This window comes from Bradyrhizobium genomosp. III (assembly GCF_000261705.1).
Lineage (GTDB): Bacteria > Pseudomonadota > Alphaproteobacteria > Rhizobiales > Xanthobacteraceae > Bradyrhizobium > Bradyrhizobium ottawaense.
In genome coordinates, this window is record NZ_AJQF01000476.1 from 1 (window position 1) to 41,598 (window position 41,598).

The window sequence follows — 41,598 nt, forward strand, 5'->3', positions numbered from 1 at the left end:
GATCCTGTTTCGACAATTTTGAGATAGGTTCTAGTTAGATTTTCACTTTTGCATCGATCGCGCAGCTCGAATGCCGGCGAAGAAGCGCTGAATTCGAACGGGCAAACGCAGCGAGCGCTTATTCATCGCGCGCCCGAAAGGTCCGTAGCCTACGGACTCAGTCTGAAACTCTAGAAATTAGTGCGAAACATATCTCAAATGGGACTGTCCACTTTGACGCACGCAGCTATAAGTTGAGACATGGGACGATGGCGTTTTCAGCATTAGTTATGCGAACCATTTTTTGAACTGTTGCTATGCTTGAGGGTGACGAGAGAACGGGGGCAGGTCCGAAAGGAGCTTTGTTTTGCCCGAGTGAATTGCGCATCGCTCGTGGGGAACGGCCCAGTATGATTGGTACGCTTGATCTATTGGGCCGGCCTGCGATTTTGATCGATCAGAATGGCTTCGTGGCGGCTGTCAACGACAACGCGTCGAAGCTTTTCGATGACGATCTATCGGTGAAGGGACGGCGTCTGTTTGCAGCGGATGCTCAGTCACGACTGAGGCTGGACCGACTGATCACTCAGGTCCGCTTTTTGTCTGGCAAACCGGGCCGTAGCACCTTGCAAACAGTTGTCACCCGGAGTCAGCGCCGGCCGATTGTCATTGATGCCATCGTTCAGGACTGGGAAAGTGCAGGCGATCCCCTCCTCCCGGACATGGGCGCCCTTCTGATCCTGACTGATCTGAATGAAATACCTCGCGTCTCGCAGAGCTCTGTCATGGAGATCTTTGGATTGACTCCCGCGCAGGCTCGTCTCGCATCGCTGCTGGTGGAGGGAAAGTCGCTGGAAGAAATTGCATTTTATATGAACATTTCGTCGGGGACAGCGCGAAACCATCTGAAAGCTGTCTTTTTGCGAACCGGGACCAGGCGGCAAGCTGAGCTAGTCTCGCTATTGTCCCGGCTTCTATAACCCCGCCCATCCAAACTGGCCGGCCGGCTGCATTCTTCTCGCTGTGCAGGTCAACGTTTCCTGGTTTTCGATGACGGAAAGCTGACCAAGACTTAGCCAACAAGCCTACCTTGTCCATTGTGTGATGCCCGCGATACCTCGGCCTGGGCATTCGCTATGGCGGCGGTCAATTCCTCGCATTTCTGAGATTGTCTCAATGTTCCCCAAGCCGAAATCCGTCTTGTTGCCCAACACCTATGCCTTCGAATCCGAGCCGATGGTGAAGGCCACGGGTTTTCGCGAATACGACGCGCGCTGGTTGTTCCAGAAGGAAATCAACCTGATGGGGATCCAGGCGCTCGGCATGGGGCTGGGCGCGCTGATTGCGGAGCTCGGCGTCAAGCAGGAGATCGTCACCGGCCATGATTTCCGCGGCTATTCGGCCTCGATCAAATATGCGCTGATTTCCGGCCTGATGGCTGCGGGCTGCAAGGTGCACGACATCGGGCTCGCGGTGACGCCGATGGCCTATTTCGCGCAGTTCGACCTCGACGTGCCCTGCTGCGCCATGGTCACGGCCTCGCACAACGACAATGGCTGGACCGGCGTGAAGATGGGCGCCAACCGCCCGCTGACCTTCGTCCCCGACGAGATGACGCGGCTGAAGGAAATCGTGCTCAACGCCGAATTCAAGAACAAGGCCGGCGGCTCCTACCAGTTCCACGAGAACTATCCGGCGCGCTACATCGCCGACCTCACCAGCCGTCCGAAGCTGACCCGCAAGCTCAAGGTCGTCGCGGCCCGCGGCAATGGCACGGCCGGCGCGTTCGCGCCGCAGGTGCTGGAGGCGATCGGCTGCGAGGTGATCCCGCTCGACACCGAGCTCGACCACACCTTCCCGAAATACAATCCGAATCCGGAAGACATGGAGATGCTGCACGCGATCCGCGATGCGGTGCTGCATCACAAGGCCGATGTCGGTCTCGGCTTCGACGGTGACGGCGATCGCTGCGGCGTCGTCGACAACACCGGCGAGGAAATCTTCGCCGACAAGGTCGGCGTGATGCTCGCCCGCGACATGTCGGCGATCCACAAGGACGCGGAGTTCATCGTCGACGTGAAGTCGACCGGCCTGTTCGTCACCGATCCCGTGCTGCAGAAGCAGGGCGCCAAGGTCGCTTATTGGAAGACCGGCCATTCCTACATGAAGCGCCGCACCCACGAGACGGGTGCGCTCGCGGGCTTCGAGAAGTCCGGCCACTTCTTCTTCAACAAGCCGTATGGGCGCGGCTATGACGACGGCCTGGTGTCGGCGCTCGCGATCTGCGACATGCTCGACCGCGCGCCGGGCAAGTCGATGGCCGATTTGAAGAACGCGCTGCCGAAAACCTGGTCGTCGCCGACCATGTCGCCGCATTGCGCCGACGAGACCAAGTATGGCGTCATCGACCAGGTGGTGAAGCATTTTGAAGGCTTGCAGGCCAAGGGCGCCAGGATCGGCGGCCAGGCGATCCGCGATCTCGTCACCGTCAACGGCGGACGCGTCACGGTCGAGGACGGCAGCTGGGGCCTGGTGCGCGCGTCCTCGAACAAGCCCGAGCTCGTCGTCGTGGTCGAGAGCCCGCTCTCCGAGCAGCGCATGCACGACATGTTCGAGATGGTGAACAGCGTGCTGCGCACGCATGCCGCGGTTGGGGAATACAATCAGAGGATCCAAGGTGGCCTTGCTGGGCCGATCCGGCAGGCGAGGACCGATACCGAATTTGACTAATTAAGCTCGTCCAAGTTTCCGTAATCTATTTGGAGCAAGCCGTGACAACCAATCTTGTTTCTTCAGGCACGACCACGCTCAGTTCAAACTCCTCCAACAACTATCTCGTCTATGGTTCTGGCGCGCTTGTAATTGCTGCCAGCGTCATGCTTCCGGGACAATCCCTAGCGGGGATGACACCGCCCCAGTCGCTGTATCCAACCGTTCGCGCCAGAAGGGTGGAGCAGATGAGAGCGTTTCGGGCAAGATTCATCGAATAGCCGCGAAAAACGGCGTGCGTCCTTGGCATTAATCCCTCCTGGGCTCTTCGACCCGTAATCCGCGCGCCCCTCCTCTTCCAGGGGCCGTAGTACTGAAAGGCTAATCGCCATTTTTTGGTCTCAAGCGCCCTTTCACGCTGAAGTTGGGTAAGATTGAGTTACCCCGAAAATCGGTAGCAGAAAAGGAATTGCGGATTAGAAGAAAGGCAAGGCGGGCAGCTAGGCCTTAACTTGGATAGGTGGGAGGCTTTCATCCCGATGATTCAGTTATACTTCTAGTTCGCTCAGGCCGCCTGAACTGTCGTCAAAAACCTGTCGACTTCGATCCTCAGTTGCGCGCCGTTGGCGGACAGCATTTAGGCGGACAACCAAGCTGACCTGAAGCTCAGTCGGTTTCTGTTGCCCTGTCGCAAAATTACCTCGTGTAGGATCACACGCTCGGTCACAAAAACGGATTTTCCCCGTTCTACCCATTTCAATCGAAAAGACTGCTTCTCGGGTCGTTCGGGAGGCTTTTTCATGATCGGGTTGGGTTGGCGATTGGTTCACTGTCATTTGGAATCATAGCAGTTTACCCGAAACATGAAGTTAGAAGAGCTTGCGCTTCTCGTGCCTCCAGCGAGCCTAGGTACCGAGCAAATGGCGGCAGGGTCTTAACCGGCCCGGAGGGCGGATGTCTTTTGATGGCCCTTTCGAGGCCGAATTGGCGGGTTGAAGCAGCGCAAGCAAATGAAAGGCAAACTTGCCAAACTTTTTTGGCTCCAGCCTCGCCCATTTTTGCGCTTGCCAAATTGGAAGATCCAGAAGCAGCGCAAGCAAATGGCGTGCGCCATTCAAGACAAAAATTGGTCAATTGGTACCGGCAACTTACCCTAGGGTTTCGACCGTGCCTGTGGAATTTCGAGACCTGCGCTGGGCGATCGTCGCGTCCAAGCACCGAAGCCTCCGCCAAGCGGCAGAGGCGCTCAGAATCAAGCAACCCACTCTTAGTCGCGGCCTGCGCAATCTCGAATACAGGTTGGGCGTCACTCTGTTTAAGCGTACCAATGGCGGCACACGACCTACCGTTGAAGGGCAGGAATTCCTCGAAGCTGCCCGGCGTTTCGTTGATGAGACGGAAGCAATCACGGTTCGTGGCAAGAACCGCTCGCGTGGTGAGAGCGGCCGATTGACCATCGGCATCCACACTTCCCTGTCAGCCGGCAATCTCCGGGCCACTCTCATCGAGCACCGGCACCGCTTCCCCGATGTCGACAGACAACTGGTTGACGGAGCGAGCGACCATCTGATTTCGGATCTCGCCAGCTCCGCGATTGACGTCGCCTTTGTGGCCGGCCTCAGTCCAAGGTGGAGCGACAGGTCATTGTTGCTCTGGAGCGAGCGTGTCGTTGCCGCCCTCCCCGCGAACCATCCGCTGACAGGTCGTGACGTAATTCACTGGGGCGAACTGAGGCACGAATCGCTTTTGATGTCGCAGCGAGGCCCGGGACCGGAATTCCTGAAGCTCCTTGACAGCAAATTGGGGTCTTCCGATCCTTGCCCGCTGGTTCGCCATGATGTGGTGCTCGACCGTCTTCTCTCCTTGGTCGGCGTGGACTGGGGCATTCTACTGGTATTGGAAAGTGCGACGGGCGCAGTCTATCCGGGTGTCACCTTCCGCGAGGTGCATGATGCCGAGGGGCCGACGCGGCTGAGCTTGCGCGCTTATTGGCGGCAGGACAACGCTAATCCATCGCTGCGTCCGTTGCTCGACCTGCTTCGGGAGCGCTATCCTGATATTTCCGCTGCCCCAGATGCGAGCTGAACAGCATTTCGTCGGGCCTTCGCAAAGGCGCGGTCGGTTGCGATAAAGCGCCCAACCATTGGCGATCAACTTGGCAGCCTTGGTCGGCGTCGTCGCGCCGCCGCTACGCGTCAGAATCGGCATAGCTTTGAGATCCCTGAAGACTGCAGCATCTGTTCGAGCATCGGCATCGGGGTGTCACGATCACCCCTGGGGGGCGGCATTTCCTGGACGAGGTGCGTCGCGGTGTCGAACATTCGCCGGTGCTTGCTGTGATCGCTCACAGTCCCGGCAGGCTGAACCTTGGCTGCCGCCGACTCGCGCCCCTAATCGCTGAACCTAGCGCTCGTCGACGGCCGAAGCACCCACGGGAAAGCGAACCAGACCCATGCGATGATCTGAAGGACAAGATTGAGGAAAAAGGCTATCTGGTACGCGATCTCCGGATAATGCCCCGCCTGAGGCGTCCAATGTTCAAGGACGACGCCAGTGGCATATTGCAGGACAAACGCTCCACCGATATGGAACACGTTCAGCGCAGCATTGGCCCGTCCGGCAAGCTCTTTCGGGAAATAACTAGCCAGGATCGCATAGCTAAGCACCGTAGCTGCGCCGACGGCGGCCACAGCGGCCCACAGGACGTATGATGACAACGGCCATCGCAGGATAATCGCGAATTGCACGGCAATGAACATAAGGCCGACGACCGCGAGGAGCGCCTCTGTTCCAATGCCATAGCGACGCAGCCGATCAGCCAGAACGCCTAGCAGGAGCGCACCCAGGCTGAGCGCGACGGTCATGACAAGCAAATGTTGCACCAAAGCAGCGCGATCAAGTCCCTCGACGTCAGTGAACCACTGCGCTGCCCAAAGTCCCTGCAGCGCCCAGGCGGTGCCGACGGAAGTCGCTGATAGCGGCGCCAGACGCCAGAAATGCGGATCGGTATAAATCTTCTTCAAGCTGGCCACGGCTGTTCCACGCAGGACCGGCGTTGCCGATGCACTCTCCGGCACCAAGAGATAGATCATCGAGATAGATCATCGCCGAACAGCCGGCCGTGAAGACAGCTAACAATGCGAAGAGCGTCCTCCACCCAACCCAAGCCAGCAACCACTGCGCCGGCGAGGTCGTGGTGACTGCTCCCAATGCACCGAGCATGACCATCAGGCCGTTGAGAAACGGAAGACGGTCCTTCGGAAACCAGAGAACGAGGGCTTTCAATCCGGCGGTCAGGCTCGCGGCGACGCCGAGACCGAGTAGCGCCCGGCCTAGAAGCAGCATGAGCAAATTGTCTGACGTAGCAAACAATGCGGCGCCGACCGCAGCAGCAACCAGCAGCACGCTCTGGATCAGCCGCGGACCATATCGATCCAGAAGGATGCCGACGGGTATCTGCGCTACCGCGAAGGTGAGAAAATAGACCGAAGTCAGCAAGCCAAGATCACCAGCGTCGAGCCCCAATTCCGATGTCAGGGGAGCGGCGATCAAAGCGTTGATTGTCCTGAAGAGGTACGAGAGGTAATAACCGACAGCAAAAGGTAGAAACACCCGCATGACAAGTGCGGAGACACCCATCACGTCTGCAACTGATCGTCGCGGCACGTAGGTGCGGCTTGGGCTAGGCGGCCGCGAATAAGGCGTGGTTTCAGCGCCGTTAGATCTCTCGCTGTAGCGGGATGTTGGTCCGGTCTGGAAAGGTTCGAATGCTGCCGCCCTCCCGCACGGCAGCATTCGGCTCTGACCCGCCATCAACCGTGTCGGACAGACGACGGTCTGGTTCTGAAGACCTGCAATTCGTGCGGCGATCCGCGCTTGCCGCAAGGTGGCTCGCCCAGCGGTTCTTATTCGTCACGAGGCGCCGGTTCATCGTCTCCCGGAGGAGGGATGTCCCCCGCTCAACACGACGTCCTACTTGCGCAGCGAACTCATCGAAGCGTTCTGAGCCCACCACAGTCGCCATATGCTGCTCTGCCGCCGATAACGAGGGCGTAACAGCCAAGTGAAAGCGCGCGTGAAGGGCGACGGCCTCATTCACCATCTTGAGATCGGCACCGAGACGCCCGATCTGATCGTTCAACTCAGTGAGGCGGCCTGCCACGATCGCGAAATGTTCAGCAGCGTTATCGGATTCGAGAAAGCTATCGAGCGCGGCTTCAATAAGTTCTGACTTTGTGACTCCCGTGCGTGTAGCCGCGGCGGTCAACCGCGTTGACATGGATTCGCTGAGATGAACGCCGGTCCGGGATTTCATGAGAGGACTCACTGTGAAGCGCCTGGAGTGTTGCAGTAACGGGCCACTGCCTTCGTGCGTGTATCGCACGTCATCTCAAGTTTCAGATCGGATTCAGCCTCAATTTCCGGATGCCCGCGGCGCCAGCTCCCACGCTCGACGGCGGCTAGAAAGCTGTCGAGCTGAGCATTGAATGCTGTCGGCTCTTCCAGATTGATGGTGTGGCCGGTGTTGGGACAGATCCAAAGACCGGCGTTGGGAAGCACTGCTTTCAGCATCAGGTTAGTCTCAAGGCAGGGCGCGTCTTCATCGCCCAGGGCCAGCAATACCGGTGTTCGCATCGTTGAGAACTGATCGGCCAGATCATGCAATGGCGGTCGCACCCCCTGACAGCGCGCCATCGTATTCGACATACCTAGCGGTGAGTGGTGACGCAGGCGTTCCTGGAACTCTTCCCAGCTCCGTGTGTCCTTGTATTTGAGTTGAATACGAGTCTGACCATGCGCCATTCTCCGGGCCATCGCGTCCATCCCGCGCTCGATGAAAGCCCGCGCGAGAATGGAGGTTTCTCTCGACCAGGCGTCCTGCTGGGAAGGAGCCGATCCGGATCCCACACCGGCCGCGACAATCGCGCTGGCTCTCTTCGGATAGCGTAATCCGAACTGCAAGGCGGCATATCCGCACATGCTCAATCCGACCAGGTGTGCGTGTTCGACAGCGAGGCCACGCATGACGGCGGCGATGTCGTTCACAGCGAGCTCCCAGCCATATAGCGTCGGATCGTCAGGAACGTCGCTGGGGGCATATCCGCGAGCGTTGAAAGTGATGCAGCGATAGGCACGAGAAAAGTAGCGAACCTGGGTTTTCCATCCGCGGCTATCTGAGCCGAACTCGTGCAGGAAAATGATCGGATGACCTTCCCCGGCTTCCTCAAAATAAAGCTTCACACCCGTGGCATCGATATATGGCATCTGACTTCCTGTTCACCTGAACGCGTCTACGTGAGCAAAATGCTGGTCTATGACCGGATTTGACTTGATGGGCTTTCGTCCCGGCCGTTTCTGCAAGGCAACGCTGAACGATCGTCCCCTTATCAATTTGTTGCCGCGCGTTTCACCTTTGAAAACCCCTTGTCTGTTGCCATGAATCTTTGGATCATCGGAGCGATGAGCTTGGCGGGATCGGGTGCCGGCTGTCCGCTCTCGCGCGCGATCGCCTCGGCATAGGCGAGGAGATTGCGATGGACGGCAGCCGGCAACTCGACGGCGATCTTCACCGGCTTATCGTCGAGGATGGTTCCGAGCTTCAGCTTGCTCATCGGCTTGCCTCCTGGCGGTAGGGAGCCAACACCAAATCCCGCGTAACGATGACCCGCACCGGGAAACCTGGCCGGATGGTCAGCGTCGGCTGGATGTTGAGCTGGCGCTGCACGATCTGCTGGCCGGTCTGGCTGATGCTGTTGGACGCGCCGCTACGGATCGCTTGAACGAGGTTGTTCTCATTCTGGCTCGTGCCCGCCTCGCCTCCGACGCTGAGCATGGTCGAGAGGACGGCAGCCTTGAACAGCATGCCCCAGTGGTTGTCGACCTCATCCTCGAGACCGGCATAACCACCGGTGTCGGCGCCGGGCTGGCGCTCTAGCACGATCGAGTTGCCATCCGGCATGATGATGCGGGTCCAGACCAGGAGGATGCGGGACTGGCCGAACGCGACGGAGCTATCGTACTGACCTATCAGTTTGGCACCCTGCGGGATCAGAAGATATTTGCCAGACGGACTGTCCCAGACCGCCTCGGTCACCTGTGCGGTGACTTGGCCGGGCAGATCGGAACGAATGCCCGTGATGAGCGCAGCCGGAATCACGGTGCCCGCCTGCACGACGTAAGGTGAGGCCTTGGCTTCGAGCCGTTCCGGACTGACCGTGCGCTTGTCTGTCGGAGCAGTGAGGAAGGCCGTCTTGCGGTCCTGCATGTTCTGGGCAGATCCGGCATCGACGGGCGGTGTCGCGGCCGGAGTGGCCGTGGCGCCAGCGGAGGCATTCGGGATGAGTTGGCCGACGCTCTGCGGTTGCTGAGCAGTTTGGGCAAAGAGGCGGCTGACCCGCGCCGCCTCGATTTCCTGGCCCCTGCGCTGCGTCTCGGGATCTGACGTCGCCGCCATCGTGTTCGGTGCAGCGCCGGTGTTGAGGATCGGCTTGCCGAGATCGCCGGGCAGCGGCGGCCCGAGCGGCGGTGCTTGACGCGGCAGGCCGGTATAGTCTTTCGGCAACCCGGCCAGACCCTCGGCCGAAGGCCGGTTCTGGGTGCTGAGCAGTTCTTGGCCGCTCTGCGCCTTGTTGCCGGTCTGGAGCGCGTAGCCGAGCGCGCCCGCGACCGCGAGGGCAGACAGCGCGCCGAGGCCGACAAGGACCTTGCGCGAGAGCCGTGTGACACGGGGCCGCTCGCCTCGGAGCCGCAGGTCCGGCGGCGCGACGGGCGGAATGTCGCCCTGACGTTCGTCTTCGCTGTCTATCGCCATGCGCGCGGCCTTCCGTCGGTGCGGACGATGCGCACGCGCCGCTCACTATCCTTGTCGCCAAGACGCAATTCGGCGGCGGCGAACAAGCGGTCGACGATGTAGTAGTTACGGTTTGCTCGGTAGTTCACCAGTTCGGAGCCGCCGGCTGGACCTATCACGAACAGCGGCGGCATTTCACCCTGGGCGATACCGCTTGGGAACTCGATGTAGACCTTGTTGCCGTCATCAAAGGCGCGCAGCGGACGCCAGGCCGGGTCGTCGCCCTCAATAGAGTAGCGGAAGTTGATCGAGGCGAGATCGACGCCAGCCGCAATTGGCGCCGCAGTTTCAGCGGCCGCATTCTGCCGCCGAAGCGCAATCAGCTGGTCCTCGGGATACTGCCAGGAGACCGAGGCCATATAGGTCTTTTCCGTCGAGCACAGCTCGAGGAGATAGGTCCGCCGATCGGTGTTGATCACGAGATTGGTGACCAAATCCGGCCGCGTCGGCTTGACGAGGATATGAATCTTCTTGGTCGCGCCCGCGCCGCTCTCGGTATCGCCGATGATCCAGCGCACAGTGTCACCGGCGGCAACCGGACCGGAGCCGACGAGTTGCTCACCCTCCTGGAGGGCGACATCTGTGATCTGGCCGGGCGCCGTGTAGACCTGGTAGAGGGCTCCGCCGGAGAACGGATAGACCTGTACTGCGTTGATGAAACCATTGCGGACCGGCTGCACCCGTGCCGCGGCGTTGGCCTGTTTGACGCGAACCTTTGGATCGGCGGCTTCCGGGACGCGTTTGCCGGCGGCGAGCGGCTTCAACTGCCCGGGCAGTGGCAGCGGCTGGGGCAACTCCACGATTTTGACGGGCGGCGCCGGGTCGACGGTGAGCGTCGCAGGCTCCGCAGTGTCGTAGCTGATGTCGGGTGGGATGAAATTGTGCGCGCAGCCGCCAAGGGCTGAGACGGATATCAGCAAAGCCGTCAAAGCGGATTTACGGAAAGACGTATCGCCGTCCTTCCGGTTTTGATGAACGATGGAAAAACGCGAAGCCGGACCGCCGGCTTTTGCGAAAATCGGCGGGGTCATTGTCCCAGCTCCTTTGACCAGTTGATGGCGTTGACGTAGATGCCGAGTGGATTCTTGCGCAGCCGATCGGCGTCGGTGGGCGGCTGAATCGCGATGGTGAGGATCGCGGTCCAACGCGTGGTGCCGGCGAGCGCCCCGTCCTGAAAGCGGTGCTCAACCCAGGCCACGCGAAAACTGTCGGGCGAGGCGCGGATGACGCTGGAGACGTCGATCGCGACCTGCTGCTTGCCGAGATTGGCGAAGGGGTCGTTGGCGCGGGCGTAGTCGTTCAGCGCCGCCGCGCCCGCCGTGGTTGTGAAATCATAGGCCTGCAGCCAGTTGTGCCGCACGATGATCGGGTCGGCCGGAAGCGAGCGAACGATCTGAATGAAGTGGGCGAGATACCAGGCGATCTGTGGGTCGTTCGGCCTGTAGTCGGCGGTAGCGGGCGCCATGACTTGCGCTTCGCCGAGCTTGTCGACCTGCACCACCCAGGGAACGACAGTGCCGTGCGTGGATTGCCAGACGAGTCCACCGGCAAGGCCGCAGGACAGCATCAGCGAACCGAAGGCCATCAGCCGCCAGTTCCTGGCCTGCACCCGGGCGGATCCAATGCGCTCATCCCAAACTTGCGCTGCGCGCTGGTAGGGGGTTTCTGGTTCGGGCGTGCGGCCGTAACGAACCGACGATCGCCGGAAGACTGACATTCGTTATTCTCCTCCCGAGAGGTCGACGGAGTGGCCGCCGCCATGGCTGTCGCCGGATTTGAGGGCTTGCGCGGTGGTCTGAGCGCCGTGAATGACGGTCTGATTGCGCTTGACGCGTTGGGCCCAGGCGGGCGGACCGCTCTCGCTCGGCACTTGAGATGCGGCTCCATCGTTTGCGGCCGCGCCGCTCCGAATGGTCCCCATCGTCGAGGAGCCACCCGTGTTGGCGACGCCGGCACGGGCGCCAGAAGTGAAGCTCTCCGTCATTGTCCCTGCCGCTTGCGCAGCGGCGCGTCTGACGGGAGCTGCCGCGTGACTAGCCGCCGCACGGCCTGCACCGCCGAGACCGGACGCGACGCCGCCGGCGCCGGACCGACCGGCTGATGCGAGGCTGTAGGCGGAGGACATGCCGCCCGCCATCGCCGCACCGCCGCGCGCGGCAGCCGCAGCACCAGAGCTGGCTGCCATCGCTCCCCTTCCGGCCAAACCGAGCGCCGCGCCGCCGACCATCGCTGTACCGGCAACAGCCAGACCCGTGCCGACGGTAGCGCCCGCACCAAGCTGCGGCGCGCCGGAAACAAGCCCGGTCGCGATGCCGGGCCCGAAGATGCCGAGGCCCAGCATAGCGAGCGCCGCGAGCACGACAGAGAGCGCCTGCTCGATCGTCGGCTGGCCGCCGGCATAGGCGGTGGTGAACTGCGAAAAGAGCCCGGTGCCGATGCCGACGATGACGGCGAGCACCATGACCTTCACGCCGGAGGCAACGACATTGCCCAGCACCTTCTCCGCGAGAAAGGCGGTCTTGTTGAAGAGCGCGAACGGAATGAGGATGAAGCCGGCGAGCGTCGTCAGCTTGAACTCGATCAGCGTGACGAAGAGCTGCACCGCCAGAATGAAGAAGGCGATCAGCACCAGCAGCCAGGACACCATCAGCACGGCAATTTGTACAAAGTTGGAAAAGAAGCTGGTGAAGCCCATCATTTGGCTTGCGGAGTCGAGCAACGGCTGCCCGGCGTCGAGGCCGACCTGCGCAAGCCGGCCGGGCCGCAGGAAGTCCGCCGTCGAGATCGACGAGCCGCCGGCCTTCAGGCCGAGGCCTGCGAAGCTGTTGAAGATGATGCCTGAGAGCTTGGTGAAGTTAGTGATGATGAAGGCAAAGAAGCCGATGTAGAGGGTCTTCTTCACCAGTCGCTGGAGAATGTCTTCGTCTGCGCCCCAAGCCCAGAACAGGCCCGCGAGCGTGATGTCGATGACGATCAACGTCGACGACAAATACGTGACCTCGCCCTTGATCAGGCCGAAACCCGAATCAATGTAGGTCGTGAAAGTATTGAGAAAGGTGTCGATGACGCCGACGTTGTTCACGGCTTCTCTCCCTTTGGAACAGCCGTCATCGGCTGAGTGGCCGGCGCGGCTTGCGGCAGACGTGGCCGCGCCGGCCTGCCGAAGAAGCGCGCGCGGTTCTCCTTCCAAACCGCCTGGCAGTGCGGATCTTCGGCATCCTGGGGTCCAAGCTCGGCGCAGCGGAGCAGCTCGGCCGAGAGGTCATCGGGAGCGGAGACAGAGGGGGCGTCGGATACCGGCCGCTCGGCTGGACGCCGATGGATGACGTGCAGCGCGGCGAGGAAAATCACGAACACGACGATCATCGCGCCTGCGCGAAAGATATCCGAGCGCTCCATGATCGGTGCCTCAGTTGCCGCTGAACATGGTGACGTTGCCCGGCTGATAGCCGCTGCGTGTCGAGAAGATTTTGTATTGCTGCTGGCCCTGCGACTCGGTCGCCGTTACGCGCGCCTGCTCCAGCGCATCCGCCCGTCCCTTCGCGGCGAGCACCGCGACGAGATCGGATAGCTGCTGGGATTGCAGCGCGAGGAGTTGGTTGCCGGCTTGAGCGGCTTGCAAAGCGCCACTTGCCGACTGACTGGCGGTAACCAGCGTACTCATTGCGCTGGAGTTGGTCGAGATATTGCCGACGACGCCGGCCTGCACCTTCAGCGAGTCTTCGAAAGCGCCCACCGAGTTCTGCCAACGACTTTGAGCCGCGGCAAACATTGTTGCATTGGAGCCCGTCGCCGCCGCCGTGCCGTAGGTGCTGGAATACATCGTCTGGACGCGCTCGACGTTGAAGGCGATGTTCTGGGCCTGGCTCAGCAGTGACTGGGTCTTGGCAATCGATGACTGAAGCTGGGTCAGCGTCGACAACGGCAGGTTGGCGAGGTTCTTTCCCTGATTCACCAGGCTTTGGGCCTGATTGGTCAGCATCTGGATCTGATTGTTGATCTGCTGCAGCTCGCGCGCCGCGGTCAGCACGTTCTGGCTGAAGTTGGTGGGGTCGTAGACGATCCACTGCGCAAGGACCGAGGTCGTCGAAAGCGGCGAGATCGAAAAGGCGAGCGAGAGAGCCGTCGCAGCGGCCAAGCCAGCGCGCCGCACTTCGAGAGCGGTCATGATTGCACCTCCAGGTTTGTCAGGTCAGGGATGAGATCGGCGGCCCACAGCAGTTCGTGATCGGCGAGCCAGGCGGCCGTGAAGTCGTCACGGCCGTGCTCGGCAAGCAGCCGTTCGATTGCGGCATGGTCGGTCTTGGAGGAGGCGGCGCAGAAGGCGAGCGCAACTGGCCCAAGGCCGAGCTCGAACAGCCGATTGCCGCGACGAGACTGGCAATAGTAGTCGCGCTTCGGCGTCGCCCGCGCGATGATCTCGATCTGGCGGTCGTTCAAGCCGAACCGCTGGTAGATGGCGGTGATCTGCGGTTCGATCGCGCGCTCGTTCGGCAGGAATATCCGCGTCGGGCAGCTCTCGACGATCGCTGGCGCGATGTTGCTGCCATCGATGTCGGAAAGCGATTGAGTGGCGAAGACGACGGAAGCGTTCTTCTTCCGCAGGGTCTTCAACCATTCCCTGAGCTGTTGCGCGAAGGCTGGATCGTCGAGGACGAGCCACCCCTCGTCGATGATGAGGAGGGTCGGCCGGCCGTCGAGCCGGCCCTCGATGCGATGGAAGAGGTAGGTGAGGACGGCAGGCGCCGCGCCTGCGCCGATCAAGCCCTCGGTCTCGAACGCCTGCACCGACGCAAAGCCGAGCTGCTCGGCCTCCGCGTCGAGCAAACGGCCGGAGGAGCCGCCGACGCAATAAGGTTGCAGCGCCTGCTTGAGTGCGGTCGATTGCAACAGAACCGTCAAACCGGTGATCGTGCGTTCCTCGGCCGGTGAGGACGCCAGTGACGTCAATGCCGACCAGACGTGCTCCTTCACGGTCGGATCGATGGTGACGCCCTCCTTGGCGAGGATTGCCGTCACCCATTCGGCCGCCCAGGCGCGCTCGGCCGCATCGCCGATACGTGCGAGGGGTTGAAGGGAGACTGAATCTTCGGCGCTGTTGGACAGACTTCCGCCGAGGTCGTGCCAGTCGCCGCCCATGGCAAGGGCCGCCGTGCGGATCGAGCCACCAAAATCGAAGGCGAAGATCTGGCTTTTCCGGTAGCGCCGGAACTGGATCGCCATCAGCGCCAGCAGCACGGATTTGCCGGCGCCGGTCGGGCCGACGATCAGGGTGTGGCCGACGTCGCCGACATGCAGCGAAAACCGGAACGGCGTCGAGCCTTCGGTCTTACCGAAGAAGAGCGGGGAGCTGCGGAAATGCTCATCCCGATCTGACCCGGCCCAGACCGCTGAAAGCGGAATCAGGTGAGCGAGGTTCAGTGTCGAGAGCGGCGGTTGGCGAACGTTGGCGTAGGCGTGACCCGGCAGAGAGCCGAGCCAGGCTTCGAGCGCGTTCACCCCTTCCGGCATGCAGGTGAAGTCGCGCCCCTGGATCACCTTCTCGACGAGGCGAAGCTTCTCAGTGGCGAGACCGGGGTCCTCGTCCCAGACGGTGACGGTCGCGGTGATGTAGGCTTGACCGACGTCGTCGGTGCCCAGTTCCTGCAAGGCGAGATCGGCGTCAGTGGCCTTATTCGCCGCATCGCTATCGACCAGTGTCGAGGCCTCGTTGGTCATCACCTCCTTGACGATGGCTGCAATCGACTTGCGCTTGGCGAACCACTGCCGGCGGATCTTGGTCAAGAGTTTCACCGCCTCGGTCTTGTCGAGGAGGATCGCGCGGGTCGACCAGCGGTAAGGAAAGGCAAGCCGGTTCAGCTCGTCGAGGATTCCGGGATAGGTCGCGGTCGGAAAGCCGACCACCGTGAGTGTACGAAGATGATGGTTGCCGAGCCGCGGCTCGAGGCCACCGGCAAGCGGTTCGTCCGCGAGCAGCGCGTCGAGATGCATCGGCGTCTCGGGGACGCGCACGCGCTGTTGCCGGGTCGAGATCGTCGAATGCAGGTAGGTCAGCGTCTCGCCATCATCGAGCCACGCCACCTCAGGCATGAACCCTTCGACAAGTTGCAGGACGCGGTTGGTCCGATCAACAAAACCACGCAGCAGCTCGTGGGGATCGACGCCGCTCTGCGCGCGGCCCTCATAGAGCCAGCCTTCGATCCGCGAGGCGTCCTCAGCCGGCGGGAGCCAGACGAAGGTCAGGAAATAGCGGCTCTCGAAATGCGCGCCCGCCTCCTCGAAAGCGTCCCGCCGCTCCAAATCGACCAGCGCTGATGCGGCGTCAGGAAAAGTATTGTGCGGATAAGTCTGGGCGGCGATGCGCTGGGCCTCGACGAAGATCGCCCAACCTGAGCCGAGACGGCGGAGCGCGTTGTTGAGTCGGGCCGTTACGCCGACCAGTTCGGCAGGCGTCGCGCTGTCGAGATCCGGCCCGCGGAAGCGCGCCGTGCGCTGGAACGCGCCGTCCTTGTTGAGGACGACGCCCTTCTCGACCAAAGCGGCCCAGGGCAGGAAGTCGGCAAGACTGTGGGGCCGGTTGCGGTATTCGGCGAGGTTCAGCATGGAAGTCTCACACGCCGAGGTAAGAAGGATAGCGGAGGTGGCGTCGAACGACGTCCACGAACTGCGGGTCGCGCTTGGCCGCCCAGACCGCCGCGGCATGGCCCACGGCCCAAATCAGCGCGCCGGGGATCCAGAGGTGGAGGCCGAGCGCTATTGCCGCGGCCAACGTGCCGTTGGCGATCGCAACCGTGCGGGGCGCGCCGCCCATCAGGATTGCCTCGGTGAGCGCGCGATGAACCGGCGCGAAGAAGCCCGGCACGTCTAGATCGATGATGCCGGCCATCACACCAGCGCTCCGCCGGAGAAGCTGAAGAAGGTCAGGAAGAAGCTCGACGCGGCGAAGGCGATCGACAGACCGAAGACAATCTGGATCAGCCGGCGGAAGCCACCGGAACTATCGCCGAACGCAAGCGTCAGGCCGGTCACGGTGATGATGATGACCGACATGATCTTCGCGACCGGCCCTTGCACCGACTCCAGGATCTGATTGAGCGGCGTCTCCCACGGCATCGACGAGCCGGAGGCGTAGGCCGCGGGCGCGATTGCAATGGAGATGACGGCAATTGCGGCGAGGCCCGTGAAGCGGAGTCGCACGCGACGGATCGCGGGAGGAAACTGGATCATGAGGGGTCTCCGGGAAGTGAGGATGGGCCGCCCGCCGCGGCAGAGTTGACGCGGTAGTCGCCGGTGGCGGGATCGAGGCCGGCGACGAGAGCAAGTTCAGCGAGGCGGCGTTCGCTGCCGCGGCCGCGCAGAACCGCGACGAGATCGATGGTCTCGGCGATCAGCGCCTTGGGAACAGTGAGGACGGCTTCCTGGATGAGCTGCTCGAGGCGGCGAAGCGCGCCCAGAGCCGTGCCGGCGTGAATCGTTCCGATCCCACCGGGGTGGCCCGTGCCCCAGGCTTTGAGGAGCTCCAGGGCTTCGCTGCCCCGTACCTCGCCGATCGGAATCCGGTCGGGGCGTAGGCGGAGGGAAGACCGAACCAGATCCGACAGGGACGCCACGCCGTCCTTGGTGCGCAGCGCGACCAGATTCGGCGCGCGGCACTGCAGTTCACGCGTGTCCTCGATCAGGACCACGCGATCGGTGGTGCCGGCGATCTCCGCCAGCAGCGCGTTTGTCAGGGTGGTCTTGCCGGTCGACGTGCCGCCGGCGACCAGGATGTTCTTGCGGGCCGCGACGGCTTCGCGGAGCATGCCCGCCTGCCCGGCCGTCATGATGCCGGCCGCCGCGTAGTCATCCAGGGTGAAAACAGCCACCGCAGGCTTGCGGATCGCAAAGGCCGGCGCCGCAACGACAGGCGGGAGAAGCCCCTCGAACCTCTCCCCCGTCTCGGGAAGCTCGGCCGAGACGCGGGGCTTTTCGGCATGCACCTCAGCGCCGACATGGTGCGCGACCAGGCGCACGATCCGCTCGCCGTCGGCGGCGGACATCGTTCGTCCGCTATCCTCCAGCCCGCCGGACAGCCGGTCGACCCAGAGCCGACCATCGGGGTTGAGCATCACCTCGACGATCGAGGGGTCTTCCAGGAAGGTGGCGATCGCGGGACCAAGCGCGGTGCGCAGCATGCGCGCGCCACGCGAGAAGGCTTCCGAATGGAGTGAAGTGCCCGCCACGATCGTCCCCCGTCGAGTACCAATCGCGGCAAGCGATCAGCAACGGGGATGGATAGAAAAGGCAGGAAACGGGTTAGTTCAACAAGTATTCAGGCGTCGTAGGAAGCGGGCGTAGAGCGGCGAAAAAATACTTGCTGCGTCGAAGCATGCTGATCGACAGTAAGCGCGAATTTCCCTCCACCTTTTGCTTTTGAGTACTCTGATGCATGAGGTGTCCACCAAAATAGGTGGGCACCTTGTGATGGCAGACGATGATCAGAAATTGCGAGTGAGGCTTGTTGGCCGGAACGGTCGCCGGCGTTACGAGGCGGCATCGAAGGAGCGTCTTGTCGCGACCTGTCTTGAGCCTGGGGTTTCGGTATCGAGACTTGCGCTCGAACACGGGGTCAACGCGAACCTGCTTCGGAAGTGGATCAAGAAGCACACCGCGACCAGGTCTCTGCCGCCATCTTCACCATCGGCGTTCATCCGGGTTCAGCTTGAGGAGACCGCCGATCGAGCCCTGTCGCGACAAGACAGCGTGGCGACGGTTGATTTGCCGGCGACTTGCGATGAAGTGCGCGGGTCGGAACCCAAGGGGACTACAGCTTTTTGTTCTCTAGCTGTGGAATCTCAACAGGTCGTCCTTCGGGAGGCCGAGGCGGCTGATGGGTGGTTTGGCCTGCAGGCTGCCGTGCGGGCGATGCCAGTTGTAGTGATGAAGCCAGATTGGCAGGTTTTTGGCGCGCTGGTCTGAGGTGTCATAGGCGCGAGCGTAGGCCCATTCGCGCAGCACTGTCTGGATGAAGCGTTCGGCCTTGCCGTTTGTTTGCGGTCTGTAGGGTCTGGTGAAGATGTGCTTGAGGCCGAGCTTCCTGCACGCTCTGGCGAAGGCCTTGGCGCGGTAGCAGGAGCCGTTGTCGGTCATGATGCCGGTGACCTTCATGCCGAGGCTGCGGTAGTAAGTGACGGCCTCCTTGAGGAAGGCGATGGCGCTCTCCTTTTTCTGATCCCGCCGGATCTGGGAGAAGGCCAAGCGCGATGCATCGTCGATGGCCACGTGGACGAACTCGTGGCCGGCGCCGCGGCTTCGCCTTTCTGGCGATCGTGTGTGATGCGGTGGCCTGGTCTTACGAACCTGCCGAGCTTCTTGATGTCGATATGGATGAGCTCGCCGGGGTGCTCGCGCTCGTACCGGCGCACCGGCTCGGCGGGCTCCAGATCGCGTATCCGGCTTAATCCCAAGCGGCGAAGGATACGGCTGACGGTGGCCGGTGACACCTCGACCTCGGCAGCAATCTGCTTGCCGGTGTGGCGCTGCCGGCGCAACGTCTCGACGGCGGCGCACGTGGCCGGCGGGGTTTGGCTCGGCGATGAACGAGGTCGCGACGAGCGGTCGCGCAAACCATCCACGCCTTCTGCGCGGAACCGCTTGACCCATTTGGCCACGGTTTTCGGTGTCGTGTTGAACTGATTTGCCGCATCAGCCTGGCTCAGCCCGCCCTCGACCACGCCTCGCACCATCGCCTCTCGACCTTTGAGCGTCAAAGGCGCATTCTTGTGGACGTTCATCTGCCTTGGAACACTGAAGCTTCGCAACCTCAGCTTCCTCGGTTCAGACCAGATGGACAACCTCCTGAGAGACCAAATCTAGCCCAAGTGAGCGCGTCCCTGCCGAACGGCGTGAAGCTTGCGCTGGAATGCGGCGATGTGGATGCATGACGGCGATCATCGGAGCACTGGGCCATGTTCAGACTGGGCGGTGAGCTTCAGGTCTATCTGCACCGTGAGCCGATCGACTTCCGGGCTGGCATCAACAGCCTTGCGGTTCTGGTCCAGGAGACGATGGCGCTCGATCCGTTCGCTCTTGCGGTTTTTGCGTTCTGCAATCGCCGTTGCGACCGGATGAAGCTGCTGTTCTTCGATCGGTCCGGCTTTGTGCTGGTCCTGAAGCGGCTAACCGAGGACAAGTTCCGATGGCCGCGCCGCCAAGAGGCGGTCGTCACGCTGACGACCGAGCAATTGCACTCGATCCTTGACGGCATCGATATCGATGCGATGGTCCGCCATCCGGTGCGGCAATATCAGGTTGCCGGCTGAGCCCCAAAGCCGCCACGGCCTGAACAGCCCAGTATCGCCAGATACGAACGCCATCCGTCAAAAGCCCGCGCGTCAACGTGCGAGGAAAATCGTGCTTACGCTCAATCAACGCCCTTTGCGCGTTCTTTACTGCTTCACCTTTCGAGCCTAGCTCGATGAGTGGCCCGTTCTTTAATCGCGGGCACGGTATCAAGTGGCCGTTCCGTCATGGAGATTGCCAAGCTCCGAGGGGAGAACGACGAGCTCCTGAGGATGGTCCGCCTCGTCACCCTGAAGCTTAACGAGGCCCAAAAAGAGATGAGAGACGCCGGCGTGGCCGCACGCGAGGCGCGCGCAATCGCTCGCCGTTTCAGCCCCTGCGCTGTACTACAAACGCAAGATGCCGGAGCGCGACCATGCGCTCATGCGCTCCGGCGGCAGATCGAGGAATTCTTGCGCGACCCGCTCTCGGCAATGCGCTCCTTGCGCACGGCCGTCCCGCGATCTTCCGCCCCGACAACGGTGCCGAGTACAACGCGAAAGCCGCCCGCGCCTTCCTTGTGTCGCTCAATATCGCCATCTCCCGCTCGAAGAAAGACCGTCACTGGGAGAATGGGTACCGGGAGAGTTTCTACGACAAATTCAAGATCGACCTCGCGATTCCGGTCCGCTTCTCTTCCCTCGGCGAGTTTGTCGCTGAAATCTACAGACAGATTCACTACGACAACAATGATCGCATCCGACAGCGCACGGCGAGCGGCCGGTCGTGCTCGTGGGCATGCCGGGTGCCTGAAACTGGGCGTCTTACGAAACGGCTGCGGCACTCTTCGTCTAAGTCACTGACAAGGCGCAGTCGGTCAGATCGACCACGACGTCGCTCGTGGAGATGACACCTCTCCGATGAGTGATCGCTAGCACAGTCACATCCTCAGCTAGCGTGCGTATATGGTCCATAACGTCCCGTTCGGTTCGTTCGTCGAGCGCGGAGCTAGCCTCGTCGAGAAGAAGGATCGCCGGCTGTCCATAGAGCGCGCGGGCAATAGCAACGCGCTGTCGCTCCCCGCCGGAAAGCTTCAAGCCGCGTTCTCCAACGGTTGTTTCAAATCCTTCCGGTAGCGCCTCAATCAACGGGAGAATAGCGGCTTCTTTCGACGCATCGCGAAGGCGTACCTCGTCGCGGGGCCGTCCTAACAAAATGTTGTCAGCTAGCGGCTCATTGAGCAACATCACCTCCTGCGGCACGAGAGCAACTGCGGCATACCAATCCGCGCGATCGACGCTCGCTATATCCGTTCCATCGACGAGAATTCGGCCGTAGTCGGGCTCAATCGATTTCAGGGCGAGCTTAAAGATCGTGGACTTCCCCGATCCGGTTTCACCGACAAGAAAAGTAATCCCGCCGCGCCCGGCCTTAAACGAGACGTCGGTAACGCCGCGACCGTTGTCGTAGGCATAACCAATGCTCTCGAAAGAGAGCTGGTCAGCGGAGGGCTTGAAATCGTGAGCATGAGATGCTTGCCGCTCTTCTGGTGCGGCCCACAGTCTACCTAGAGGGATGAGGTCGGCTCGCGACCGCGCCACGTCAGAGATCGCCCTCGCGACCGTCTCAAAGGGCATATTGAGCTGAAGCAGAAGCGTATTGAATAGCACCATATCGCCAATGGTGATCGCGCCGGCGTGATATTCAGGTATAAGAAGGAGAAGCGTGACCGCAAATTGCAGCGCGACGGCAAGGCCGAGCACGGCGATGTAGGCCAGTCGTTGCAACACGTAGGCTCGCCAGTTATCACGCACCTCCCGCGCCCTTATCATAAAGCACTCGTTGATCCAGGAGTGACTGCCGAAATGGCGCAACGTGTCCATCGCGTTCATGACGTTGCCGACGAACCGAGCATTCTCCTGTCCGGCTTCGATCGCCGCATCCAGGAGCGCGCGTGCCTGACGCGTGGAACTCCAGGTCAATGCAATCGCGATTGCGGTCTTCTTCACCTCGGTCAATGTGGTGAAGCAGCGCTTGCGCCTGGCCTCGGTCTCGCCCGCGTTGCTCGACATCTATGCCGAGGACGGCATGTCGCTTGAGCAGTTGATGGCCTTCACCGTCACCGCGGATCATGGACGCCAGGAACAGGTCTGGCAGGCCATCTCCGGCTCCTGGCAGAAGGAGCCCTATCAGATCCGCCGCATGCTGACGGAGAAGACGGCGCGCGCCTCCGACCGGAGGGCCGTGTTTGTCGGCCTCGACGCCTACGAGGCGGCTGGCGGTGTGGTGCTGCGCGACCTGTTCCAGTCCGACGACGGCGGTTGGCTCGAGGACGTCGCTCTGCTCGACCGCCTGGTCGCCGAGAAGTTGAAGGCGGAGGCAGAAACGATCGCTGCCGAAGGTTGGAAGTGGATCGAGGTCGCGATCGACTTCCCCTACGGCCACACGCGTGGCTTGCGCGAGCTGGACAGCGTATCCGCCGGTCTCACCGCCGAAGAGCAGGCGACCATCGAGGCGCTCAAGGCCGAATTTGCCAGGCTGGAAGCCGAGCATGACGGCGCGGATGAGCTGCCCGACGAGGTTGACCAGCGACTTGGCGAAATCGAGACGGCTCTCGCCGTCTTTGACGATCGACCCATCAACTATCAGCTTGCCGACATCGCCCGCGCGGGTGTGTTCGTCGGCATCGACGCCGAAGGCACGCTCTTGGTTGATCGCGGTTACGTCCGCCCTGAGGACGAGCTACCCGTGGCCGAGCCAGAGCAGGGCAGCGATGGCGAACCCGCTGCCGCGACCTTCGACGGCGCCGAACCATCAGCGCCGGGAATCCAGCGCGCCGTCATCACCATCGGCGGGCAGCTCGCGGAGGCAGAGGATGAGGATGATGATGCGGTGAAGCCGCTCCCCGATCGCCTGCTGACCGAGCTCACGGCGGAGCGGACTTTGGCGCTGCGCGACAGGCTGGCGATCACGCCTTCGGTCGCCTTCCAGGCGGTGCTGCACAAATTCTGCCTCGACGTCTTCTCCCGCTATTCCTCCTACGGGACGGCGATGGAGGTCTCGGTGCGCAGCGTCAGCTTCCCGGTGCAAGCGCAAGGGCTGAAGGACACGCCAGCGGCCAAGGCGATCGACGCGCGCCACAAGACGTGGGAGGAGCGCCTGCCCAAGGAGAAGACCGAACTCTGGGATTGGCTGACCGGCCTCACCGGCGACGAGCAGGCGGCGCTCTTCGCGCACTGCGCCTCATTCGGCATCAACGCGCTCTACGAGAAGGGCGACCGCTACGGCGGCGGCATCACGCCGCACACCGTCGAGCACCGGATCACTGAGGCCGATCGCATCGCCCGGGCCGTCGACCTCGACATGGTGGAGTCCGGTTGGCGCCCGACCGTCGAGAACTATCTCGGCCGCGTCCCGAAGCTCCGCATCCTGGAAGCGGTGCGGGAGGGGGCCGGCGAGCGGGCCGCGCAGCTCATCGATCATCTGAAGAAGGGCGACATGGCCAAGGAGGCCGAGCGCCTCCTCGCCGAGGCCGGCTGGCTGCCCGAGCCCCTGCGGATGCCCGACGCCCAATTGGCGGCGGCTGTCGATGCTGCGGAGCCCGAGGGCGATGGCGAGGCGCTGCCGGAATTCCTCGCCGGCGACGACGAGGAAACTCCGGCCGATGAAGCAGACGAGTCGCGCATGATCGCGGCCGAATAGCTCGAGCACGCGGGGCGGCTTCGGCCGTCCCGCGTCTTTTCACTGCCATTCACACCAAAGCCTGGCGCGAGCCGGGCTTTTGCATTCTGGAGGCTATCGTGCCCTTCTTCACCATCGAGACGACCTATCATTTGCCGATCTATCGGCAGCGAACCTACGAAGCCGAAACGCTCGACCAAGCCTGCGATCTTGCGATCGCCGACGAGGGCTGGGACGACAACAGGTCGGACGTTGAAACGTCTGGCGATACCTATGTTACCGGTGCCTGGGAAGGCCGCGACGCTGCCTATAGCGGCCCACGCCTGGCGTTTCCCTCACGTTTCGGCGAGCAGGTCCAGCGCAAGGCCGGCCATTTCGAGTTGCTGCTCGGTCTGCTCAAAATACTCATCCACGTTCCGGAGGAAGGCTCAATGGATGTCGAGCTTTGGCGCCGGCGGGCAGACGCCGCCATCGCGAAGGCCGAGGCCATTCTCGCGGGCGAAAATGATCCGATCGAAGGAGCTGCGTCGTGACGAAATACGCCGTCACCGTCGTCGAAGGCGATGCGAGCTACCTCGCGGAAGCGGGCGCCGCTGACGAAGGCCAGGCGTAGCCGTCCTGGCAGTTCGGATACTGACGAACGCTTTGTACACGGCGCGCCGCCAACCCGGTGGGGCGCCGTTTCTCATGTCGGGCACCGCCTTGATGCTGAGAGGGAGAGGACGGCCGGGACGGGTTTGAGCCGGCGCGGTCAGAGAGAGCGCCGATCGGCTCGCCCATTCCCGCTCTCCTGAAGGCTTCCTCCATGAATGACCATTCCCCGATCGCGGCCGACCCGGCCGCTCCGATCTCGCCTGTTCGCGCTCCCGAGGGCGCCAGTATCATCATCGCTGCCGCGAGTCATCTCCTTCCGCATCTCGAGCGTGGCCGACGCATCGACGCCGCGCTTCTCCGCGCCGCAATGGAAGTGGCCTCCGGCGCATCCGATGCGACGGGCGCCTGGGACTGGAAGATGGCCTATGACACTTGTGAGGTCGCCACCGTCCTGTTCTTACGCAAATACGGAAAGGCGCTCTTCCGCAAAGCTGATTCTGCGGCTTCACGACTTTCCGCTTTGGAAAAGATCGCAAGGCTTCTGCCGACCCACACGCGCCGCTCTGCCGAGAGCGAAATCTTCCAGCAATTCTCGACCCCGATTCCGCTCGGCCTGGCTGCGCTGACTGCGGCCGCCATTACTGCGGCGGATCGCGTGCTGGAGCCGTCCGCCGGCACCGGGCTGCTCGCCATCCTCGCCGAGATTGCCGGCAGCGGGCTTGTGCTGAACGAACTGGCCAAGACCCGGGCCGTGTTACTTTCTTCTCTCTTTCCGGCCGTTTCCGTCACGCGCTTCGACGCGGCCCAAATCGACGACCACCTCGATCCCACGGTGGTCCCGAGTTTCGTGCTGATGAACCCGCCGTTCTCGGCGATGGCAAACGTTTCGGGCCGGATGGCCGACACCGCGTACCGTCACATCGCCTCGGCCCTGGCGCGTCTCGCCGATGGCGGCCGGCTGGTCACGATATCAGGCGCAAACGTCTCACCCGAAGCCTCAGCCTGGCATGACGCCTTCGCCCGACTGCAGGAACGCGGCCGCGTGGTGTTCACTGCGGCGATCGCCGGCGCGGTCTATGCCAAGCACGGCACCACGATCGAGACGCGTCTCACCGTCATCGACAAAGTGCCTGCCGCGGATCCGAGCGCGTTCCCGGCGTCGCCGGGAATGGCGCCCGACGTTGCGACACTGCTCCGCTGGATCGGCGAACACGTTCCACCTCGTCTGAGCGTCGCATCGACCGGTGTGCTTCCCGTGTCAGCCTCGCCGGCGCGTCGCACCGTGCGCGGCTATCTCGCGAGCGCCGCTGCACAGCCGGTTAAGGCGTCGGTCGCCGATCCCGAAGCCGTCGACCTCGCTTATGAGGCGACAGATTGGGCGCCGCCCGAGGGCGCGCGCCTCAGCGACGCCATCTACGAAGAATACCGGCTCCAATCGATCCGGATCCACGGTGCGCAGGCGCATCCGACCAAGCTGGTGCAGTCGGCCGCGATGGCCTCGGTCGCGCCGCCGAAGCCGAGCTATCGGCCACGGCTGCCGGCAAACCTCGTCAGCGATGGCATTCTGTCCGACGCCCAGCTTGAGACGGTCATCTATGCTGGCGAGGCGCATGGTAACTATCTCGCTGGCGCCTGGACGGTAGACGAGACCTTCGACCTCGTCGCGGCCGCCCGCGACGACGCACCGAACGCCGTCCGCTTCCGTCGCGGCTTCATGCTCGGTGACGGGACCGGCGCCGGCAAGGGTCGCCAGTCCGCCGGCATCATTCTCGACAACTGGCTCCAGGGCCGGTGCAAGGCGGTCTGGATCTCTAAGTCCGACAAGCTGCTCGAGGACGCGCAGCGCGACTGGTCGGCGCTCGGCATGGAGCGTCTGTTGGTCACGCCGCTCTCGCGCTTCCCTCAAGGGTACGACATCCGGTTGGCCGAGGGCGTCCTATTTTTAACCTACGCTGCGGTCCGACGACCGCGGCGAGAAGCTTTCGCGCGTCCGGCAGATTGTTCAATGGTTGGGCTCCGACTTCGACGGCGTCATCATTTTCGACGAGAGCCATGCCATGCAGAATGCCGGTGGCGGCAAGGGCGAGCGGGGCGATGTCGCGCCCTCGCAGCAGGGGCGTGCAGGCTTGCGTCTTCAGCATGCGCTGCCCAATGCCCGCGTCGTCTATGTCTCGGCGACCGGCGCCACCACCGTCCACAATCTCGCCTACGCCCAGCGCCTCGGGCTGTGGGGCGGCGAGGATTTTCCGTTCGCCACCCGCGCCGAGTTCGTCGAGGCGATCGAGGAGGGCGGGGTCGCTGCGATGGAGGTGCTCTCTCGCGATCTTCGTTCGCTCGGTCTCTACACCGCCCGCTCGCTTTCCTACGACGGCGTCGAGTATGAACTGGTCGAGCACCAGCTCTCCGACGAGCAGCGCCGGATCTATGATGCCTACGCCGCTGCCTTCAGCGTCATCCACAATCACCTCGACGCGGCAATGGAGGCCGCCAACATTACCGGTGAGAACGGCACGCTCAACCGCCAGGCGAAGTCGGCCGCGCGCTCGGCCTTCGAATCGGCCAAGCAGCGATTCTTCGGTCATCTGCTCACCAGCATGAAGACGCCGACCCTGGTCCGCTCCATCGAGCGGGACTTGGCCGAGGGCCATGCCGCGGTGATCCAGATCGTATCGACCGGCGAGGCGCTGATGGAGCGTCGGCTCGCCGAGATTCCACCTGAGGAATGGAACGACGTGCGCGTGGACATCACGCCCCGCGAATACGTGCTGGATTACCTCGCCCATTCCTTCCCGGTGCAGGCCTATGAGCCCTTCACCGACACCGAGGGCAATCTCTCGTCGCGGCCCGTCTTCCGCGACGGCCAGCCGGTCGAGAGCCGCGAGGCCGTCGCCCGCCGCAATGAGCTGATCGAGCGGCTCGCGTCGCTTCCGCCTGTTCCCGGCGCGCTCGACCAGATCGTGCAGCGCTTCGGCACGGACCTCGTGGCGGAAGTGACCGGCCGTTCGCGGCGCGTGGTGCGCAGATGTGACCGCCTTACCGTCGAGAACCGTGCAGCTTCCGCCAATCTCGCAGAGACCGCCGCCTTCATGGATGACCTGAAGCGCGTGCGTGTCTTCTCGGAGGCTGGCGGCACAGGCCGCAGCTACCATGCCGAACTCTCGGCGCGGAATCGCCGGCTTCGGGTCCATTATTTGCTCGAGCCGGGCTGGAAGGCCGATGCCGCGATCCAGGGTCTCGGCCGAACGAACCGCACCAACCAGGCGCAGCCGCCTCTATTCCGCCCCATTGCGACCGACGTGAAGGCGGAAAAGCGCTTCCTCTCGACCATCGCGCGCCGGCTCGACACGCTGGGTGCCATCACGCGCGGCCAGCGCCAGACCGGCGGCCAAGGCCTGTTTCGGCCTGAGGACAATCTCGAGAGCCACTACGCCCGCGATGCGCTGCGCCAGCTCTACCTGCTGCTCGTGCGCGGCAAGGTCGAAGGCTGCTCGCTCGAGATGTTCGAGGACGCCACGGGCCTGAAGCTCGTCGACGAAAACGGCATCAAGGACGAGCTACCGCCGATCACGACGTTCCTGAACCGGCTGCTCGCGCTCACGATAGGCCTGCAAGCTTTGCTGTTCACGGCCTTCGAGCAATTGCTGAACGCCAAGGTCGAAGGCGCCATTGCTAGCGGCGTCTACGACATTGGCCTGGAGACGCTACAGGCCGACAGCTTCGTCGTCACCGGTCGGCATCCGATCTACACGCACCCTGCGACCGGCGCGGAAACCCGGCTGCTCACGATCACCGAACGCCGGCGCAACCGTCCCATGACGCTGGATCAAGCGCTCGATTATCTCGCCGATGCTCGGGCGGTGCTGCTGGTCAACGAGCGCTCGGGTCGCGCCGCGGTGCAGATTCCGGCGCCGAGCTTCATGCTCGATGACGGCGAGATCGAAAGTCGGGTGCGGCTGATTCGTCCGATGGAGCACCATCATGCTTCGATGAAGATGATGGACGAGAGCCACTGGCAGCCTACGGATCGCGAGACATTCGCCGCGGCATGGAACGGCGAAGTCGTCGACGTTCCCGAGTTCGCTGAGAGCACGCTCCACATCGTCGCAGGTCTGCTGCTGCCGATCTGGAAGCGGTTGCCGAACGAGTCGACGCGCGTCTATCGGCTCCAGACCGATGCTGGCGAGCGCATCATCGGTCGCAGGGTCTCGCCAGCTTGGGCCGCGAGCGCTTGCATGACCGCGACCTGCAGCTTGACCCCGAACGAAGCCTTCTCGGCGCTGATGGAGGGGCGCACCGTCCTTGAGCTCGCCGAGGATCTGCAGCTCCGTCGTGTCCGCGTGATGGGCGCCCATCGCTTCGAACTGTCCGGCTTTACAGATGTGATGCGTGACCGGTTGCGCGCATACGGCCTCTTCAGCGAAATCATCTCGTGGAAGCTGCGCATGTTCGTGCCATCAGATGCGACCGGCGCCGCCGTGTTGGCAAAGGTGCTCGACCACTATCCGATCGTGCGCATCGGCGAGCGGGAGGCCGCCTGATGGCCCGCGACAACGCCTCCGAACTGGCCCGCCGTCTTGCGCGTGACGCCGAGGCCGTGTGCCGCCATTACCTGTCCAACGGGCGGCGCCAGGGCCGATATTGGACGGTGGGCGACGTCCGCAATACGCCCGGCCGGTCGATGTTCGTCCGGCTCAGCGGACCGGAATCCGGACCCGGCGCCGCTGACATTGGCGAGATGCTGCCTCGGCCGAGCATGGCGATCTCCTCGACGTGATCCGCGAGAGCTGCTGTTTCACGAACTTTCGCGACGTCGCCAATGAGGCACGACGCTTTCTGAGCCTGCCGCGTCCAGAACCGGAGCCTGCGCCAAATCGCCTCCGGTCGAGAACGTCGCCCGCGCCCCTCGGATCGCCAGAGGCGGCGCGGCGGCTCTTCGGCGTGTCTCAGTCGATCGCAGGCACACTCGTAGAAGCGTATCTCCGCAATCGCGGCATTACGGCTTTGCACGAAACCGGAAGTCTGCGCTTTCACCCACGTTGCTACTACAGGCCCGACGACCACAGCGCGACCGAGACCTGGCCGGCGATGATCGCCGCCGTCACCGATCTCCGCGGCCACCTGACCGGCGCGCATCGCACCTGGCTTGACCCCGGAGGCTTCAGCGAGACGACGCTCGGCAAGGCGCTGATCGACACGCCGAAACGGGCGATGGGCGACCTGCTTGGTCACGCCGTTCGATTTGGCCTAGCGGGTGAGGTCATGGCGGCCGGCGAGGGCATCGAGACGATGCTGTCGCTCCGCAGCGTGCTGCCGACCATGCCGATGGTCGCGGCCCTATCGGCGGCGCATCTCTCAGCCATCCTTCTCCCGGACACGCTCCGCCGGCTCTACATCGCCCGCGATGACGATCCTGCCGGTGACGGCGCCATGGCGACCTTGATCGATCGGGCGCAGGAGGCCGGGATCGAGGCGATCGTGATCTCGCCACGGCTTGGCGACTTCAACGAGGATCTTCGTCTGCTCGGATTTGACGCCCTTCGGGCCGCGAGCCGCGTGCAGATCGCGGCGCAGGACGTCGCGCGCTTTATCGAGCTGGCGGCATAGCCGGAACGGGGATGAGGTGCGACGCAGCCGCTTCGTTATCGCGAGGCCGGTGGTCCTGCTTCCCCTCGGCGCCGGAGAGGACCGCCCCACGGCCTTCCGAGAGGGCGATCGGGCGGCAAGCGGCCCGGACCGGCAACCTCGTGGACCGACTATTTTCCGTCGGCGGCAGAGCCGCCTTTACATCGCGAGGCAAAATAGTCGGCCCCCTTCGTTCCTCCGCTAACGCTCCGGCCCTCCGCTGCGCTGCGGGTGCAAGTCCGTTCCGCCCGCCGCTTTCGTCGCCATGAAGATCCTATGAGTGGCGACGGCGGTCCGTTTCGATACGATCGGCATTGCCAATCGTCGAAAAGGGAGCGATCAGATGAAATTAAATGGAGATGCTAACAAGACGACGAACAAAGTACTGAACGCAATCTTCGTCTCTGTCGAATTGAGCCGGAAGACTTGGCTCGTCACATCGCTGGTGCCGGGAACGGGGGAGAAGCTGTCACGTCACACAGTGATGGGTGGTGACATTGCGGGGCTTTTGGAACGTCTCGCCCGACTGAAGCAGAAGGCATTGGACAGAACCGACCAATCCTATCCCATCATCGTCATTCAAGAAGCTGGACTCGACGGCTTTTGGGTCCATCGGGTTCTGCAGGCCCAAGGGCACGAGAGCCATATTGTTGACGCCGCCTCGATCGCAGTTTCGCGGCGTCGTCGCCGGATCAAGACAGACCGGCTGGATGGAGAGACCCTCATCCGAGCCTTGCTGGCCTTTGAGCGAGGCGAGCCGCGTGTTTGCTCGATGCTGCGTGTGCCCTCGCCCGACGACGAGGACCGTCGCCGCATAACACGCGAACGCATGGTGCTGATGCAGGAGCGAATCCAGCATAGCAACCGAATCAAGGGCCTTCTCTTCTCGCAGGGCGTCACCGATTACGATCCACTCCGGCGTGGTCGGCGCGAGCGGTTCGAGGCTGTGCGAACCGGTGATGGACGAGATCTCCCGCAGCATATGAAGCGCCAGTTCGACCGGGATCAAGGAATCGGAAAGTCCGGAAACACGCGCCTGCGCTCCACACTGCTGGAGATGGCTTGGCTTTGGTTGCGTCATCAGCCCGGCTCGGCGCTCAGCCGATGGTTCAACGAGCGTGTCGCCCAGAATGGCGGCCGCTTCAAGAAAGTCATGATCACGGCATTGGCGCGCAAGCTCATCGTGGCTCTGTGGAAATACGTTAGCGCCGGAGTTGTGATCGAAGGCGCCATCGTTCGGCCATGACAACATCGCTTCCCAGTTCGGTCCGGGCCTAATCAGCTCGCCCGGAACCAGGGTGGACGACCGGATCGCGGCTTGGCTCGCACGCCGTCACGAAGAATGGTCTCGTCCTCTTGAGCCTTTGCCGCCGTAGGCGGGATTTTGGTGCGGCCGCATGCGCGGCGACCGGATGTGAGGTTGATACGTGCATTGGCGCGGATCAGCAGATCGGCTCAGACCTTGGGTTCGAGAGCGGGAAGCAGGCCGGTAAGGGGCAGCGCCGACGATATCGAGGTGCGCCCAATGCCAGCGTCGTTCTCGGCAGACTTGCCGACGAAGCCACCGTGCGGCCTCTCTCTTGGCTGGTCTGGCGCTGTCCGGCCTATGCCAGCAACGGCTTCGCCGACCTTCTTCCCCGGCGTGTGCCACGCCTTCCTCGCGAGACAAGAAGCTCGGCTATCGCCGTCCTCCGCTGTGCTGCGGCCCTCCGGGTGCAAGCCGGCCGTCCATCGCCTCTCGACCGCCATCGAGACCGCATCGGGTGGCTTCGAGGAACAGTCAGGAGAAACGAAAATGGCTCAGATCGGTACGTTCAATCACGGCGAAGATGGCTCCTACACCGGCACCAAGCGTCCGATTTGTACTCCACAATAATCTCGAGTTCACCACCGCTCATTCTTGCCTTGACCAAACAACTCTCATGTGAGGCCGCGATGGGCGCGGTCGATCCGACCAGGGAAAGCCGCAATGACCACCGACCACGACGACGATCTCGAGCCGCACCAAAGCTCATCCCCAACCGACCAAGTGCTCCAGGAACTCCAGCTCTTTGGCTACCGTCCCTTCCACGATGAGCCCGATCCCCGGCGGCTCCCTGAAGCGCGAGTCCTCGCCGGCAGCATCGTCGACATCTTCGATGCCCTCGTGGTGGAGCTGTCCGATACCCGTCTTGAGCCCGACCTCGAGGACCTGCTCTGGTCGACGGTGAACGTCTTCCACCGCGCCAGCGACAGGATCGAACGAGAGCTCGACGGCAATGAACTGGCCCAGCAGCGCTCCCAGCGCGAACAGGACGGCAGCGAGGTGAAATCCGTCGAATTGGAGCGCCTGACGGCGGAAGGTCAAACACTGATCGAGCGACGCAACGCCTTCGAGCTGATGCGCGACCAGGCCGCCGACGAGTTCGAACGCCACACCCATTCCGTCTGGCGGCCGCGCAACGGGTCGAGGGTCAACCACCGCAATCTGACCTCCGCGATGATCGACAGCCGCGACTTCCTGGTCGCGAAGAAGCGCGCCGACAATCAGGTGCTCATGCCGCCCGGACCGAAAGTCGCGCTGACCGGTGGTCTCGACTTCAACGATCACCGGTTGATCTGGGCCAAGCTGGACCAGGTGCACGCCAAGCATGCGGACATGGTGTTGCTGCACGGCGGATCCCCCAAGGGCGCCGAGTTGATCGCCGCCAAGTGGGCCGGCAATCGCAAGGTTCCGCAGATCGCCTTCAAGCCCGACTGGACGAAGCATGCCAAGGCCGCGCCGTTCAAGCGCAACGATGCGATGCTGGAGACGCTACCCATCGGCGTGATTCACTTCCCCGGTACCGGTATCCAGGACAATCTGGCCGACAAGGCGAAGAAGCTCGGCATCCCGGTCTGGAGGTTTGGCGGCGCGTAAGCGCTGCCGCAAACACTAACGGCTAGAAGCCTGCGGCTCGCTCAATGCGGCTGATTGTGCGATTTGAGCTGCGGCCCCGACGCGTCGGCCGCAGCCTTGCACCGGGTTTGCTCGGATCTTCGTTCAGATCACAATTTCGAGCAAGGCCCCCACTCTCGTCCCCGCGCGCGGCCTTGATCACCTCTCCGACGTCGAGGGCGGTGTTGGTAATTGTCCATCCTTGCAGAGCGGAGGTCTGCCGTACCTCCTCATCGCTCGCGGCGAGGATTTCCTCGCTCAGCGCTCCGAGCAGGCGGGCCAGATCGAGACTGGGGTGCTAGCGTGTCACTTACTCCAGTTTTGTTGATGGCGCAGCAGGGTGCGCCGCATCCGCCGTCGCGTCGTGTCGTAGTCGAGCTCGGACATATCATGGACCTTGCAGATTTCTCTGGCCGTCAGGCCATCGGCCATGCCCGCAATGATCTTCAGCGCCCGGGGATCGGCTTCGAACAGCCGATAGACGTTGGCCAACTTCTGGGCGGCGGCCAGGATCCGCTCCGGATCGGGCTCCTCATCGGCCTCGTCACCGGGCCAGCTTCTCTGGTCCGGATCATCTCGGCTCACAAGCAGCCTTTGCTCGAGCCGCGCACGCCGCCAATGGTCGTTGCAGATACTGCGCATGACACCCGACAGAAACGCAAGAATGGGTACGTCTGGCGGCCAGGGGCGCGAGCCGTCGAGAACGCGTGCGATCGCCTCGTGGAGGATGTCGTTCCAGCCAACTCCTCCCGGCAGCATGCGTGTTTTTGTTGAGGCTCGCACAATCGTGACGACCTCGAGGCTGCAGTCGTAGGCGGGAAGTCAGCTACCGTAAGAATCGCAATTCCTGAATAATATCAGGGCAAGCCTCACAAATCCGAGGCTCTCTTTTTGCCGCGGTAATTGCCTATGGTGTTCGGAGACGGTGACCCCGATTGCGCTGCGGATCTGGCGCATCGATTTGTGGACGGCATCGAGGAAGGCTCGACTGGCGTTCTCCATCAACGATCTGCGACCTGAACCGCGTGCGGCAGGGCCTTTGCCGCAGCTTCGCCATATCCCCCGCCGCGATCGCGATCGTGGGATGAGGGCGAGCCGGGCTTGGATCCGGCAGCAGGGTGACGATCCGGTGCCTTTCCAGGTTACAGATGATGCTGGCGTATCAGGTCGCGAGATCTTGAGTGGCGATCATCCACTGCTCGGCGTGATATCCCCGCTGCTGTTGATCCACAAGATCGACGACGAAGTCCGCGGACTGGCAAAACTGGACGAGACCGCACGCCGCCTGATGACGGTTCCTGGTGTCGGCGTGGTGACGGCCTTAAAGATCCGACATACGATTGATGACCCATCCCACCTTCGATCGGCATCAGCCGTCGGCGCTTATCTGGACCTTACACCGCGGCGCAGTCAGCCCGGCGCAACCATTGGCAAGATCTCTCGATGGGGTGGCCGGCTTCCCCGAACCTACTTGTTTGAAGCCGCGGCCGTCCTGCTTTATCGAACGAAGAAATGGTCCTCCCTCAACGCCTGGGGCATGAAGCTCGCAAAGCGGATCGGCATGAGGAAGGCAAAGGTCGCCATTGCGCGGAAGATCGCCATAGTTCTTCACTGCATCTGGGTCAATGGCACATCGTTCGACTGGGGTCAGGCGAAGGAAGCCTGACCCGGTTTGTCAGCTCCTGGTACGGTCCGCCGAACTAGCGATGTCCCGCTGGGACGGTGCTTGTGACGACCTCGTTCATTCATTCGGCTGGTGGCGGCTCGACCGTACTCCGCTGCAGACGTTGAGGCGTCCGCCCCGGACCTCATCATGAGGTGCTGCGCGACCTCGGAAAGGACCATGATCTCAGCGATGGCATCCGCAGGTCCAGGGCGCGTGCAATGCTTGGCCGACGATCATGTATCAGCTGCGCTCGCACCATCTCCACAACCCCGGCCAACGGCGCGAGCGCTACCGTCGTGCCGCAGGCGAATCCAGAAGGATTGCTTGACATTGAACTGCAAATTAAAGGGCCGAATGATAGTATTGCGCTAGGAAGCCGTCGATAGCACTGGGGGCCGGCGCGCCTGCCAGCCTTACTTACCTGGCATAGAGAACTCGTCCCGACCGGTGAGCCGCTTCTCGTAAAAGATCACCGCATATCCGTCCAGTATCCCTTCTCTGCGGCGAACATAGCCAGTGCTCTCATAGAGTCTTTGAGCCCCTACCTGGATCGTTGTCGTGTCGAGCACGATCTGCTTGAATTCCAGCGCAACGGCTCGCGATTCCAACTCACGAAGAATCCGTCTTCCAAGCCCCCGTCGTTGAAAGGAGGGATGGACCCGCATGCGCTTCAATTCTACGACGTCATTGTCAAGCGGTTTCAAGCCACCCATGGCAGCGAAATCGGAACCGATATGCGCAACCATGAAGTCGCCGCCTGACTTGATGTAGACCTCCCCGATATTCCGTAGATCATCGCCCCATGTCCCTTCCGGACTACATACACCAACATCCTGCGACGCGGTTGTATGCAGATGCCAGACATTATCGGTGTCCGCTGGCGCGAACCGACGAAAGATCACTTCGTCCTTAGACATCTATGATACTTTATCCTTTGGCATCGGACGCCGGTGCTCCGACACGATCCCGGGTTCTTCCGAGCAGATACTAATCCTCGGCCTACGGAGGCAGTGTCAATAGCCGCTGGCAAAGCACGACCTCAATACTCTCCGACGCCTCAACTCCGACAAGTGGTCGACCTGGCTCAACCGTGTGCTTCAGGGCCGCACGACGATGCATCCGGGTAAATCGGTCCAGCGCGCAAACACAGGCCTCGTGTAGTCTCTCGATTTCACGGCCGCCGCGCTCGACCACGGGCGAAATGGTTGCAGACCTTGGAAAGTCCGCTTTCCCTTCGAGCCAGGCTGGCTTGAGCCATGCATCCCTGTTGTCTGGCGACAGCCAACAGAACACCTTGCCAATGCTCGTCTGCGGATAGTATTCGGACAGCCGATATAGATCCCAATAAAATTGAGGTTTTTGACGAAATAGCTCTTCGCCGACCAGCAAAACCGAGACCGCGACAACGCGAGCCGAGAAACGGCCGCTTGGACCAAGCGTATTCCTATAAGGATTTTTTCCGTAGAACGCGCGAAACTGGCTGAACAGTTCTGGCGACATATGGTCCTCGAAACGCGTCAAAACATCTTGTGCGGACTCAAGCCGCGCCACGCATTGCGTAAGACATCGAGAAGCATCCGCGCCACCTAAGTCTCGCAAGTCGAGCAGCGCATCCATTGCTGACTGCAATTCGCTCTCGATCAGTTGATGGCCGGCGCAAAAATCACGCTCCTCGACGCCAACTGCGCCAAGGCAATACAGGCGGGGGTCGCTCTGTACCGGATTCGTAAGGATCATGTCTTCGTAGGAGAGGACACCAACGCTAGGCTGACGCTGGCACGTCAAGCTCGCCAGGCGGCTTAATTCCGCTCCCACGGTCAATTCGGCGTCAGAAGGATCGAGGCCGGCAAAGGCCGACATCTGATAAGTGCAATTGACGAGATACTGGATGTCTGTTTTGGCTATTTCGAAATCGCACTGCGGCAGCCTCAACAGCAGCCCGCTGTAGTCTGCCTCACCAATCATTGCGTTGACGCTACGCCCGAACGCCTTTATCGCTCCATTTGGTCGTTCACTACGTTGGATCTCCGCAACACAATGCGGCAGTTGTTCGACGGTAAAGTTGCTCACTGGTCCAAGCGGACGCTTTCGTTCACTTCGATCAATGCTATCAGTTAGATGAGAAAAAATGTCCTCCGAACGGTTGGGCGACCGTTCAGGGGCGACTGGCGAACCACTATCGACCGCAGTCGGGCGCACCACCGATGTCATTGAAAGACCTCTTTCATCTGAACACTTGAGCCGTATCTCGCCGCCGGCGAGTAATCATGTTTTTCGATAAGATCCGTTCGTTTGTCTGCTATCCGACCGTCATTGTATGCGACCTGCTCAAGCACATTATTCGAGAAGAACAGCAGTGACACTGCACCCGAATTGATAGTGCCGGCATCAGTTAACGAAAGGACGCCATCCTTCGAAATGCAGATGAGTCCTGCCTCCTTCAAGGCCCTTAGCTCGCGAGCAAAGTATACTTCAAGGGATACGCCAAATTCCCGTTCGAAGCGGGAGAGCAACACGCCGCTGCTTCGCAGGGCGAACATTAACGTCCTGCGCATGAGATCATCCTGCGATAGGACGACGCCTTTCCACACCGGTTTCTCGCCCGCTTCGACCCTGGACAAGTAGCGATCCAAATCCACTTCGTTGTAGAACTGACACTCGCTCATGAAACCAAATCCGCTGACCCCAAACGGGACCAGATTATTATCGTTCCAGGAATCGTATTTTCGGGCTTGTTGAAAGGAGTGCGGTTGCGACATCTTAGTCCAATAGAAAATCGGTCCATGGCGGTAGCCGAGACTCGTGAGCATATGCTCGGCCATAAAATGCATCATGACGCGCTCCTTCGCCCCGGCGAATTGATATCGTCCGCGCGCCAAGTGACGAGCTATGGGGTCGGTCGATTTGAACATCAATGGAAATATATTGAACTTTTCAACTTCCATATCGAGGAGGCCGATCAGAGAGCCGTACCAGCTCCGGAGCGTCTGCTGCGGCAATCCGTACATCAGGTCGAGCGACAGGTTCTCGACACCCATCCCCTTCAGCAACTTTACGGTTTGCATCACCTCGTCCACACCATGCCCGCGGTTGAGTATCCGCAAAATATCTCGATCTAGAGTCTGAACACCCAGCACGAAGCGGTTTACGCCGCCTTTAAGGAGAGTAGATATGCGATCGGCAGCGTCTGCCTGCTTGGCAAGAGACGGATGTAACTCGAAACTCACCTCCGAATTGGACAAGTCAAAGCGCTTCCCAATCATACCGAACAATGCTTTGAGCTGATTGTTCGTCAAGAATGAGGGAGTGCCGCCTCCAATGAAGGCTGTCTCAATTGCGCTGCCGGCCAGCGCCGCGTCTGACCAACTCATCTCCTTATCCAGGGCCGCCAAGTAGCGTTCGACTCGTCGGGGAGGAGGATTGATCTCCTTGCCGAAGTGGCAAAAGGTGCAGTTCTGATGACAGAAGGGGATGTGGAAATAGAGGTCAATCGACGGCGCAATGCGATCCAACAATATGTCTGGATTGATCTCCCCCATGGCCTTAAGGGGGGGATATGTGCCGACCAGGTAATCGTTAAACGTGTCGAGGTGCAAATTGCGCGACCTTAACATGTCAATGTTGATGTCGTACGAGCGGTCGATCGCGAATTCCAGGGCCTCGGAATAGGTCGGCGTACTCATCTTTCGTGCTCCTTAGGATTTTGCGTTAAGGCAAAGGTGCGATGGCAGTTCTGTTCGTTCGGCGACGACGTAAGGATGTCGCTGTCGGTGCGAACATTGTGCGCGCGGCGGCGCCGACGGGCGCGAGCATTCGTCGAGAGAATGATGCGCTCCCCACAGACGTGTTGGAAGCGGAGGTGGTCTCGGCGAATTCGCTCCGAGCCACGAAGCTTTCGCGCGACCTCCCTTCGCTCCTTTCTCCGCAGCCGCCACTTTCGCAGGGCGCCAAACCTCGTTTGCCTCTTGGGCGATGCCGAGATTGCCCCTGCAGGATCCTCCGCATGCCGCATGACAGCTCCAGCCAGCCACACTGGTTCGGGCCTGCTCGGGACTAATTGAGCCGAATGGTAGGTCGATCCGATCGTCTTGAGCGTCAGCCAATTTGGATGACGGCAACGACTCCGGCGTTGCGCCCGGCAAAGTTCGCGCCGCCCCCAACTCCACGTTGTCGCGGCAATTGCACTTATTCTGATCAGTCGAGCAAGTCTCATCTAAATCCCTGGGCCGACGACGGAGAGACCGCCACGGTCGGGCGGATCGGTCACCGTGTTCCAGCAAGCGACGTGCCATCAAAGATGGGCAACGCTTGCTTGAAAACAGGCGCAAACACGCGCTCCGGACCGCGAGGAGGTGAGGCTTGCGCTTCGGTGTCCAGTCTCGAACAAAAGAGCTTGAACCAGACACACCTGTGCAGCGCCTATCGTGACTGACGGCGACTAGTCTCTCTCAATCCGACGGTCGCCATCTTCAAGGAAGGCAGCGACGACGACGAAGAGGAATTCAGGCACGTAACTTGCGCGGTTGCGGCCACCGATCCGTTGGCAGCCGGGAAGTTGACCATGAAAGACTGCGGCGCCAAGGCTGCAACCCTAAACTGCCCGATCGAAGAGGAACAGTTGCAAAGGCTCGGCTTGGGCCCGATGAGCTGATAGCTATACAGGATGACGAGATCGCTCCAATCATCCCCTGACCCGGACGCCACTAAGCGCTGCACGGCGGCATCGCGGTGGGCCTCGTGGAATCGCCCAGATAGCGATACCTTCACCCGCCTCGCAGACGATTTTCTCGGTCGTCGGGGCCATTGCCGTCAGCATCACGGCCTTCGTCCGACTCACCGGAATGGCCGCAGGCGGACCAGCCAAACACCGCTTGACGCGCGGCTGATATCGGTAGGACGGTGGGGCCGCTCCAGGCATCCAGACTGGCACCAAGCCTTCATCATCGAGCCTGCGCTAACCGCGGCTTTAGCGCCGATGGTGCGAGCTCGGAAACAGAGATCATGGAGGACACCGTGGCGACCATCAGCATCTTCCGGAAGACCGGCAACAACGAGTTGACCGGTCCGATCCGCACGCTCGCCTTCAACGTCAAGGCACGGCCCGTCTCGCATCGAGAACCCTCGGACAAGGGGGCCGGCCTGCGCTCCTGCCTTTAGCCGTTCAGCACATCCTTGAGGGCCTTGGCCGGGGCGAACGTCAGCTTCTTCGCCGCCGCGATCTTGATCGTCGCGCCAGTCGAGGGATTGCGGCCTTCGCGTTCCGGGGTGTGCTTCACCTTGAACTTGCCAAAGCCCGGCACATTGGTTTCAGCGTCGCTCGCTGCTGCATCGGCGATAGACTTGAAGACACCGTCCACGATGGCCTTGGCTTGCGCCTTTGGCAGATTGTACGCCTTGGCGATCTCGTCGGCGATTTCAGTGGCGGTGGTCATGGTGTGACGTTCCTCGGGGATGTCGGTTGCAATTGGCTGCGCGCAGCCTCGGCGCTCTAAGCATAGAGGAGCGCGCATCGCAGCCACGTCAAGACGCGGCCTGGCCGCTTGCGCGAATTATCCCATGGATTCGGCTTACGTGAGCAGCTTTCGCGAACGGGTCTGGCGCGCAAGCCGGCGATTGGCTGCATTCTTCTGGGTGATGGCCGGAGCGAACTCGTCATAATTAGTCGTCCGTTAAGAAGCCGGATTGATCGAGGCTGGCCGGGCGAGCGTGCGCCATAGCTGGGCCAGGAACAGGCACAAGAGATATCTCAGCCAGGCGAGGATGCGGCGGAAGTTGTGTCCGACGGCTGAGAGGACGACGTTGGCGGCATCGCCGGCGCGGCCTTTGAGGTAGCAGCGCCCGAGGTGGCCTTCCGCCTTCAGGTGTCCGATGATGGGCTCGATGGCGGAGCGGCGGCGCAGCTCGCGCTTGATGACACCGAAAACGCCGCGCTTCTGGCCGGAGATGAAGACGCGACGGGGATTTTGTGCGTCGTGGCCGCGGTATCCCTTGTCGACATAGGCCCGCTCGATCGGACAGCCGGTGAGTGTCTCGGTGCGGTCAATGACGTCCCGCAAGGTGTGACCGTCGTAGGGGTTGTCGGGCAGTGCGCTGGCGTGCAGCACGAACAGGCCACCGGGAGCCCGGCGGTTGTTGGTGACGATGGAGGCCTTCACGCCGAACTCGTAAGGCGCGCTGGCCTTGCCCTTGCCGATGCACTCCACTTCCGGGGCATGGAAGGAATAGAGCTTCCAGCCGCGCTGGCGCTGCTGCTGCGAGCGGATCTGCGTGGCCCGGCCGAGCGGGAGGGCGAACGCCTGCTCCAGTGCTGGCTGGCCTTCGATCTTGCGGCGGATGTCGCGGATGATCCGGCCCAGCCGGCTACGCAGGATACGCAACTGCCGCTGATGCCGCCTGAACTGTTTGGCATGGGCGTAGCGGCCGGCCATCATCGCGGCGGCCTTGGCGATGCGAGCATAGGATTGCCGCAGCCTGACGCCGTGCCTGATCGCCAGGCGGTTGAGCCCCTTGATGGCCGCATGCAGCAGCTTGGCATCGGTCGGAAAGGTGATGGCCTTCGGCTGCACCGTGGTGTCGACCGTAACCCGCTTGAGGTCCTGGCTGCGTAATGCACCGGCCTCGTGCGCTACCCGCAAGCTCTCGGCCAGCAGCAACTCCAGCTTGTCGCCAAGCCGCTTGCGCCAATGGCTCAGGTCCGAGCGCTCGTGCGGGAACGTGTGCTGAAAGAACTCTTCCCCGGTGAAGAACTGGAAGTATGGGTCATGGACCCAGCGCTCGCACACCTCCTCATCGGACAGCCCGTAAATGTGCTTGAGCAACAGCAGACCGATCATGAAGCGCGTCTCGATCCCGGGCCTGCCGTTCTCGCTGTAGAGCGGCGCGATCTCGCCGTCGATCCAGTCCCAATCGACCTTGCCGGCGAGCAGAACCAGCTCGTGCTTCATATTGATGATCTGGTCGAGCCGAGCCCGGAACAGATCGTTCGATCCCGTCGTCTTGTGCTTCTTCGGCCGCATCGTTCCCTCCGATGCAGACAAGGAATCATGCTTCCCGCTTCGAGGGAATCCACGAAAACCAAATCGCAAGGTTCTGACGCCCAAAGCATCAAAACCTTGCAATCTGGAAATGCCCCTTAGCCCAAATCGAGATTCCCGATCAGTGGCTTAGTCCTTCTTCACGGACGACTAATTAGCGCGGCTCTTTTGTAGCGCGCGTTTGGCATCGGCGAGTTCGATTTCAACGGCCAATCCAAAATGTCTTGCAGTGGCAGACTTTCGAACTCCCTGAAATCGGGATAGGGGGAAGCCTCGCGGCTCCGCC

The 41,598-nt window shown here is 61.9% G+C and carries 34 protein-coding genes and 7 pseudogenes; 15 read left to right on the forward strand and 26 right to left on the reverse strand.

Annotated elements, in window-relative coordinates; all coding sequences use genetic code 11:
* Positions 1-389: 389 nt before the first annotated feature.
* The 4 genes from IC66_RS0137475 to IC66_RS0137485 all read left to right on the forward strand — a co-directional run bounded on the left by IC66_RS0137475 (position 390) and on the right by IC66_RS0137485 (position 4,773).
* Positions 390-959, forward strand: a complete 570-nt coding sequence (locus IC66_RS0137475; protein ID WP_016848068.1) for a helix-turn-helix transcriptional regulator — start codon at positions 390-392, stop codon at positions 957-959.
* 196 nt (positions 960-1,155) lie between these two features.
* On the forward strand, positions 1,156-2,709 hold the full coding sequence (locus tag IC66_RS0137480) for a phosphomannomutase/phosphoglucomutase (RefSeq protein ID WP_049806737.1): 1,554 nt from the start codon (positions 1,156-1,158) through the stop codon (positions 2,707-2,709).
* Between the two features lie 41 nt (positions 2,710-2,750).
* The gene (locus IC66_RS46735) at positions 2,751-2,969 is read left to right on the forward strand and encodes a hypothetical protein (RefSeq protein ID WP_125459388.1); all 219 of its coding nucleotides are present in this window, start codon (positions 2,751-2,753) and stop codon (positions 2,967-2,969) included.
* An 886-nt stretch (positions 2,970-3,855) separates the two neighbouring features.
* Positions 3,856-4,773 carry a LysR family transcriptional regulator gene (locus IC66_RS0137485; RefSeq protein ID WP_026312514.1) on the forward strand — a complete coding sequence of 306 codons (918 nt, stop codon included), beginning with the start codon at positions 3,856-3,858 and terminating at the stop codon, positions 4,771-4,773.
* Here IC66_RS0137485 and IC66_RS49150 read toward each other — a convergent pair.
* From IC66_RS49150 to trbB, 16 genes are all read right to left on the reverse strand, one after another.
* Positions 4,737-4,832, reverse strand: a complete 96-nt coding sequence (locus IC66_RS49150; protein ID WP_301309069.1) for a hypothetical protein — start codon at positions 4,830-4,832, stop codon at positions 4,737-4,739. The two genes, IC66_RS0137485 and IC66_RS49150, sit on opposite strands and share 37 nt — an antisense overlap.
* Positions 4,833-5,078: 246 nt before the next feature.
* On the reverse strand, positions 5,079-5,711 hold the full coding sequence (locus tag IC66_RS48680; protein ID WP_223154147.1) for a hypothetical protein: 633 nt from the start codon (positions 5,709-5,711) through the stop codon (positions 5,079-5,081).
* Positions 5,599-6,327 (reverse strand): MFS transporter, encoded by a 729-nt coding sequence (locus IC66_RS48685; RefSeq protein WP_016848072.1) that lies wholly within the window; start codon positions 6,325-6,327, stop codon positions 5,599-5,601. Before IC66_RS48685 ends, IC66_RS48680 begins: the two co-directional genes overlap by 113 nt.
* A 79-nt stretch (positions 6,328-6,406) precedes the next feature.
* The gene (locus tag IC66_RS45620; protein ID WP_161170741.1) at positions 6,407-7,003 is read right to left on the reverse strand and encodes a ribbon-helix-helix domain-containing protein; all 597 of its coding nucleotides are present in this window, start codon (positions 7,001-7,003) and stop codon (positions 6,407-6,409) included.
* A gap of 8 nt (positions 7,004-7,011) precedes the next feature.
* Positions 7,012-7,953, reverse strand: a complete 942-nt coding sequence (locus IC66_RS0137500; protein WP_011090985.1) for an alpha/beta fold hydrolase — start codon at positions 7,951-7,953, stop codon at positions 7,012-7,014.
* Positions 7,954-8,075: 122 nt separating this feature from the next.
* Entirely contained in the window at positions 8,076-8,300 is a 225-nt protein-coding gene (locus IC66_RS0137505) for a DUF2274 domain-containing protein (protein WP_011090986.1), read from the reverse strand.
* Positions 8,297-9,499: a TrbI/VirB10 family protein gene (locus tag IC66_RS0137510; RefSeq protein ID WP_011090987.1), complete on the reverse strand. Its 1,203-nt coding sequence runs from the start codon at positions 9,497-9,499 to the stop codon at positions 8,297-8,299. Before IC66_RS0137510 ends, IC66_RS0137505 begins: the two co-directional genes overlap by 4 nt.
* Positions 9,490-10,569 carry a P-type conjugative transfer protein TrbG gene (gene trbG, locus IC66_RS0137515; protein WP_011090988.1) on the reverse strand — a complete coding sequence of 360 codons (1,080 nt, stop codon included), beginning with the start codon at positions 10,567-10,569 and terminating at the stop codon, positions 9,490-9,492. Before trbG ends, IC66_RS0137510 begins: the two co-directional genes overlap by 10 nt.
* Positions 10,566-11,255 carry a conjugal transfer protein TrbF gene (gene trbF, locus IC66_RS0137520; protein WP_011090989.1) on the reverse strand — a complete coding sequence of 230 codons (690 nt, stop codon included), beginning with the start codon at positions 11,253-11,255 and terminating at the stop codon, positions 10,566-10,568. Before trbF ends, trbG begins: the two co-directional genes overlap by 4 nt.
* Positions 11,256-11,258: 3 nt before the next feature.
* Entirely contained in the window at positions 11,259-12,620 is a 1,362-nt protein-coding gene (gene trbL, locus IC66_RS0137525) for a P-type conjugative transfer protein TrbL (RefSeq protein WP_011090990.1), read from the reverse strand.
* Positions 12,617-12,937, reverse strand: a complete 321-nt coding sequence (gene trbK-alt, locus IC66_RS0137530) for a putative entry exclusion protein TrbK-alt (protein WP_011090991.1) — start codon at positions 12,935-12,937, stop codon at positions 12,617-12,619. Before trbK-alt ends, trbL begins: the two co-directional genes overlap by 4 nt.
* Positions 12,938-12,947: 10 nt before the next feature.
* The gene (gene trbJ / locus IC66_RS0137535; protein WP_011090992.1) at positions 12,948-13,706 is read right to left on the reverse strand and encodes a P-type conjugative transfer protein TrbJ; all 759 of its coding nucleotides are present in this window, start codon (positions 13,704-13,706) and stop codon (positions 12,948-12,950) included.
* Positions 13,703-16,141, reverse strand: coding sequence for a conjugal transfer protein TrbE (gene trbE / locus IC66_RS0137540; protein WP_011090993.1), 2,439 nt, complete (start codon positions 16,139-16,141; stop codon positions 13,703-13,705). The genes trbJ and trbE overlap by 4 nt, the downstream gene beginning before the upstream one ends.
* Before the next feature lie 7 nt (positions 16,142-16,148).
* Positions 16,149-16,424 (reverse strand): VirB3 family type IV secretion system protein, encoded by a 276-nt coding sequence (locus IC66_RS0137545; RefSeq protein ID WP_026312513.1) that lies wholly within the window; start codon positions 16,422-16,424, stop codon positions 16,149-16,151.
* Positions 16,424-16,765, reverse strand: a complete 342-nt coding sequence (locus tag IC66_RS0137550) for a TrbC/VirB2 family protein (RefSeq protein WP_011090995.1) — start codon at positions 16,763-16,765, stop codon at positions 16,424-16,426. Before IC66_RS0137550 ends, IC66_RS0137545 begins: the two co-directional genes overlap by 1 nt.
* A complete protein-coding gene (gene trbB, locus IC66_RS0137555; protein ID WP_011090996.1) occupies positions 16,762-17,760 on the reverse strand; it encodes a P-type conjugative transfer ATPase TrbB in 999 nt (332 codons plus the stop codon). The genes IC66_RS0137550 and trbB overlap by 4 nt, the downstream gene beginning before the upstream one ends.
* Before the next feature lie 241 nt (positions 17,761-18,001).
* Here trbB and tnpA point away from each other — a divergent pair.
* Positions 18,002-18,239: pseudogene (gene tnpA / locus IC66_RS46740) on the forward strand (IS66-like element accessory protein TnpA); the annotation flags it as partial.
* A gap of 119 nt (positions 18,240-18,358) precedes the next feature.
* Here the strand turns inward: tnpA and IC66_RS44085 are convergent.
* Positions 18,359-19,311 (reverse strand): annotated as a pseudogene (locus tag IC66_RS44085) (IS481 family transposase).
* Positions 19,312-19,389: 78 nt separating this feature from the next.
* Here IC66_RS44085 and IC66_RS48690 point away from each other — a divergent pair.
* Positions 19,390-19,505, forward strand: a pseudogene (locus IC66_RS48690) (IS66-like element accessory protein TnpA); the annotation flags it as partial.
* On the forward strand, positions 19,486-19,839 hold the full coding sequence (gene tnpB, locus IC66_RS0137570; RefSeq protein WP_011091000.1) for an IS66 family insertion sequence element accessory protein TnpB: 354 nt from the start codon (positions 19,486-19,488) through the stop codon (positions 19,837-19,839). The pseudogene IC66_RS48690 and the gene tnpB, both read left to right, overlap by 20 nt.
* A 401-nt stretch (positions 19,840-20,240) precedes the next feature.
* Here tnpB and IC66_RS47325 read toward each other — a convergent pair whose 3' ends face one another.
* Positions 20,241-20,537 carry a hypothetical protein gene (locus IC66_RS47325; RefSeq protein WP_016847010.1) on the reverse strand — a complete coding sequence of 99 codons (297 nt, stop codon included), beginning with the start codon at positions 20,535-20,537 and terminating at the stop codon, positions 20,241-20,243.
* A 112-nt stretch (positions 20,538-20,649) separates the two neighbouring features.
* Positions 20,650-21,807: an ABC transporter ATP-binding protein gene (locus IC66_RS0137580; protein ID WP_223153799.1), complete on the reverse strand. Its 1,158-nt coding sequence runs from the start codon at positions 21,805-21,807 to the stop codon at positions 20,650-20,652.
* Here IC66_RS0137580 and IC66_RS0137585 point away from each other — a divergent pair.
* From IC66_RS0137585 to IC66_RS0137620, 6 genes and pseudogenes are all read left to right on the forward strand, one after another.
* Positions 21,764-23,500 carry a hypothetical protein gene (locus IC66_RS0137585; RefSeq protein WP_011091003.1) on the forward strand — a complete coding sequence of 579 codons (1,737 nt, stop codon included), beginning with the start codon at positions 21,764-21,766 and terminating at the stop codon, positions 23,498-23,500. The genes IC66_RS0137580 and IC66_RS0137585 overlap by 44 nt on opposite strands.
* Before the next feature lie 98 nt (positions 23,501-23,598).
* Entirely contained in the window at positions 23,599-24,012 is a 414-nt protein-coding gene (locus tag IC66_RS0137590; RefSeq protein ID WP_011091004.1) for a hypothetical protein, read from the forward strand.
* A 272-nt stretch (positions 24,013-24,284) separates the two neighbouring features.
* A pseudogene (locus tag IC66_RS47330) lies at positions 24,285-28,611 on the forward strand (strawberry notch-like NTP hydrolase domain-containing protein).
* Positions 28,611-29,677, forward strand: a pseudogene (locus tag IC66_RS0137605) (DUF7146 domain-containing protein). Before IC66_RS47330 ends, IC66_RS0137605 begins: the two co-directional pseudogenes overlap by 1 nt.
* 361 nt (positions 29,678-30,038) lie before the next feature.
* Entirely contained in the window at positions 30,039-30,941 is a 903-nt protein-coding gene (locus IC66_RS0137610; protein WP_018646331.1) for an IS110 family transposase, read from the forward strand.
* 723 nt (positions 30,942-31,664) lie between these two features.
* Entirely contained in the window at positions 31,665-32,594 is a 930-nt protein-coding gene (locus IC66_RS0137620; RefSeq protein WP_011091010.1) for a DUF2493 domain-containing protein, read from the forward strand.
* A gap of 324 nt (positions 32,595-32,918) precedes the next feature.
* Here the strand turns inward: IC66_RS0137620 and IC66_RS0137625 are convergent, their stop codons facing one another.
* Positions 32,919-33,371, reverse strand: coding sequence for an RNA polymerase sigma factor (locus IC66_RS0137625; RefSeq protein ID WP_018646330.1), 453 nt, complete (start codon positions 33,369-33,371; stop codon positions 32,919-32,921).
* A 174-nt stretch (positions 33,372-33,545) separates the two neighbouring features.
* Positions 33,546-33,774 (reverse strand): annotated as a pseudogene (locus IC66_RS48695) (ISL3 family transposase); the annotation flags it as partial.
* 9 nt (positions 33,775-33,783) lie between these two features.
* On the opposite strand from IC66_RS48695, the pseudogene IC66_RS48700 reads away from it, so the two are divergent.
* Positions 33,784-34,278, forward strand: a pseudogene (locus IC66_RS48700) (transposase); the annotation flags it as partial.
* A gap of 413 nt (positions 34,279-34,691) precedes the next feature.
* Here IC66_RS48700 and IC66_RS0137635 read toward each other — a convergent pair.
* From IC66_RS0137635 to IC66_RS0137645, 3 genes are all read right to left on the reverse strand, one after another.
* Positions 34,692-35,195, reverse strand: a complete 504-nt coding sequence (locus IC66_RS0137635) for a GNAT family N-acetyltransferase (RefSeq protein WP_011091014.1) — start codon at positions 35,193-35,195, stop codon at positions 34,692-34,694.
* A gap of 82 nt (positions 35,196-35,277) precedes the next feature.
* A complete protein-coding gene (locus IC66_RS0137640; RefSeq protein WP_011091015.1) occupies positions 35,278-36,489 on the reverse strand; it encodes a hypothetical protein in 1,212 nt (403 codons plus the stop codon).
* On the reverse strand, positions 36,486-37,961 hold the full coding sequence (locus IC66_RS0137645; protein ID WP_016842696.1) for a coproporphyrinogen-III oxidase family protein: 1,476 nt from the start codon (positions 37,959-37,961) through the stop codon (positions 36,486-36,488). Before IC66_RS0137645 ends, IC66_RS0137640 begins: the two co-directional genes overlap by 4 nt.
* Positions 37,962-39,279: 1,318 nt before the next feature.
* Between IC66_RS0137645 and IC66_RS47335 the strand changes: the two genes are divergently transcribed.
* On the forward strand, positions 39,280-39,435 hold the full coding sequence (locus IC66_RS47335) for a hypothetical protein (protein WP_018646329.1): 156 nt from the start codon (positions 39,280-39,282) through the stop codon (positions 39,433-39,435).
* On the opposite strand, the gene IC66_RS0137655 is transcribed toward IC66_RS47335, so the two are convergent.
* Positions 39,432-39,710: an HU family DNA-binding protein gene (locus IC66_RS0137655; RefSeq protein WP_011091019.1), complete on the reverse strand. Its 279-nt coding sequence runs from the start codon at positions 39,708-39,710 to the stop codon at positions 39,432-39,434. The two genes, IC66_RS47335 and IC66_RS0137655, sit on opposite strands and share 4 nt — an antisense overlap.
* A gap of 237 nt (positions 39,711-39,947) precedes the next feature.
* Positions 39,948-41,294, reverse strand: coding sequence for an IS5-like element ISBj5_B family transposase (locus IC66_RS0137660; RefSeq protein WP_011084757.1), 1,347 nt, complete (start codon positions 41,292-41,294; stop codon positions 39,948-39,950).
* Positions 41,295-41,598 lie beyond the last annotated feature (304 nt).

What these genes read in the sequence shown, in the direction of transcription:
- IC66_RS0137475 (WP_016848068.1), top strand. Translation starts at nt 390, where the DNA reads ATGATTGGTACGCTTGATCTATTGGGCCGGCCTGCGATTTTGATCGAT.
- IC66_RS0137480 (WP_049806737.1), top strand. Translation starts at nt 1,156, where the DNA reads ATGTTCCCCAAGCCGAAATCCGTCTTGTTGCCCAACACCTATGCCTTC.
- IC66_RS49150 (WP_301309069.1), bottom strand. Translation starts at nt 4,832, where the DNA reads ATGGTTGGGCGCTTTATCGCAACCGACCGCGCCTTTGCGAAGGCCCGA.
- IC66_RS48685 (WP_016848072.1), bottom strand. Translation starts at nt 6,327, where the DNA reads ATGGGTGTCTCCGCACTTGTCATGCGGGTGTTTCTACCTTTTGCTGTC.
- IC66_RS45620 (WP_161170741.1), bottom strand. Translation starts at nt 7,003, where the DNA reads ATGAAATCCCGGACCGGCGTTCATCTCAGCGAATCCATGTCAACGCGG.
- IC66_RS0137500 (WP_011090985.1), bottom strand. Translation starts at nt 7,953, where the DNA reads ATGCCATATATCGATGCCACGGGTGTGAAGCTTTATTTTGAGGAAGCC.
- IC66_RS0137505 (WP_011090986.1), bottom strand. Translation starts at nt 8,300, where the DNA reads ATGAGCAAGCTGAAGCTCGGAACCATCCTCGACGATAAGCCGGTGAAG.
- IC66_RS0137510 (WP_011090987.1), bottom strand. Translation starts at nt 9,499, where the DNA reads ATGGCGATAGACAGCGAAGACGAACGTCAGGGCGACATTCCGCCCGTC.
- trbG (WP_011090988.1), bottom strand. Translation starts at nt 10,569, where the DNA reads ATGACCCCGCCGATTTTCGCAAAAGCCGGCGGTCCGGCTTCGCGTTTT.
- trbF (WP_011090989.1), bottom strand. Translation starts at nt 11,255, where the DNA reads ATGTCAGTCTTCCGGCGATCGTCGGTTCGTTACGGCCGCACGCCCGAA.
- trbK-alt (WP_011090991.1), bottom strand. Translation starts at nt 12,937, where the DNA reads ATGGAGCGCTCGGATATCTTTCGCGCAGGCGCGATGATCGTCGTGTTC.
- trbJ (WP_011090992.1), bottom strand. Translation starts at nt 13,706, where the DNA reads ATGACCGCTCTCGAAGTGCGGCGCGCTGGCTTGGCCGCTGCGACGGCT.
- trbE (WP_011090993.1), bottom strand. Translation starts at nt 16,141, where the DNA reads ATGCTGAACCTCGCCGAATACCGCAACCGGCCCCACAGTCTTGCCGAC.
- IC66_RS0137545 (WP_026312513.1), bottom strand. Translation starts at nt 16,424, where the DNA reads ATGGCCGGCATCATCGATCTAGACGTGCCGGGCTTCTTCGCGCCGGTT.
- IC66_RS0137550 (WP_011090995.1), bottom strand. Translation starts at nt 16,765, where the DNA reads ATGATCCAGTTTCCTCCCGCGATCCGTCGCGTGCGACTCCGCTTCACG.
- tnpB (WP_011091000.1), top strand. Translation starts at nt 19,486, where the DNA reads ATGTTCAGACTGGGCGGTGAGCTTCAGGTCTATCTGCACCGTGAGCCG.
- IC66_RS0137610 (WP_018646331.1), top strand. Translation starts at nt 30,039, where the DNA reads ATGAAATTAAATGGAGATGCTAACAAGACGACGAACAAAGTACTGAAC.
- IC66_RS0137620 (WP_011091010.1), top strand. Translation starts at nt 31,665, where the DNA reads ATGACCACCGACCACGACGACGATCTCGAGCCGCACCAAAGCTCATCC.
- IC66_RS0137625 (WP_018646330.1), bottom strand. Translation starts at nt 33,371, where the DNA reads ATGCTGCCGGGAGGAGTTGGCTGGAACGACATCCTCCACGAGGCGATC.
- IC66_RS0137635 (WP_011091014.1), bottom strand. Translation starts at nt 35,195, where the DNA reads ATGTCTAAGGACGAAGTGATCTTTCGTCGGTTCGCGCCAGCGGACACC.
- IC66_RS0137640 (WP_011091015.1), bottom strand. Translation starts at nt 36,489, where the DNA reads ATGACATCGGTGGTGCGCCCGACTGCGGTCGATAGTGGTTCGCCAGTC.
- IC66_RS0137645 (WP_016842696.1), bottom strand. Translation starts at nt 37,961, where the DNA reads ATGAGTACGCCGACCTATTCCGAGGCCCTGGAATTCGCGATCGACCGC.
- IC66_RS47335 (WP_018646329.1), top strand. Translation starts at nt 39,280, where the DNA reads ATGGAGGACACCGTGGCGACCATCAGCATCTTCCGGAAGACCGGCAAC.
- IC66_RS0137655 (WP_011091019.1), bottom strand. Translation starts at nt 39,710, where the DNA reads ATGACCACCGCCACTGAAATCGCCGACGAGATCGCCAAGGCGTACAAT.
- IC66_RS0137660 (WP_011084757.1), bottom strand. Translation starts at nt 41,294, where the DNA reads ATGCGGCCGAAGAAGCACAAGACGACGGGATCGAACGATCTGTTCCGG.